The organism is Streptomyces sp. NPDC048254 (assembly GCF_043201895.1).
GTDB lineage: Bacteria > Actinomycetota > Actinomycetes > Streptomycetales > Streptomycetaceae > Streptomyces.
This window is the reverse complement of sequence record NZ_JBICZJ010000022.1, coordinates 1-55,507: the sequence shown is the minus strand read 5'-3', so window position 1 is coordinate 55,507 and position 55,507 is coordinate 1. Positions and strand designations below refer to the sequence as shown.

The following is a 55,507-nucleotide window of genomic DNA, read 5'->3' as shown; positions in this document are numbered from 1 at the left end:
GCTTGAGCCCGTGCGCGAGCAGCAGCAACAGCACGCCGACGCTGAGCGAGAGCGCGGCGGCGAACGGCCCCAGCGACCCGGGCAGCACCTCGGCCATGGCGTGCATACGGCTGTGCCGGAAGCGCGGGAAAACACCCGCGGCGATGTCCAGGACGCCCACGACCGCGCACGCCCTGCCGACCAGAGCGGGGACCGCCTCAGGGCGCGGACCACGGACTATGCGCCGCGCCCGGCTTGATCGGCTCGGAACCTCGCCCGACATTTCCCCATCTATCCTGACAGACATCGCATCCCGTAGTTCTGCGAGAGACCTTGGATCCGGGCCCGATTCGGGCATCCGGCGACATTGCGCCCTCTAGGACGGTGTCTCGGGGGGAGAGGTTCACTCCCCACCGGAAAGCCGGGTCAAAGGCCAAGGAAAGCCCAGGGCAAGCCTCGTTGAAAGCGGCGGGCGCCACGGGGGAAAGCGCAGGCAGGAAGCACCTCATGGGACTTACGAGCGATAAGACGCTGGCATTGACGATCTTGTTCGCGGTACTGCTGTTCGTCGGCACGGTGTGGCTGTGGCCCCGGCTGGCCAGACGGAACTGGCGGGCCGTCAGCGGACGCGTCGGCCTTCTGCTGGTCACTCAGGTCGCGCTTTTCGCCTGTCTCGGGATAGCGGTCAACCAGGCCTTCGGTTTCTATGCGAGCTGGGCCGACCTGCTCGGCAGGGAGACCGATCAGGGCGTCGTCGTCGACCATGTGGCGGGCGGCGCGGGCCGCGGCCCGGTACAGGTGGTCTCCACGTCCCAGGTGCACGGGGTGAGCGGCTCCGGGCCGCGCGCGACCGGGCAGGTGCAGAAGGTCGACATCGTCGGCCGTACGACGCACATGGCCACGCCCGCGTACGTGTACCTGCCGCCGGAGTACTTCCAGCCGCAGTACCGCGCACGCACGTTCCCCGTGACGGTCGTCCTCACCGGCTACCCGGGCACCGCGCGGTCACTGGTGGACAAGCTGCACTACCCGCGTACGGCGCAGAAGCTGGCCAGGGACGGGCGGATGCGGCCGATGATCCTGGTGATGCTGCGGCCGACGGTCGCGCCGCCCCGGGACACCGAGTGCGTCGACGTCCCGCGCGGTCCGCAGGCCGAGACCTTCTTCGCCAAGGACCTGCCTGACGCCGTGCACGCGCACTACAGGGTCGGCAGGGGGCCGGGCAGCTGGGGGATCATCGGCGACTCGACCGGCGGCTACTGCGCGCTCAAGCTCGCGATGCACCACCCCGGCGTGTACGCGGCCGGCGCGGGCCTCTCCGCGTACTACAAGGCGCCCGTCGACCCGACGACCGGTGATCTCTTCAAGGGCGACGGAAGACTCCGCGACCGCGCGAACCTCTGGTGGCTCCTCGGGCACGAACCCGCTCCGAACACGTCCCTGCTGGTCACCAGCAGCAAAATCGGAGAAACCAACTACAAGGACACGCTGAAATTCATCGCGCGCGTGCAGGCCACGAACCTGACCCGGATCTCGTCGATCATCCTCGACAGCGGCGGCCACAACTTCAACACCTGGCGCCGCGAGATCCCCGCGACGCTCCAGTGGATCAGCGGCCGATTGAGCGACCGCTGAGCGCGGTCCCTGGCGGCGCCGTGCGAAGACTTCGTTGTCGCTGTGTTTTTACGGCCCGGGGCACCACGATTCGCCTACGCGCGGTAAGTTTCTGGCCATGCCACGTGGACGTCACCGTCATTCCCCGCCTTTGCACAGGCTGTTGCCTCCTTCGGCGATCGCCGGTGTCTCCCTCGTCTGCGCTCTGGGCCCCTGGTTGTTCTCCCAACAGACGGTGCTGCGCACGCTGGCCGCGATAGCCGCGGCGACCGCGGCCGTCGGTGCCGCCGTCATGCGCCGCTGGGACAGCGAGGCGGGCAAGCAGGTGGCCGACCTGTCACGCGCGCGTGCGAGTGACGAGTGGCGCCACGAGGAGCGGATCGCCGAGCTGGAGACCGACCTCGAGGAGTCGCGGGAGCTGCGCTCCAAGCTGGAGCAGCGGCTGCGCGCGAAGCGGTCGGAGCTGGCGGGACTGCGCAACGAGCATGCGTCCCTGCTGCGCCGCTACGCCACGGCCGAGACCGAGCGCGCGAGCGCCCTGGAAGGCCGCCGCCTGCTGGAGATCGAGGCCACCGCGCCGTCGAACGCGCTGCCTGCCGCCCGGACCGCCGAAGAGGCGGAGGGGACCGTGGCGGGTGTCGAGGAAGGTGCGGAGCTGGAGGTCGAGGAGACGACTCCCGCGGTCTTCTCACCGGAGGGTTCCAAGCTGTTCCTGCGGGCCAAGGTGGCATTGGCCCGCTTCGACCAGGGCGACGCCCCGGCGGCGGAGGCCGACACCGACACCGGCACCGAGGGCGCGACGGAGACGGCCGCCGCACCCGAGGCGCCGAAGAGCGAGTCCGCACCGGAGGACGAGGAACAGGGGCAGCCCGAGGCGGTCGACGGGCATACGCGCGCGGCCGCCGTCACCACCGCCGAGCCGGCGGACACCACCCCGGCGCCGGCGGAGCAGGACGCCCCCACCACGACGGCACCGTCCGCCAAATCCGTCAAGCCCACGGGGCACTTCACGGTGCCGACCGCGGTGGCCGTGCTGCCGGCCGCACCCATCCCGCGTCCGCTGGTCACCGGCGGGTTCGACTTCTTCGGCACCCAGAAGGGCTCGTCGGCCGGCGGGCTGGAGTCGATGCACAACGAGGACCTCGCGGACGTCGTCGGCCAGGAGGCGCTCGCGCTCCACAAGGCGGAGTCCGAGGCCGAGTTCAAGCCCGCCGACCCGGAGACCCGGGGTGTCGGCCAGGTCATCGACCTGACCGCGCACGACGAGACCGAGCAGATCAACATCGGGGGCCTGCGCAGCGCCGCCTCCTGAACACCACCGGAAACCCGCGCCGATCCTGAGCCGGGGCACCCACCGGGTGCCCCGGCTCAGGCGTTCCTCGGCCCGTCCTCGGCCCGTCCTCGGCCGGTCCCCGCCCGTCCTCGGCCGGTCCCCGCCCGTCCTCGGCCGGTCCCCGCCCGTCGTCGGCCCGTCCTCGCCCGTCGTCGGGCCTCCGCGCCGCCCTCGGGCGCCGTGCTCGGGCGCCGTGCTCAGGCCATCCAGCGGTCCGGGCGCGCCGACCGGCGCCCCGTCCGGGACCGCTCGGCCTGCTCCCGCAGCAATGACGCGGCCGCCTCCGCATCCCGCAGACGGGCCGTCACGGTCTTGTCGGCCCCCGTGTCCACATGAACGTCCGCGAGCCGCCACAGCCGCTCCCAGGGCCCCTGCGTCAGCCGCACGCTCTGGACCTTGGCGTGCGGGACCAGCGCCAGGCGCCGGCGCAGCAGCCCGTGCCGTGCGGCGAACACCGTGTCCGTGACCGCGAGCCCGTACCCGCGCCACCACAACGGCACGCACCAGCCGGCCCGCCGGGGCGGCCGCGGCAGCTCACCGGGCACCGTCACACCGGGCAGCACGCGCGCGACGACCGACTCGGCGACCGCACGCGGGGCGACCGGAACCAGCACCGAGTTCGCCGACCCGGCCACGTCCAGCTCCACCCGCACCCAGTGCAGCGGCCGCCACAGCAGCGGCTCCACGATCCGCACGGTCTGCACCCGCCCCGGCGGCACCGTCTCGTGCGTCCGGTCGAGCAGCCCGTGGTCGATACGCAGCCCGTCCGGGGACTCCCCGACCGTCCAGTCGTACTCCCCGACGAACCTCCCCACACTGGTCGTGGCCGCCGCGCCGAGCAGCGGCAGGGCGGTGGCGAGCACCGTCCACACACTGTGCGTGGCCAGCCACAGCACCGGCGGTACGACGAGGGCGGCGGCCAGGGAGCCCCAGGTGGCGCCCGTCAGCACGAGGGAGAGCGCGAGCTTGCCCGGGGGCACGCGCATCAGCTCGTGCGCCGGCGCCTCGCCGACCTCGTGCGCCGTCTCGGGCGCGAATCCGGCGGCGCGCGCCAGCAGTTCCGCGCGGAGCGCACGCGCCTCGCCCTGCCCCAGGAAGGCCAGCTCGTCCTTCTTGTCGGTGCCGACGACATCGATGCGCAGCTTGGCGACGCCCGCCACGCGCGCGAGGAGCGGCTGGGTCACGTCGACGGCCTGGATCCGCTCCAGCCGGATGTGCGCGGTGCGCCGGAAGAACAGGCCGGTGCGTATGCGCAGTTCGCTGTCGGTCACCGCGAAGTAGGTGAACCACCAGCTCAGGAAGCCGTACAGCGCGCCCGCCGTGACCAGGACGGCGAGTCCGGCCAGGAGCATGGTCGTGGTCAGCTTCGTCAGCTGCTCCTGGGCCTGGTTCGGGTCGTGCACCGCCCAGCCGGTGAGCACCGCGACCGGCGCCCACGCCCGCCGGAACGGCGTCACGGGATGCAGCCGCCGCTCGCCCACGGCCTTGACGGGGCGTATGGCGCCGTCCACGCCGGGCGCGGTCACAGGCCCGCCGATCGGGCCTCGCCCAGCTCGGTGAGCCGGTCGCGCAGCCGTTCCGCCTCGGCCGGGTCGAGGCCGGGGATGGCCGCGTCGGTGGCCGCGGCCGCGGTGTGCAGCTGCACGCTCGCCAGGCCGAAGTACCGCTCGACGGGCCCCGAGGTCACCTCGACCAGCTGCATCCGCCCGTACGGCACCACGGTCTCCTCGCGCCACAGCACACCACGGCTGATCAGCAGGTCGTCGGCGCGCTCGGCGTACCGCCAGGAGCGCCAGTTGCGGCCGAGCAGCACCCAGCCCCAAACCGTCGCGGCCAGCGGCAGCAGCGCGAAGGCCGCCCACGCCGGACCCGCGAGCAGACCCGTCAGCAGGCCCACGGCGACCGTGAGCAGCCCCAGCCACACCACCAGCAGCAGCCGGCGCATCCGCAGCAGGCCGGGCGGCAGCCCTGCCCACACCGGTTCGGTCTCCGTCGCCCCGGCGCCGGCCGGGCTCCCCGTCTCCATAAGGTCAGCGTACGTACGAGAGACTGGATCCATGACTCCTACGACGGAGACCACGGTCGGCATCGGCGGCGCCGCGGAGAGCACCGACATGGTGCTCAACATCGGCCCCCAGCATCCCTCCACGCACGGCGTGCTGCGCCTGAAACTCGTGCTGGACGGCGAGCGGATCGTCTCCGCCGAGCCGGTGATCGGCTATATGCACCGTGGCGCGGAGAAGCTCTTCGAGGCGCGCGACTACCGGCAGATCATCATGCTCGCCAACCGCCACGACTGGCTGTCGGCCTTCTCGAACGAGCTGGGCGTCGTCCTCGCCGTCGAGCGCATGCTCGGCATGGAGGTGCCCGTCCGCGCGGTGTGGACGCGCACCCTGCTGGCCGAGCTGAACCGGGTGCTCAACCACCTGATGTTCCTCGGCTCCTACCCGCTGGAGCTGGGTGGGATCACCCCGGTCTTCCACGCGTTCCGCGAGCGCGAGGAGCTCCAGAACGTCATGGAGGAGGTCTCCGGCGGTCGCATGCACTACATGTTCAACCGCGTCGGCGGCCTCAAGGAGGACCTCCCGGCCGACTGGACCGTACGCGCGCGTGCCGCCGTTTCCGCCGTCCGCTCCCGCATGGACGTCTTCGACGGCCTGGTCCTCGGCAACGAGATCTTCCGCGGGCGCACCCGGGGCGTGGGCACCCTCACGCCGGAGGCCGTGCACGCGTACGGCGTGAGCGGGCCCATCGCGCGCGCCTCGGGCGTCGACTTCGACCTGCGCCGCGACGAGCCCTATCTGGCCTACGGCGAACTCCAGGACACCCTCCGGGTGGTCACCCGGACCGAGGGCGACTGCCTGGCCCGCTTCGAGTGCCTCCTGGAGCAGACCCACAACGCCCTGGACCTGGCCGACGCCTGCCTGGACCGGGTCGCCGAGCTGCCGCCGGGACCGATCAACCAGCGGCTCCCCAAGGTCCTCAAGGCGCCCGAGGGCCACACCTACGCCTGGACCGAGAACCCCCTCGGCATCAACGGCTACTACCTCGTCAGCAGGGGCGAGAAGACCCCGTACCGGCTGAAGCTGCGCTCGGCGTCGTTCAACAACATCCAGGCGCTGATGGAGCTGCTGCCGGGGACGCTGGTGGCGGACATGGTCGCGATTCTGGGGTCGATGTTCTTCGTGGTGGGGGACATCGACAAGTAGGGCCGAGTAGGGCCAAGTAGGGCACGGTGCGTGGGGCGTGCGGCGCGGGGTTGCGCGGCGTGGGGTGGTGGGCGCCGGGCGCGTGGCGCGGGGTCGTGCATGCCGGGCGTGTGTCAGAGCAGCGGGTTCTCGATGCCCACCGGCTGCAGGAGCCAGCCGAAGTCGCCGAGGCCGCCGGGGGCGGTGAGTTCGGCGGCCTCGCCGGCGCTCGCGAGGGCGCGTACGTAGGTGGCGGGGTGTGTGGAGGCGAGCGTGAGCGAGGGGCGTGCGCCTATGAGGCCCAGGGCGCGCAGAGCGGAGCGTTGCGTGCAGACGAGCGCTTCGGGGAGGCCGTACGCGGTGTCGAGCGCCGTGCACGCGTCCAGCGCGACGTGCGCCGTGATGTCGCACGACCCGTCCGGGACGGGCGCCGTCGCGCGCCCCTCGCGGAAGCCGGTGAGCGTCCCGAACGGAGGGCGCGTGTCCACGGTGTGCGCGTAGTCCACGGCCACCGCGAGCCCCTCCCGCACACAGGTGACGGCGTCCGCCCAAGCCCGGTCCCGGGGCAGCCCGATCTCCGCGCGCAGCCCCGGCTCGGCGCCCAGCGGCCACCACCGCGCCAGCCATTCCGCGTCCGTGCCCGACACCCGCTCGCCGAGCAGTTCGATGCCGTCACGCCGGACGCGCACCAGCCGGGCCACACCGGCCGAGTCCACCTCGGCGACGTCGACCGGGACGTTGTCGAGCCATTCGTTGGCGAAGAGCAGGCCGGTGACCGTGCGCGGCAGCTCGGTCAGCCAGGTGATGCGGTCGGGCAGGCCGGGCGGGCGGTCGGCGATCTCGACGGCGCAGGCACGCGTGCGTGCCGCCACGTCGGCGGGCAGCGCGGCGAGCACGCCGGTGACGAGCTCGCCCCGGCCGGCGCCCATGTCGACGAAGTCCAGCGTCTCGGGGCGCCCCAGGGCCTCGTCGACCCGGCACAGCAGCCCGGCCACCGCCTCGGCGAACAGCTGCGACGCGTGGACCGACGTACGGAAGTGCCCGGCCGGTCCCTCCGGGCGGCGGTAGAAGCCGCCGGGGCCGTACAAGGCCGCCTCGGTGGCCGCACGCCAGCCACGGGCGTCGTCGGCCGTCTCTCGCGTCGCCTCATCCGTCACCGGGCCAGACTAGGCGCACAGGTGATCACCTTCTCCACCTTGCGGAGTACGTGTGCGGAACAGGGATCGGCCCTCCGGTTGACCCCTGCACCTATCACGCTTCCCTACTCTGGGTTACGTGCAGCGCCTCTATGACTTCCTCCGCAGGAACCCGACATGGGTCGACAGCTTCTGGGCCGTCGTCCTGCTCGGGGTTTCCTGCGTGAGCGTCGTGAATCTCAGCGAGGCGCGCGACCACCACGGTTCGACCGCCGCCATGCTGGCCGTGTCCGTCGTCATGGCTGTGGTGGTCGCACTGCGCCGCCGTCTTCCGGAGCCGATGCTGGTGCTGGCCGCCGCGACCGGCCTGGCCCAGCTGATCCTGAACGTCGAGACGACCGTCGCCAACTTCGCCATGCTGGTGATCGTCTGCACGGTCGCCGCGGTCGGCGAGCGGTGGGCGTCCCGGTTCGCCCTGTACGCGGGGCTGTGCGCGGCGCCGCTGGCGCAGATCCGGTGGCCGCAGGACAGGACGAGTCTCCTGGGGCACCTGGCGATCGTGGTGTTCCAGACGGTGCCGTTCGTGCTCGCCTGGGTGCTCGGCGACTCCATGCGCACCCGCCGCGCCTACTTCGCGCAGCTAGAGGAGCGCGCCGCCCGGCTGGAGAAGGAGCGCGAGGCGCAGGCCAAGGTCGCGGTCGCGGCCGAGCGCGCCCGGATCGCGCGCGAGCTGCACGACGTGGTCGCGCACAACGTGTCGGTGATGGTGGTCCAGGCCGACGGTGCCGCCTACGTCCTCGACGCCGCCCCCGACCAGGCCAAGAAGGCCCTGGAGACGATCTCCTCCACCGGCCGCCAGGCCCTCGCCGAGATGCGCCGCCTGCTGGGCGTGCTGCGCACCGGTGAGCACAAGGAGGTCGGCGAGTACGTTCCGCAGCCCGACGTCGAGCAGATAGACGAGCTCATCGAGCAGTGCCGCAGCTCCGGCCTGCCCGTCGACTTCAAGGTCGAGGGCACCCCGCGCCCGCTGCCCAGCGGCGTCGAGCTGACGGCGTACCGGATCGTGCAGGAGGCGCTCACCAACACCCGCAAGCACGGCGGGCCCAACACGGGCGCCAGCGTGCGGCTGGTCTACTTCGACGACGGACTCGGCCTGCTGGTCGAGGACGACGGCAAGGGCGCCCCGCACGAGATGTACGAGGAGGGCGGCGCGGACGGGCAGGGGCACGGCCTGATCGGCATGCGGGAGCGGGTCGGCATGGTCGGCGGCACCCTCGACGCCGGCCCTCGTCCTGGCGGAGGATTCCGCATCAGTGCTCTGCTGCCGCTCAAACCGGCGCATTGACACGGACGCACGCCCCTGGTTGACACCTGTCACGCCCCCGGGAAAACCGCAACAAGCCGATGAACGGAAACGGAAGAGGACCCGATGACGATCCGCGTGATGCTCGTCGACGACCAGGTGCTGCTGCGCACCGGGTTCCGGATGGTGCTTGCGGCACAGCCGGACATGGAGGTCGTCGCGGAGGCGGGCGACGGCGTCGAGGCCCTCCAGGTGCTGAAGTCCACCGACGTGGACGTCGTGCTGATGGACGTGCGCATGCCCAAGCTGGACGGGGTGGAGACCACCCGCCGCATCTGCTCGGAGCCCGAACCGCCCAAGGTGCTCATCCTGACCACCTTCGACCTCGACGAGTACGCCTTCTCGGGTCTGAAGGCGGGCGCTTCCGGCTTCATGCTCAAGGACGTGCCGCCGGGGGAACTGCTGGCCGCCATCCGCTCCGTGCACAGCGGCGACGCCGTCGTCGCTCCCTCCACCACCCGGCGGCTCCTCGACCGCTTCGCACCGATGCTGCCCTCCGCCAACAAGGAGTCCCAGCACCAGGAGCTGAACCGGCTCACCGACCGCGAGCGCGAGGTCATGGTGCTGGTCGCCCAGGGACTGTCGAACGGCGAGATCGCGAGCCGGCTGGTGCTCTCCGAGGCGACCGTGAAGACCCACGTGGGCCGCATCCTGACCAAGCTCGGGCTGCGCGACCGGGTGCAGGTGGTCGTCCTGGCCTACGAGACGGGGCTGGTCCGCGCGGGCGGCGGGCACGGCTGACCCGCCACGCGCGCGTGACCGGCGTAACGGACCGCGCGGCTAGCGGAGTATCCCTTCCAGGAAGTCGCTGCCGAGGCGGGCGACGACCGTGACGTCCAGCTGGTGCAGTACGTACCGGCCGCGGCGGCGCGTCGTGACCAGGCCCGCCTTCTTGAGCACGCCCAGGTGCCGGGACACCTCGGGTGCCGACAGGCCGTGCACCTGCGCCAGCTCGCTGGTGGTCGCGCTGCGCGCCAGGTACCGGCATAGCCGCATCCGTACGGGATGGGACAGCGCCGCCATCCGCAGCGTGAGCGCCTCCACCGACGCCGGTGCGGCGAGCTCCGGCGAGCCGACCGGATAGTGCAGCACCGGCTGCCAGCCACAGCGGTGCAGCACCATCAGATGCGGCCAGCCCAGGCTCGTGGGCACCAGCAGGAGACCGTCGGCCTCGGCCACGGCATGGCCGTCGGTCAGCTTGTCCACGGTGATCCGCGCGGCCGCCTCGTCGAGCGTCACGACCGGCGAGACCGCCGCGAGCGCCTCGGCCAGCCCCTTGCGGCGCAGCAGCTCCGTCTTGTGCCGGGCGTCGGCCGCCAGCTGGTGGCGCAGCCGCGACCAGGCCTCGTCGAAGAACGCCTCGGCGCAGTCCTCCAGGAACCGGCGCAGCCACGCGCGCACACTCGGCGGATCGTCGAGCAGCCGCTGCGCGAACCGGACCTGCTGCGGACCCCGCGAGGCGGCCACCTCCAGCGCCCTGCGGCGCCCGGCCGGATCCGACAGAAGTGCCGGTGCCCGCGTGTCGTACGAGAGCACGCAGGTGAACTCAAGGGCCGCGTCCACGAACTGTTCGTCCGTCAGCTTGTCCAGCTGGCCGAGCTCCTCGGTCAGCGTGCCGCCCGGGACGGCGCCGGGAACGGCCGCGTACGGCAGGAACAGGTCCGAGAACGTCGACCGCCACAGAAAGTCCGCCTCGCACATCCGGTCGGCCAGATGCGGCTCCATCCGGGCGGTCACGCCGGTCACCCAGCCCTGGAGGCCGGGATGGTGTCCCGGTTCGGACAGCGCGTGCAGCGCCATGCCGAGCTCGGCCAGGGGTGAGGGCACGACGGCGACCCTCTCCGGCCGCAGCCCCGCGATGTCGATACGCACGCTCATGTCCCCATCGTGCACCCCGCCACCGACAACGCCTCCGTCGATTGACGTGCGCCGTCAATCGACGCGACGGCCGCCCGGCGGGGGCGCAGGCTGGGGAGCCATGAGCATCGTCCAGCAGTACTTCCTCGACACGTACCGCGCTCGGCAGCACGGGGAGCCCGCGCCGCCCGCGCCCGGCGCACACGACGTGCGCGTGGCGCGCGTGGCGCGCGAGGCACGCGAGTGCCGGCGTTTCCGCGCCGTCGTCGCGGGGCGGCCGGCGCGGCGGCGGGTTCGGGGGGCTCTGGCGCGGTGGGTGCGCCTGCGCGCGTGGTGAGGGGCGTGCGCCGGTCGCCCACAGGGCTGCCAGGCGCCGTGCGACGGCGGGTGCGGGTCGGCTCTGGTTGCTCGCGCAGTTCCCCGCGCCCCTGAAGGGGGCTTCCGGTACGCGGCGCCTAAGGCAACCGTGCCACGAAGTCCGCGACCGCCGCCCGCACCTCCGCCGCCGTCCACTCCAGGCCCGCCGCCGTCACTGTCACCTCGGTCGTGGCCAGCCCCGGCCCCGTGGCCTCCCAGGGGCCGCTGAACAGGTAGGTGCCGGTCTCCTCCGCCTGGCGCACCGCCACCTCCAGCAGCACGTCGCCGTCGTACGGCAGCCAGACCTGGAACTGGTGGGTGTGCGGTTCCTCGGGGAAGACGCGCGCCCACGGCAGGCCCGCCTCGGTGAAGCCCTCGCGCAGCGCCGAGGCGACCACGCGCGCGTGGCGTACGAAGTCCGGCAGGCGGGGCAGCTCGCGCTCCAGGCCGGCCAGGGCCGCGAGTGCGGTCGGGAACTGCTGGAAGACCGTCCCGCCGTACCGGTGCCGCCAGGTCTTGGCCTCCTCGACCAGGGTCTTCGGGCCGGCCAGTGCGGCGCCGCCGAATCCTTCGAGGGACTTGTAGAACGACACGTAGACACTGTCCGCCAGGTCCGCGATCTCGTGCAGGGGGCGCCCGAAGTGGACGGTCGACTCCCACAGGCGCGCGCCGTCGAAGTGCACCACCGCGTCGCGCTCCCGCGCCGCCTCCACGACCTCCGTGAGCTCCTCCCAGGAAGGCAGCACGAAACCGGCGTCCCTGAGGGGCAGTTCCAGCATCAGCGCCCCGAAGGGCTCCTCGAAGTCGCGTATCTCCTGGGCGGTGGGCAGCCGGGGCTCAGCGGTCACGCGCACCGCGCGCAGGCCGGCGACCTCGCGGAAGGCGTTGCGTTCGTGGACCTCGGGGTGGGCGAGGGCGTGCAGGGCGACCGTGGCGTTGCCGGTGCGGGCCGCCCAGCAGCGCAGGGCCACCTGCTGGGCCATCGTGCCGGTCGGGAAGAACGCGGCGGCCTCGGTGCCCAGCAGGGCCGCGACGCGCGCCTCCAGGGCCTCGACGACTCCGTTGCCGTAGAGGTCCGCAGGTTCGTCCAGGTCGTACACCTCGGGTGCCGCTTCCTGGAGGCGTGCGAGCCGTTCGCGGAGCGAGGCCCGCGCGCCCACGCGCGCGAGGACGCGTTCGGCCTTCCGGTAGGCGGCCGTGCGCCGCTCCCGCATCCGCTGCTCCGCCGAAGCGGGTTCGTCCGGCTGGTCGTCCCGGGGGGTCTCGTCCTGCGTGGTCGCCGTATCGCTCATGCCCTGGATGATGCCGTCACGCGGCACCGGCGGGCCTCGCATTTTCCGCCCGGGAGGGGGTCCGGAGGGACACCCGGGGCGATGTGACCGGTGACCCACAGCCTGTGGACAGCCAACTTGGGCCGAACCCGATAGCGTTAACATGACGAGAAATCGTCCGGTACCCAGAGCGGACTGGAACGGGAAGGCCACCGTCGCGTGAGTACAGTCCAACAGCCAGACCCCAGTGACCGCCCCGCGCGGCTCACCGTCGGCGTCGTCGGCGCCGGTCGGGTGGGCCCCGCGCTCGCCGCGTCCCTGCAGCTCGCCGGGCACCGCCCGGTGGCCGTCTCCGGGGTCTCCGACGCCTCCCGGCGGCGCGCCGAGGCGATGCTGCCCGACATCCCGCTGGTACCCCCCGCCGAGGTCCTCCAGCGTGCCGACCTGGTGCTCCTGACCGTCCCCGACGACGCCCTGCCCGGCCTGGTCGCCGGCCTCGCCGAGACCGGTGCCGTACGGCCGGGCCAGCTGCTCGTGCACACCTCCGGGCGATACGGCGCCAAGGTCCTGGACCCGGCCCTGCGCGCGGGCGCGCTGCCGCTGGCCCTGCACCCGGCGATGACCTTCACCGGGACGCCGGTGGACGTGCAGCGGCTCGCGGGCTGCTCGTTCGGGGTGACCGCGCCCGAGGAGCTGCGGCTGGCCGCCGAGGCACTCGTCATCGAGATGGGCGGCGAGCCGGAGTGGATCTCCGAGGAGAACCGCCCGCTCTACCACGCGGCCCTGGCCCTCGGCGCCAACCACCTGGTCACCCTGGTCGCCCAGTCCATGGAGCTGCTCCGCACGGCCGGTGTCGAGGCCCCCGACCGGATGCTCGGCCCGCTGCTCGGCGCCGCCCTGGACAACGCCCTGCGCTCCGGCGACGCGGCGCTGACCGGGCCGGTGGCGCGCGGGGACGCGGGCACCGTCGCCGCGCACGTCACGGAGCTGCGCCGGCACGCCCCGCAGGCCGTCGACGGCTATCTGGCGATGGCCCGCGCCACGGCCGACCGGGCGCTCGCCCAGGGTCTGCTGAAGCCGGAACTCGCCGAGGACCTCCTCGGCGTCCTCGCCGGTGGCACGAACGGCACCCACGGCACCGAGGGGAACACCCGATGAGCACCGCCCTGCTGCGCACCGCCGACGAACTGCACGCGCGCGTGCGGCACGGCCGCCGCGCCGTCGTGATGACCATGGGCGCCCTGCACGAGGGCCACGCCACGCTGATCCGGAGCGCGCGCGAGATCGCCGGCCCGGACGGCGAGGTCGTCGTCACGGTCTTCGTCAACCCGCTGCAGTTCGGGGCCGGCGAGGACCTCGACCGCTACCCGCGCACCCTGGACGCCGACCTGAAGATCGCCGAACAGGCGGGCGCGGACGCCGTGTTCGCCCCGTCGGCCGAGGAGGTCTACCCGGGCGGCCAGCCCCAGGTCCGCGTCACCGCAGGCCCCATGGGCACCCTCCTGGAGGGCGCCTCGCGGCCCGGGCACTTCGACGGCGTCCTCACCATCGTCGCCAAGCTGCTGCACCTCACCCGCCCTGACGCGGCCCTGTTCGGGCAGAAGGACGCCCAGCAGCTGGCCGTGATCCGGCGCATGGTGCGGGACCTGAACTTCGGCATCGAGATCGTCGGCGTACCTACGGTGCGCGAGGCCGACGGGCTCGCGCTCTCCAGCCGCAACCGCTTTCTGTCGGCCGACGAGCGCCGCACTGCGCTCACGCTGTCGCGCGCGCTGTTCGCCGGAGCCGACCGGCACGCGGCGCAGGAGGCATTGCGTGCGCGGGCGCGCGAGGTGCCGTCCACGCGGGCGCGTGCCGAGGCGCTCAGCGCCATAGGGGAGTCCCGCGCGGCCGCCGACGCGCACGCCGTCGCCAAGGCCGTGCCGAACGCCGCCGCGGCAGTCCGCGCGGCCGTGCGGACGGTCCTGGACGAGGCCGTCCACTACGACCCGCCGCTCGAACTGGACTACCTCGCCCTGGTCGACCCCTCCGACTTCACCGAGATCGACGACGACTTCACCGGAGAAGCCGTCCTCGCCGTCGCCGCCCGGGTCGGGACGACCCGGCTGATCGACAACATCCCGCTCACCTTCGCCGCTCCCGGAGCCGCCTCGTGACCAGCACAGGCATACGACTGCACGCACCCGCCCCCGGGTGGTCCATCGACGCGGACGTGGTGGTCGTGGGGTCCGGCGTCGCCGGCCTGACCGCCGCCCTGCGCTGCGAGGCCGCCGGACTGACCACGGTCGTCGTCACCAAGGCGCTCCTCGACGACGGCTCCACCCGCTGGGCCCAGGGCGGCATCGCGGCGGCGCTGGGCGAGGGCGACACCCCCGAACAGCACCTGGACGACACCCTGGTCGCGGGCGCGGGCATGTGCGACGAGGGTGCCGTACGGATCCTCGTCACCGAGGGCCCCGACGCGGTACGGCGGCTGATCTCCACCGGGGCCCACTTCGACACCGACGCGGACGGCGACATCGAGCTCACCCGCGAGGGCGGCCATCACCGGCGCCGGATCGTGCACGCGGGCGGGGATGCGACCGGCGCGGAGGTCTCGCGCGCGCTGGTGGAAGCGGCTCGCGCGCGGGGCGTGCGGATGATCGAGAACGCGTTGGTGCTCGACCTGCTGACCGACGCCGAGGGGCGCACGGCGGGCGTGACCCTGCACGTGATGGGCGAGGGTCAGCACGACGGCGTGGGCGCCGTGCACGCCCCCGCGGTCGTCCTCGCCACCGGCGGCATGGGCCAGGTCTTCTCCGCCACCACCAACCCGTCGGTGTCCACCGGCGACGGCGTGGCGCTCGCGCTGCGGGCCGGCGCGGAGGTCTCCGACCTCGAATTCGTCCAGTTCCACCCGACCGTGCTGTTCCTCGGCGCCGACGCGGAGGGCCAGCAGCCACTGGTCTCCGAGGCGGTGCGCGGGGAGGGGGCCCACCTGGTCGACGCGGACGGCGTGCGCTTCATGGTCGGCCAGCACGAGCTGGCCGAGCTGGCGCCCCGGGACATCGTCGCCAAGGGCATCATGCGGCGCATGCAGGAGCAGGACGCCGAGCACATGTTCCTGGACGCCCGGCACTTCGGCGCCGACATGTGGGAGCACCGATTCCCGACGATCCTGGCCGCCTGCCGGGCGCACGGCATCGACCCGGTCACCGAGCCCATCCCCATAGCGCCGGCCGCGCACTACGCCTCCGGGGGCGTGCGCACCGACGCGCGCGGGCGCACGACCGTGCGCGGGCTGTACGCGTGCGGCGAGGTCGCGTGCACCGGCGTGCACGGCGCGAACCGGCTCGCCTCCAACTCCCTCCTGGAGGGCCTGGTCTACGCCGAGCGCATCGCCGCCGACATCACCGCGCGGCACGCGGAGAACCGCCTCCACGCGCGCGTGCCCGTCCCGGTCCCGCACCCCGACAAGCCCGCGCACCCGCTGCAGGCCCCCGAGGCCCGGTTCGCGATCCAGCGGATCATGACCGAGGGCGCCGGCGTGCTGCGCTCCGAGGAATCCCTGGCCAGGGCCGCCGAGCAGCTCCAGCGCCTGCACACCGAGGCGCGTGACTCCCTCGCCGAGAACGGCAAGACCGCCGAGCCCGGCGTCGACACCTGGGAGGCCACCAACCTCCTGTGCGTCGCGCGAGTGCTCGTCGAGGCGGCCCGGCGCCGCCAGGAGACCCGCGGCTGCCACTGGCGCGAGGACCACGCCGACCGCGACGACAGCGTGTGGCGTCGCCACATCGTCGTACGGCTGAATCCTGACCGCTCGCTGGCCGTGGGCACCACCGACACCGCAGACTTCCCCCCGACCCGGCCGCACCAGCCATCCCAGGAGCAGTGACAGACGTGAGCACCAACGACCTTCCCCTCGCCAACGGCGGCGGCTGCGGCGACGGCTGTGCCTGTGGCGCCGAGGGCGACGAGGGGTCCGCAGAATACGCAGTGTGCGGGCTCGACCCCGCGCTCGCCGAACTCCTCGCCGCCGCCGGACTCGACCCGGTGGAGGTCGAGGACATCGCCAACGTGGCCGTCCAGGAGGACCTGGACAACGGCGTGGACGTGACGACCGTCGCGACGATCCCCGAGGAGGCCGTGGCGACCGCCGACTTCGTCGCGCGCGAGGCGGGCGTCGTCGCGGGGCTGCGGGTCGCCGAGGCCGTGGTCTCCGTGGTCTGCACGGACGAGTTCGAGGTCGAGCGGCACGTCGAGGACGGCGACCGGGTCGAGGCCGGGCAGCCGCTGCTGTCGATCACCACCCGCACCCGCGACCTGCTCACCGCCGAGCGCAGCGCGCTCAACATCCTGAACCGCCTCTCCGGCATCGCGACCGCCACGCGCGCGTGGGCCGACGCGCTGGAGGGCACGACCACGCGCGTGCGGGACACCCGCAAGACCACCCCGGGGCTGCGCTCCCTGGAGAAGTTCGCGGTGCGCTGCGGCGGCGGCGTCAACCACCGGATGTCGCTCTCCGACGCGGCCCTGGTCAAGGACAACCACGTGGTCGCCGCCGGCGGTGTCGAGCAGGCCTTCAAGGCCGTCCGCGAGGCCTTCCCGGACCTGGCGATCGAGGTCGAGGTCGACACCCTGCACCAGCTGCGCGAGGCCGTCGACGCGGGTGCCGACCTGATCCTGCTGGACAACTTCACGCCGGGGGAGTGCGAGGAGGCCGTGGCGATCGTGCACGGACGCGCGCTCCTGGAGGCGTCCGGGCGGCTCACCCTGGAGAACGCGCGGGCGTACGCCGACACCGGCGTGGACTTCCTGGCCGTCGGTGCCCTCACCCACTCCTCGCCGATCCTGGACATCGGCCTGGATCTGCGCGAGGCGGAGTGATCCCATGCTCCTCACGATCGACGTCGGCAACACGCACACCGTCCTGGGGCTCTTCGACGGCGAGGACATCGTCGAGCACTGGCGCATCTCCACGGACGCGCGCCGTACCGCCGACGAACTGGCGGTGCTCCTCCAGGGGCTGATGGGCATGCACCCGCTCCTCGGCGACGAGCTCGGCGACGGCATCGACGGGATCGCCATCTGCGCGACCGTGCCGTCCGTGCTGCACGAACTGCGCGAGGTCACCCGGCGGTACTACGGCGATGTGCCGGCGGTGCTGGTGGAGCCCGGGGTGAAGACCGGGGTGCCGATCCTCACCGACAACCCCAAGGAGGTCGGCGCGGACCGGATCATCAACGCGGTCGCCGCCGTCGAGCTGTACGGCGGGCCGGCGATCGTCGTCGACTTCGGTACGGCCACGACCTTCGACGCGGTGTCCGCGCGCGGGGAGTACGTCGGCGGTGTGATCGCCCCCGGTATCGAGATCTCCGTGGAGGCGCTTGGCGTCAAGGGCGCACAGCTGCGGAAGATCGAGGTGGCCCGGCCCCGGAGCGTGATCGGCAAGAACACGGTGGAAGCCATGCAGTCGGGCATCGTGTACGGGTTCGCCGGCCAGGTCGACGGGGTGGTCGGCCGGATGGCGCGGGAGCTGGCGGACGATCCGGACGACGTGACGGTGATCGCGACGGGCGGGCTGGCGCCGATGGTGCTGGGGGAGTCCTCGGTGATCGACGAGCACGAGCCGTGGCTGACGCTGGTGGGGCTGCGGCTGGTGTACGAGCGGAACGTGTCGCGGATGTGAGGCGGTGGGGGCCGGGGGGGCGCGCATAGGGTGGCGACCGCCAGGTGGGTGGCCCCGTCGCGCCACACCCTGCCCCTATGTCGAGTTTGTCTGATTTACGCGTATCTTCGGTCCATGCCCACGCCATACGGATCCCGCGGCGGCATGGCGTTCGGTGCGGAGGAGCTGCGTGTGCTCCGCCGTGCTCTCGCCCTCGCCCTTCACCCCGGTCCCGCCTCCGCCGAGGACGTCAAGGACTGTCATCGGCTCGCCGAGTCGCTCGACGAGGCGGTGCGTGAGGGGGCCCGACTGCGTGCCTTCCTGGTGGCCGATCTCGTCCGCTACCGCGCGGCCCTGCCCGGGACCGTCGCCGGTTATCTCGCCCTCCTGGAGGAGGCGCTGGGCGCCGGACACCGGCCCACCCCGGACGACCTCGCCGCGCTGCGGGCGCTGCGCGGAAACCCGGGAGCGGCCGCGCTGCTCCACCGTTGCCAGGCGCTCGCGGAGCGTGATGTGCGGGCCCGGCTGGCGCAGGGGGCCCGCAAGGTTCCCGCACCGGCAATTCCCGCGTCCAGGGTCCGTCTGACGGCCCTGCCGGGCGGTGCGGCCAAGGAGCCGGAGAGGAAGCCGAAGGAGAAGCCCGCCGAGCGGCCCGCCCCGCAGCCCGCGGCTCCCGATCCCGTGGTGCCGAAGCGGCCCATTCCGACCCCGGGCGAGGTCTTCCCGCGGCGTCGGCCCACCCAGCCGCCCGCCGGTTCACAACAGCGGCTCGCCGCCGGCTGAGCGGCCCGCCGAGCGTCCGCCCGAGCGCCCGCCCGAGCGCCCGCCCGGGCGGACGGCAGAGTATCCGGCCAGGCGGCCGGCAGAGCGTCCGCCCGGGCGACGGCACGCCAAGCGGCAGACCCGAACAGCAGACCGGGTAGCCGGCCGAACAGTAGACCCGAGCAGCTGGCCGAACGGCAGACCGGGCAGCCGGCCGCGCAGCAGACCGGGCGGGCCGCCCAGCCGGCCCGCCCGGCCACACCCGCCCCAGCGGGCCCGCCCGCCCGCACCCGCCCGGCCACACCCGCCCGGCCACACCCGCCCCAGCGGGCCCGCCCGCCCGCACCCGCCCGCCCGCACCCGCCCGCCCGCACCCACCCGCCCGCACCCGCCCGAGCCGCCTGGGAAAACGGCAGCTCGCGCGTGTTGCGCGACGGTTCGCCCACCCCGCCCCTTTCGCCCGGTCCTCCGTGGCTACCCTGGACGCATGGACTATGTCTCCGCGCTCCTGCCCCCGGTCGTCATGGCCGTCTTCTTCATCGGTCTGGTCCGGGTGATCGTGAAGACCCAGGGCGGCGCCGCCAAGGCCAAGGAGGACGCCGCCGTGGACGCCGCCCTCGCGCGCGCGGCGCGCGGAGAGAGCAGCCCGAAGACCTCCGCCCCGAGCGGCGACGCCTGATCGCGGAACACACCTCCCCGGGCGTACGACGCGCCGCACGGCCACAGCCGCGCCTCCCCAGTCGTACGCCCTTTTTGTTCGCCTTTGTTGGCGAAAGTGCACGTCCGGCACGCCGTTGGCGGTTTCTCCCACTATTGTTCTGAGTTGTGCCTCGCCCATTGGGAGAACTCGAAGACGCGGTCATGACGCGGGTGTGGAAGTGGAACCGCCCGGTGACCGTTCGGGAAGTCCTGGAAGACCTCCAGCAGGAACGGTCCATCGCGTACACCACGGTGATGACCGTTTTGGACAATCTCCATCAGAAGGGCTGGGTGCGACGGGAGGCCGAAGGGCGGGCCTATCGATATGAGGCCGTCTCCACACGGGCCGCCTACGCCGCCGCCCTCATGAACGACGCGTGGTCCCAGAGCGACAACCCGGCCGCGGCTCTCGTCGCCTTCTTCGGGATGATGAGCGACGAACAGCGCCAGGCTCTGCGGGACGCCGTACGGATCGTGCAGGGTCCGGATAGGCCGGAACAGCAGGAAGAACGCGAAGACCCGGAAGCCCCGCAAGAGGAGAACCCCGGCTCCATGGCGGACCGCGGCGGGCGATAGCGTCCGCTCATGTCAGCGATGCACCCCGAAGTCACCGCAAAAGCCATCACCGTCCGGCGGGCCAGGACCGCCGATGTCCCGGCGGTGCGCCGACTCCTTGACGCGTACGTCCGTGACCGCATCCTCCTCGACAAAGCCACGGTGATGCTTTACGAGGACATCCAGGAGTTCTGGGTCGCGGAACGCGACGACAACGCCGAGGTGGTCGGCTGCGGCGCACTGCACGTGATGTGGGAAGACCTCGCCGAAGTGCGCACTCTCGCGGTGAAGCCGGGCCTCAAGGGCGCCGGTGTCGGTCATCAGTTGCTGGAGAAGTTGCTGGAGACCGCCCGTTGGCTCGGTGTTCGCCGAGTTTTCTGCCTGACCTTCGAAGTCGAGTTCTTCGGGAAGCACGGCTTCGTGGAGATCGGCGAGACGCCCGTGGACACCGATGTCTACGCGGAGCTGTTGCGTTCCTATGACGAGGGCGTCGCGGAGTTCCTCGGACTCGAACGAGTGAAACCGAACACCTTGGGCAACAGCCGGATGCTTCTGCATCTGTGATCACCGAGAGGGATCGCGGCGGACAAGAGGCATCGGGGCGGAGTCGGGTAGGAGATCGGGCCGCTATTCCGGGCACCTCGCCTTGCCCAGGTGCCCTATGTCCGAAACGCGCATGTTTCCGGGCATGAGCGGGACCCTCGGTCTCTCCCAGGGGTTTGTGTTTTTCACGCAAAAGCGGTTTGCTTTCCGACGTACTGCAGTACTGCATATAACAAGGGGCGGCGAAACGGCGGACGCCGCAGACCCCCGACCCTCACGTTATCGATGAAAGGAAATCCGGTGGCACAGAAGGTTCAGGTCCTTCTTGTCGACGACCTCGACGGCGGCGAGGCGGACGAGACCGTGACGTTCGCGCTGGACGGCAAGACGTACGAGATCGATCTCACGACCGCCAATGCGGACAAGCTGCGCGGACTTCTCGACGCCTATGTCAAGGGCGGTCGTCGTACCGGTGGCCGTGCTTCGGGCGGACGTGGAAAGGCCCGTGCGGCTGCCGGCGGCAGCCAGGACACCGCGCAGATTCGCGCGTGGGCAAAGGAGAACGGCTACGAGGTCAACGACCGCGGCCGTGTTCCGGCGACGATTCGCCAGGCCTACGAGGACGCCAACAGCTGACTGTCCTCCGGCCCGCGGCTCACGCGCCGCAACCGGATCCGGTGGCACTCGGTGGCCACCGTGTCCACCAGCCGTACGAGATCGGGGGCGCCTCCAACGCCCCCCATGGCCGACCTCGTCGACAGCGTCGACAGTCTCGGCAGCGAGTTTTCGACCTCGCACCCCGACTCGGGGGGCCGCAACCAGACGGCGGCCCCCTGCACGGCTGCCCGGGGTTCGCCCGGCTCGACAGTTCCTTCGGCGGCTTCGGAAGGCGATCGGGTCCCGGCGGAGACCGGCTCGGGCCGCACCGGAGTGTCGATCTGACCGTGCGCGCCCAGTGCTCGCATCGGAGCGTCCATCCGACCGTGCGCGCCCAGTGCCCGCAGATCCAGGGCCAGCGCGCCCCACTCCAGCCAGTCCAGCAGCCCCGGCAGTTCCTCCGCGCTGCCCGCTGCCACCAGCAGCCGCATCCGGTCGCCCCGGAGCGCCACCGGAGAGCCCGGCCCCAGATGCCTGAGCGCCTTCGCGCCCGCCGCGGCCGGGACGTCCAGCACGTCGAAACGCACGCCTGTGACCAGCCGAAGCGGTTTTCCGGGCGTTTCGGGCACTGTCGCCCAGCCCAGATCGTTCTCGTACCAGTGCCGGAGCCGGGCCGCCCGCCCGTCCGGCCCGACGACGCGACCGGAATCCGCTGCGAGGACGCAACCGGAATCGGACGCGACGGCGGAATCGACACCGGAACCGAGCGGACGACGGGGGTGAGGGACCGTTGAAGCGGCCAGAGGGACTGTGCCAGCCATGCCAAGTGAAACCGTCGCCAGCCCGCCAGAGTTACGCTGGGTATGCGTGCGAATGCGCAGAGTGCCGGAAGAGGGGGCGTGCGGGGGTCCGGAGGGACGCAAGGTTGTTCGCCCGTAGCGGAGGGACCGGGGGCATACGGCATGGACTGTCAGTCCGGACGGGTAAGACATCCCTAGTGGGAGGGGGCGACACGCAGGCGAGGCCGTCTCACGTTCGCCATCGGCGTACTGACGGAAGGGGTAACTGCCTGGCCTGCGGGAACATCGTCTCGCACCATCGGGTTGGAGCAGATGTCGGCGTTCGGGGTCAGGAGGCCATCGACGGTGTCGGCAGTTGGAATGAGCGGTCCCCGCTTGCGGGACTAAGCTGCGGAAGGACAGAGAGGGGAAGTTCCCCCCACTGCCTGACCGCTCTGAGGAGCGATTAACGATGTTCGAGAGGTTCACCGACCGCGCGCGGCGGGTTGTCGTCCTGGCTCAGGAAGAAGCCCGGATGCTCAACCACAACTACATCGGCACCGAGCACATCCTCCTGGGCCTGATCCACGAGGGTGAGGGTGTCGCCGCCAAGGCCCTTGAGAGCCTCGGGATTTCGCTCGAGGCGGTCCGCCAGCAGGTGGAGGAGATCATCGGGCAGGGGCAGCAGGCCCCGTCCGGGCACATCCCCTTCACCCCCCGTGCCAAGAAGGTCCTGGAGCTGTCGCTCCGCGAGGCTCTTCAGCTGGGCCACAACTACATCGGCACGGAGCACATTCTGCTCGGCCTGATCCGTGAGGGCGAGGGCGTCGCCGCCCAGGTCCTGGTCAAGCTGGGCGCTGATCTCAACCGGGTGCGGCAGCAGGTCATCCAGCTGCTCTCCGGTTACCAGGGCAAGGAGACCGCCACCGCCGGCGGCCCTGCCGAGGGCACCCCCTCGACGTCCCTGGTCCTCGACCAGTTCGGCCGGAACCTCACCCAGGCCGCTCGTGAGTCCAAGCTCGACCCGGTCATCGGGCGCGAGAAGGAGATCGAGCGGGTCATGCAGGTGCTGTCCCGCCGTACCAAGAACAACCCGGTCCTGATCGGTGAGCCCGGCGTCGGCAAGACCGCCGTCGTCGAGGGCCTCGCTCAGGCCATCGTCAAGGGCGAGGTGCCCGAGACCCTCAAGGACAAGCACCTCTACACCCTGGACCTCGGCGCCCTGGTCGCCGGCTCCCGCTACCGCGGTGACTTCGAGGAGCGCCTGAAGAAGGTGCTCAAGGAGATCCGCACCCGCGGTGACATCATCCTGTTCATCGACGAGCTGCACACGCTGGTCGGTGCGGGTGCCGCCGAGGGCGCCATCGACGCGGCTTCGATCCTGAAGCCGATGCTGGCCCGCGGTGAGCTGCAGACCATCGGTGCCACCACCCTGGACGAGTACCGCAAGCACCTGGAGAAGGACGCGGCCCTGGAGCGCCGCTTCCAGCCCATCCAGGTCGCCGAGCCGTCCCTGCCGCACACGATCGAGATCCTCAAGGGTCTGCGTGACCGGTACGAGGCCCACCACCGGGTCTCCATCACGGACGAGGCGCTGGTCCAGGCGGCCACCCTGGCCGACCGTTACATCTCGGACCGCTTCCTGCCGGACAAGGCGATCGACCTGATCGACGAGGCGGGTTCCCGGATGCGCATCCGCCGGATGACCGCTCCGCCGGACCTGCGCGAGTTCGACGAGAAGATCGCCGCCGTCCGCCGGGACAAGGAGTCCGCGATCGACTCGCAGGACTTCGAGAAGGCCGCCTCCCTCCGCGACAAGGAGAAGCAGCTCCTGGCCGCCAAGGCCAAGCGGGAGAAGGAGTGGAAGGCCGGCGACATGGACGTCGTCGCCGAGGTCGACGGCGAGCTGATCGCCGAGGTGCTGGCCACGGCCACGGGCATCCCGGTCTTCAAGCTCACCGAGGAGGAGTCCTCGCGTCTGCTGCGCATGGAGGACGAGCTCCACAAGCGGGTCATCGGCCAGGTCGACGCCGTCAAGGCGCTGTCGAAGGCGATCCGCCGTACGCGTGCCGGTCTGAAGGACCCGAAGCGCCCCGGTGGCTCGTTCATCTTCGCCGGCCCGTCCGGTGTCGGTAAGACCGAGCTGTCCAAGGCCCTCGCCGAGTTCCTCTTCGGTGACGAGGACGCGCTGATCTCCCTCGACATGTCGGAGTTCAGCGAGAAGCACACGGTGTCGCGTCTCTTCGGTTCGCCCCCCGGTTACGTGGGCTACGAAGAGGGCGGCCAGCTGACCGAGAAGGTCCGCCGCAAGCCGTTCTCCGTCGTCCTCTTCGACGAGGTCGAGAAGGCCCACCCGGACATCTTCAACAGCCTGCTGCAGATCCTGGAGGACGGTCGCCTGACCGACTCCCAGGGCCGGGTCGTGGACTTCAAGAACACGGTCATCATCATGACGACCAACCTCGGCACCCGGGACATCTCCAAGGGCTTCAACCTGGGCTTCGCGGCCACGGGCGACACGAAGTCCAACTACGAGCGCATGAAGAACAAGGTGTCGGACGAGCTCAAGCAGCACTTCCGTCCCGAGTTCCTCAACCGCGTCGACGACGTGGTCGTCTTCCCGCAGCTCACGCAGGAGGACATCCTGCGGATCGTCGACCTGATGGTCGGCAAGGTGGACGAGCGCCTGAAGGACCGGGACATGGGCATCGAGCTCTCCCAGTCCGCCAAGGAGCTGCTGTCCAAGAAGGGCTACGACCCGGTGCTGGGCGCGCGTCCGCTGCGTCGCACGATCCAGCGCGAGATCGAGGACACGCTCTCCGAGAAGATCCTCTTCGGCGAGCTGCGTCCCGGTCACATCGTGGTCGTCGACACGGAGGGCGAGGGCGAGGCCAAGACCTTCACCTTCCGGGGTGAGGAGAAGTCGGCGCTCCCCGACGTCCCGCCGATCGAGCAGGCGGCCGGCGGAGCCGGCCCGAACCTGAGCAAGGAGGCGTAGCCCTTCGGGGTCAGCCCAAGAAAGGGGCCGGTGCTTTTCGAAGCACCGGCCCCTTTCGCGTACCGCCGCGCGGGCGGCCGTGGGACTATGACAGCTGACCGTCGTAGTCCGGCAGCTTGTACGTCTTCTCCGCGTGGCCGCCCGAGAGGTCCGTGGCGCTGTTGCCGATGTTCGCGATGATCGTGTAGCCGCTGTTCTCGATGTCGACGCGCTGGGCCGTCTTGTAGGCGGCGACGTCCTTGAAGAGGTCGAAGAGGCCGCGGACGTAGAGGCCGGAGACGTCGTAGCCGTCGTGTTCGAGGTTGTACTCGGTCGGCAGGTAGATGATGCCCGGGCGGGCCGTGACGAAGAACAGGGATACGCCGTGCTCCTGGGCGTACCGGGCGACGTTCAGGACCGGCTTGTTGGCCGGCTGGGGGAAGCTGAAGCCGTAGTCGGTCTCCAGGGTGGTGTTGTCGATGTCGAAGACGATCGCCTGCCGCTCGCCCGGCTTGGCGGCGGCGATGCGCTGCTTCAGGTAGGGCAGGGCCTGGTCCATCACGGACTGGCAGTCCTGCTGCCAGGTGGCGTAGTCGACCGTGGTGGAGCTGCTCTCCGTCGCGGCCTGGGCCGGCGCGGCCATCCCCGCGAGCGCGGCCACGGAGACGGCGGTGACGGACATGCGGCGGGTCCAGGTGCCTGTGGTCATCGGTTGGGGTGTCCTCTCACGTCCACGGCTGTGTCAGGGGCATGGTGAGTGGAGGATATGGCGCGGAGGGAACCGTGGGGTTACCTGCGGGTAGGTCGGGCGAGGTGTGGGTCACATCCCGATGGCTTCGGGGCTCGGTCGCCGGTGACATAGCGCACGGGCGAAATGCCGGTTACTAGCCGGAATAGTGGGACCCGAGATGATCGTTCGAGGGGTTTTTTGCCTCATGTCGCATGGGGCGGTGATGGCAGGGTGCGGGCTGACTGGTCAAGGGCGCTCTGTCAAGAAATGGTCAACTTTACGTATGGGTACTAGGTGATGTCGTAGATGGTGCGGTTTGAGGAGGGCGCGGCTTTCGGGTTACCAAGAGATGCCCCGTTCGGCGGCTGTCAGTGTCAGCCGGTGCCGGAGGGGGGTCCCCGTTGTCTACTCCACGAGGTTTCGATGTCCCTGCGCGCCGCTCTCCGTGCCCCCCGTACGTCCTCGCTCCGCAAGCGTGCCGCCGTTCTGGCCGCCGGTGTCGGAGTCACGGCCGTGGTGGGGTCGGGGGTCGCGTCGGCCGCCACCTCCAGCGCCGCCGCCTGGATCGACCCGGTGAAGAAGTACACCCTCTCCGCGAGCTTCGCCCAGGCCGGCGGCATGTGGACCGCCAAGCACAGCGGCCAGGACTTCGCGGTGCCGACCGGCACCCAGGTCGTCGCCGCGCACGGCGGTACCGTCGTCAAGGTCGGCGGCAACGGCGCCGGTGACGGTCCCGCGTACGGCAACGCCATCGTCATCAGGCACGGCAACGGCCAGTACTCGCAGTACGCGCACCTCTCGCGCATCGGCGTGAAGGCCGGGCAGATCGTCAGGACCGGTCAGCCCATCGGGCTGTCCGGCAGCACCGGCAACTCGACCGGGCCGCACCTGCACTTCGAGATCCGTACGACCCCGAACTACGGCTCCGCCGTCAACCCGGTCGCCTTCCTCCGTGCCAAGGGCGTGACCGTCTGAGGCGCGTGAGCGTCTAAGCGGGACGATCCGAACCCTGGTGGGCCTGGGTCACCAGGTCCAGGGCGACCTCCAGAACGGCTTCCTGCTTCTTCTCGGGGTCGCCTTCCAGGTCCTGCATGACGAACATGCCCGCGTGCAGCGTGAACATCGCGCTGATGCAGCGGACCTGGTCGGTCAGGGGCGCGTCCGGGTCGATGATGATGTTCCGCAGGCCGCGCATCCGGTCCTTGAAGGTGTCGCCGATCCGCAGCTCCCGCACGGTCGCCTGGTTCTCCTGCATGAAGCGGAACAGCGGTCCGGCCTCGGCCAGCGCCCGGCTGTAACGCCGTACGATCTCCAGCTTGACCGCCAGGGTGTGCGGCTGGCCCTCGCCCCACTCGATCAGGTCCTGGATCGGCCGTGTCAGGTCCTCGAAGACGCTGACCAGGATCTCTTCCTTGGTCTTGAAGTGGTAGTACAGGGCTGCCTTGGTCACGTCGAGGCGCTCGGCGATCTCCCGCAGGGAGGTCTTCTCGTAGCCCTGCTCGGCGAAGAGTTCGAGCGCCACGTCCTGGATGCGCTGGCGGGTGTTGCCGCGGCGCTGCTGCTTGGTGCCGTCCATGGTGACGCCCATCCTCTTACTCCTCGCACTCCCGCGAAAACTCGCCCTGCCGGATACCGGCGTCCGCTCCGAGAACTTACTTGACGACCGGCTAGTGACAGGTCTACCTTCCCAGTGTACTGAACTAGCCGGGCGGCAAGTAAGTAGCTGCCGCCAGGGGGAGTGGGAGAGATGGCGGACACCCAGGCGGCCGAGACCGGCCAGGAAACACCGGGGGCACCCGAAGCGGTCGGGCAACCGGAGAAAGAGCCGAAGAGCGTACGGGTCGTGATGCTCGCGCTCATGGTCGCGATGATGCTCGCGATGCTCGACAACATGATCGTGGGTACGGCGATGCCGACGATCGTGGGCGATCTGGGCGGCCTCGAGCATCTGTCGTGGGTCGTGACCGCGTACACCCTCGCCACCGCCGCGGCCACCCCGCTCTGGGGCAAGCTCGGCGACATGTACGGGCGCAAGGGCGCCTTCCTGACCTCCATAGTCATCTTCCTGGTCGGCTCCGCGCTCAGCGGCATGGCCCAGGACATGGGCCAGCTGATCGGGTTCCGGGCCATCCAGGGCCTCGGCGCCGGTGGTCTGATGGTCGGCGTCATGGCGATCATCGGTGACCTCGTGCCGCCCCGTGAGCGCGGCAAGTACCAGGGCATGATGGCCGGCGTCATGGCGCTCGCGATGATCGGCGGCCCGCTGGTCGGCGGCACCATCACCGACAACTGGGGCTGGCGCTGGGCCTTCTACATCAACCTGCCGCTCGGCGTGGTCGCGCTGGCCGCGGTCACCGCCGTACTGCACCTGCCGAAGAAGCGGAGCAAGGCGCGCATCGACTACCTCGGCGCCGGTCTGCTGACCCTCGGCATCACCTCGATCGTGCTGGTCACCACCTGGGGCGGTTCCCAGTACGCCTGGACGTCCGCGCGGATCATGGAACTGATCGCCATCGGCGTCGTCTCGCTGATCGGGTTCGTCTTCTGGCAGACCAAGGCCGCCGAGCCGGTGCTCCCGCTGCACATCTTCCGCAGCGGCAACTTCACCCTGATGTCGATCATCGGCTTCATCGTGGGCTTCGTGATGTTCGGCGCCACGCTCTTCCTGCCGCTGTACCAGCAGTCCGTGCAGGGCGCGTCCGCGACCAACTCCGGTCTGCTGCTGCTTCCGATGCTCGGCGCGATGCTGGTGACCTCGATGGTCGCCGGGCGGGTCACCACCAGCACCGGCCGCTACAAGATCTTCCCCCTCGTGGGCGGGGTGCTCCTCACCGTCGGGCTGTACCTGCTGTCCACGATGGACACCGACACCACGCGGTTCGTGTCCGGCGTGTACATGGCCGTCGTCGGCCTCGGCATGGGCTGCCTGATGCAGATCACCATGCTGGTCGCGCAGAACAGCGTGGAGATGAAGGACATGGGTGTCGCGTCCTCGTCGACCACCCTGTTCCGTACGCTCGGCTCCTCCTTCGGTGTCGCCATCATGGGCGCGATCTTCAACAACCGGGTCCAGGACGAGATGGCCGCACGGGCCGGGGGGCTGGGCTCGAAGGTCACCGAGCAGTCGGCCTCGCTGGACGCGGCGAGCCTGGCGAAGCTGCCGGCCGCGGTGCGCGAGGCGTACCAGCACGCGGTGTCGGCCGGCACGCACTCGGCGTTCCTGCTCGGTGCCGTGATCGCCGTGGCGGTCGTGGTGGCCGCGGTGTTCGTCAAGGAGGTGCCGCTGCGCGGTGGCTCCCAGAAGGCGGGCTCCGACGAGGCGGCACCGCTGCCGGTGGTCGAGGCCGTCTGAGAAACGTGTGCGGGTGGCCCCGGGGACCGAGCGTCTCCGGGGCCACCCGCTTTCCGTCGTCCTCTCGGGACCGGCGCACGGCTGGCTTCTCGGTACGGGCGCGCGGCTGTCTTCTTGGTACGGCCGCACGGCCGAGTTGTCCCCTCGGCGTCGACTTAGCATCGACGCATGGACAGACTGCGTCAGCTGCGCCTCGCCAAGGACGCCATGGACCGGGACTGGGCCGATCCGGACCTGGACCTCGACGCGGTCGCCGGGCACGCCGGGTACTCGCGGTATCACTTCGTCCGCGCCTTCAAGGAGGCGTACGGCGAGACGCCCGGCCAGTATCTGACCCACCGCAGGATCGAGCGAGCCCAGGAGATGCTCCGCGGCGCGAACCTCACCGTCACCGAGATCTGCCATCTGGTCGGCTTCAGCAGCCTGGGTACGTTCTCCAGCCGGTTCAAGGCACGTACCGGACTCAGCCCCACCGAGTACCGGACCGAGCACGTCGGCAGCGGCGCCTCCCTCATCCCCGGCTGCTACGCCATGCTCTGGGCCGGCGGCTTCCGGAACAGGAGCGCAACTTCCGAGAAGCGCCCCGCCGACCCGCCCGCCTAACGTGACGGACAGGAACAGCGACCGTCCGGCAGGAGAGCACAGCCATGATCCAGGGCCTGGCCATCACCACCGTGTGGACCTTCGACCAGCAGCGCACCAAGGCCTTCTTCACCGAGAAGCTCGGCTTCGAGGTACGCGACGACATCGCCATGGGTGACATGCACTGGGTCACCGTGGGCGCCAAGGGCCAGCCCGGCGTCGAGCTCGCCCTGATGCGCGTGGACGGGCCGGGGCTCGATCCCGAGTCCGCGGCGGCGCTGCGCACGCTGGTCGCCAAGGGCGCCCTGGGCGCGGGGGCGTTCCGCACCGACGACTGCCGCGGGGACTACGAGACCTTCCGGGCGCGGGGCGTGGAGTTCATCCAGGAGCCCAAGGAACGGCCGTACGGCATCGAGGCGATCTTCCGCGACGACAACGGCAACTGGTACTCACTGACCGAGCGCAGCGAGGAGCTCGACTTCTCCAAGGAGTTCTGACCGTGTCCGTGCACGAGGGCCCCGATCACACCGCCGTTCGCGTCGCCCTGTGGCGGGCACTGCATCTGCGCGCCGACCCGCCGCCGTACGTCATCGAGGACGAGGCCGGGCTGCGGCTCGCCGGACCGGAGGCCGGGGACGACTGGCGGGCGCGGCCGGACATGGACGCCGGGGCCACCCGGCGGACCCGGGCGTCCATCGTGGCCAGGGCCCGGTTCGTCGAGGACCTGGCGCTGACGGCGGCCGGGCGCGGGGTCGACCAGTACGTCGTCCTGGGCGCCGGTCTGGACACCTTCGCGCAGCGCCGCGCGTCCGACGCCGTGGCCGCCGGGCTGTGGGTGTTCGAGGCCGACCGGGCCGGGGCCGTGGCGTGGAAGCGGCGGCGGCTGACCGAGCTGGGGTACGGCGTGCCCCGCTGGCTGCGGCTGGTGCCGGTGGACTTCGAGGGGGACTGGTGGGGACAGCTGGTGGACGCCGGTTTTGATCCGGGGCGGCCGGCCGTGGTCGCCTCCGCCGGGGTCACCATGTACCTCAGCGAGGACGCCGTCGCCGCCACCTTCCGCCGCATCGCCGGGCTGGCCCCCGGGTCGACGCTGGTCACGACGTTCCTGCGGCCGATCGAGGACGTCGAGCCGGACCAGCGGGAGCAGCTGCGGGTGGCGCAGCGGGGCGCGCGGGCCTCCGGCACGCCCTTCCTGAGCTTCTACACACCCGAGCGGATCGCGGCCCTGGCCGGGGAGGCCGGTTTCCGCGAGACCCGGCACGTGACCGCCGAGGAACTGGCCGAGCGCTACTTCGCGGACCGGACCGACGCCCTGCGCCCGTCCCGCGGCGAGGAACTCCTCGTGGCCACGACCTGAGCCGACCGCGCCCTGAGCCGACCGCGCCACGGGCCCGCCACGCCCCGAGCACTCAGCCGTTCACCGGCTCACCGGCTCACCGGCTCGCCTGTGTCGGCCCCGGGAGCATCGGATAGCTTCCCGTGGCCGTCGGGGCGTGCTCCGGCAGCCACAGCACGGCCACCGCGCCCTCCGCCCGGATGTGCTCGGGCGCGCCCGCCGGCCGCACGTTGCGGAAGGTCAGTCGGGCGCCCAGGACGCGGGCCTGGCCGGCCGCGATGGTCAGGCCCAGTCCGTGGCCCTGCCCCGCGCGGTCCTCGGTGCCGGTGCGGAAGCGGCTCGGGCCCTCTGCGAGCAGCTTCTCGGGGAAGCCGGGGCCGTGGTCGCGGACCCGGATGACCCGGCCCTCGACGGTCACCTCGATGGGCGGTCTGCCGTGCCGGGCCGCGTTGGCGAGCAGGTTGAACAGCACCCGCTCCAGGCGGCGCGGATCGGTGGTGACCTCCGACTCGTGCACCACCCGCACCTCGATCGCCGGGTCCTTCGCGGCCACCCGCCGGGCGACGAACTCGCCCAGCATGATGTCCTGGAGCTCGGCCCGCTCGGAGGCGCTGTCGAGCCGGGCCACCTCCAGCACGTCCTCGACGAGGGTGCGCATCGCTTTCGCCCGGTCGAGGACCAGCTCGGTCGGACGGCCCGGCGGCAGCAGTTCGGCCGCCGTGAGCAGCCCCGTCACCGGCGTACGCAGCTCGTGCGCGATGTCGGCGGTCACTCGCCGCTCGGCCTCAAGGCGCTGCTGCAACGCGTCCGCCATGGCGTCCACCGCGCGCGCCAGGTCGTCGGTCTCGTCCCGTACGACCCCGCCGATCGCCTCCCGCACCCGCACGTCCGGCTCGCCCTGGGCGACCTGGTTGGCCGCGGTCGCCGCCTTGCGCAGCCGCCGCGAGAGCTGCCCGCCGATCAGCACGCCGAGCGCGCTGCCGCCGAGGACGACCGCGATGGAGCCGATGACGAGGGCCTGGTCGAGGTCCTTGAGCACATTGCTGCTGCGGTTCGCGAAGGTGCTGTGCAGGGACAGCACCCGCCCGTCCTTGGCCTGCACCGCCGCCCAGATGTCCGGCGCGCCGCCGTGGTCGATGACATCGGTCGCCCGGCGGCCCGCGTCCACCCGCTCGCGCAGCGCCGGCGGCAGCTGGGGGTCGTTGACCTTGACGTCGGGGAAGTTCGCCCGCCCGTACAGCTCGTAGTTGCGCTGGCCGATCTGCAGCCGCTCGTTGGCCAGCTCACGTGCGTTGTCCAGCATCGAGACCCGGGCGGCGTTGTGCACCACCAGGCTCAGCGCGATCGCGACGAGTGCGCCGACCAGCGCGATCGCCGCGCTCAGCTTCCACCTGAGCCCGGTGCGCAAACTCGGACCTCGGTGCCGAATGGATCTCCGGATGGATCTGATGAGCCCCCGCATGACCGCCCCGCTCAGGCCTTCAGCTTGTAACCGAAACCGCGGACCGTCTCGATCCGGTCCTGGCCGATCTTCGTACGCAGCCGCTGCACATGGACGTCGACGACCCGGGTGTCCCCGCCCCAGCCGTAGTCCCAGACGCGTTCCAGCAGCTTGTCGCGGGAGAGTACGGTCCCCGGTGCCGAGGAGAACTCCAGGAGCAGCCGCATCTCGGTCGGGGTGAGCGCGACCGTCTGTCCGGCCCGGCGCACCTCCATGCCCTCGGTGTCGATCTCCAGCTCGCCGAAGGTCAGGGGGAGGCCGGCCACCGGGGCCGCGTCCTCGTGCGGCCGGTCGCCGCCGCTGGCGTGCCCGAAGCGCCGCAGTACGGCACGGATCCGGGCGACCAGTACCGCGCCGTCGAACGGCTTGGTGACGTAGTCGTCGGCGCCCGCCTCCAGACCCAGCACCACGTCGATGGAGTCGGCGCGCGCGGACAGCATGATCACCGGCACCGTGGACTCGTCGCGGATGCGCCGGCACAGGCTCACCCCGTCCAGGCCCGGCACCATCACGTCCAGCAGGGCGATGTCGGGGCGGTCGGCGCGGAACGCCTCCAGGCCCGACAGCCCGTCGGGCATGGCGGTGACCGCGAAGCCGTCCCGCTCCAGGGCGAGCTGGGTGGCCTCGCGGATGACGTCGTCGTCCTCGACGAACAGGACGTGGGTCTGGTCTGCCATCCCTGCTCTCTCGTGTGGTCGGGGTGGGCTCAGTTGGCGGGGGAGGGGACCGGCGTGGCGTCGCCGCTGCCTGCCGCGTTGCCGTAGTCGGTGTGGTGGAAGTCCTGCTGGGTGAAGCGCCCCGCGTCCCAGCTGTAGGTGATCACGTTCTCACCGGACGGGCTCGACACCGGGTCGCCCCTCTCGTACACCTGTTTGGTCACGCTCAGATCGCCCCGGTCGATCTCCGCGTAGACCGGGGACTCCTCGGCCTTGAACACATTCTTGTACGTGCCGCTCTCCTCGCGGTACACATACGCCCCCACCCCGACCGCGTCCCCGCAGGTCAGTACGTTCACCACGACGTCCTCGGCCGGGCCGCCGGTCAGATCGCCGTAGGTCACGTCGACCGGGTACTCGTCGCCCGCGCACGGCTTCAGGTCCCGCTTCACCGTGGCCGAGACCGCCGGATCGGCCTTCACCAGGGCGACCGCGTCGACCTTCGCATACGTCTGGGACGGGTTGGGCGAGGGGGCGGCGGCGGCCGGGGCCTTTTCCGTCGAGCCGTCGTGCGCCGGGCCCTCGTCCCGGGCGCCGGTGCCGCCGGTGCCGCAGGCGGCGGCGAAAAGGGCGAGGGCGGCGAGCACGGCCGCCGCCGTGGTCACCGCCTGTGCACTCGCCGGGCCCCGGCTGGGCCCTGTGCCGGTCAGGCCGCGCAACGCTCCTGCTCCTCACGCTCCAGCGCGCGTGCGTCGAGGTCGCGTGACTCCAGCTCCTCGCGGAGCCGGGCGAGCGCCCGGTGCAGCGTGCTCTTGACCGTTCCGGCCGACATGCCGAGGGCGGCGGCCGTCTCCTCCGTGGACATCTGCTCCCAGTGTCGCAGCACGACGACACTGCGCTGCTTCGGTGCCAGAACCTTCATGATGTCCATGAGGAGCGCGCGGTCCGCGTGCTGCTCCGTGGAGTCCTCCACGCAGGCGTCGGGCAGCTGCTCGGTCGGGACCTCCTCCAGCTTCCGGGCCCGCCACCACTCGGTCCGCGTGTTGATCATGACCCGGCGCAGGTAGGCGTCCGCGAGCCGCTTGTCCTCGATGGTCTCCCAGCGGCCGTACGTCCGGACCAGCGCGGTCTGGAGCAGGTCCTGGGCGTCCGTCGGGTCCGGGACCAGCCGGCGGGCGCTGCGCAGCAGCGCGTCCTGTCGAGTGCGGACGTACTCCTCGAATTCGAGCACCTCGCCCTGCGCCATGATCAACCGCCTCCCGATCCCCGTTTTCCCCGGCCCTGTGCCTGAGTTCCTGCCGTCCCGCGGTCCTGGCGGGCACAGAAATGAAGCTACGGACCTGTTGTCACGGGGCTGTGCGGAGCAGCCTGCGGGTAGCAATCGGCTGTCCGTCGGTTGTGTAACGGAAGTAGGTGCGGGGTAAGAAGGCGTGGCCTTATGGCCGGTTATTTGGTGATTTGCCAGGCGGACGGGGCCGTAACACGGCCCCGCCCCCTGTGATGTGGCTGTACGTCAGCCCAGCGGAAGCCGGTACAGGCCGCCCGCGAGCGGCTCCACCAGCCCGTCCGAGACCAGCCCGTCCAGCGCGCGGGCCCGCTGCACCGGCTCGTGCCACACCCGGTCGAGCGCCGTCTGCGGCACGGGGACGTGCGCCTCGCGCAGCACCGCCAGCAGCTTGCCGCGCACCTGCCGGTCGGTACCGGCGTACGTCTGCCCGCGCCGCGGCGGCCCCTGGTGCTCCGGCTTGCCGGCCAGCCGCCAGGCGCACTCCCCGGCGATCGGGCAGCGCGGGCACGTCTCGTTCTTCGCCGTGCACACCAGCGCGCCGAGCTCCATGGAGGCGGCGGCCCAGCGGGCGGCGGTCCGCTCGTCCTCGGGCAGCAGCTCACGGGCGAGCTTGCGCTCGGCGGCGGTGGTGGCGTTCGGGGGGTACTGCACACCGGTCACGGCCCGCGCGAACACCCGCCGCACATTGGTGTCGAGCACGGCGTGCCGCTGCCCGTACGCGAAGGAGGCGACGGCCGCGGCGGTGTACTCGCCGATGCCCGGCAGCGCGAGCAGTTGCGCGTGATCCGTCGGTACGTCGCCGCCGTGCCGTTCCGTTATGGCGACGGCGGCGCCGTGCAGGCGCAGGGCGCGGCGCGGGTAGCCGAGCCGGCCCCAGGTGCGCACCGCCTCGCCGGGCGCCTCGGCGGCGAGGTCGGCGGGGCGCGGCCAGCGGGCCAGCCACTGCTCGTAGACGGGCAGCACCCGGCTGACCGGGGTCTGCTGCAACATGAACTCGCTGACCATCACCCCCCACGGGCCCGCCTCCGGGCGGCGCCAGGGGAGGTCACGGGCATGGACGTCGAACCAGGCGATCACGGGGGTGTGGAGCTTCTCAGTCATGGCCCTTCCGATCCTGCCACGTCCGGCCACGGCTGGGTTGGACGTGGTTCGCGGCGAGGCCGCGGCGGCCGCCGGTCCGCCCTCGGAACCGGTCCTTCTCGCCTGTCACGCGAAGAGGGGGTGTGCCGAGGGTAGTTGCCGAAATGATGATCCGGAAAAGTTGAGGTTTGAGCGGCGGGTGGGGCGAGGAAGTGCACGGATCTCTCGTACAGTTTGCGCCGTGGGATCTCTGCGCAATCCGGTCGGGCCGCTTCCCTCCTCCATCTACTGGCGACGGAGGGTCGTCATGGTGTCCGTGGTCGCCGTGCTGGCGCTGCTGATCACCTGGATCGTCACGTCGAGCGGCGGGGGCGGCAAGAAGGGCGCCGACGGGGCGGACGGCAAGAATCCCGCGTCCACGATCACGCCGGGGCCGTCCGGGAGCGGGCCGGCGATCAGCCAGGCGCCGGGCGGGCGGGACGAGTCGAGCGGGGGCGGCGGCGCGTCGTCCAGCACGGGCACCGGTTCCGGTGCCAGTTCCGGTGCCGACGGCGGGAGTTCGGGCGGGTCGGGCGGCGGCTCGTCGTCCGGTTCCGGCGGTTCCTCCGGGTCCTCGTCGGGCTCGGGGGACGTCACCTCGGGCTCCGGCGGTACGGTCGCCTCGCTGCCGGGGACGTCCACCCTCCCCAACTGCACGGCCGCGGCTGTGTCGTTGAGCCTGAAGAGCCTGCACAACTCGTACTCGCCGGAGCAGACGCCGACCTTCGAACTCACGGCGAAGAACACGTCGTCCAGCGACTGCAAGGTCGATCTCGGGCCGAAGAACGCGGTGTTGACGATCACGCCGGCCAGCGCGGACGACAGCTACTGGTCGTCGGCGGACTGCCCGAGGTCGGCGGCGACCCTGTGGTACCGGGTGCCGACGGGCAGCAGCATCACGTACACCCTGAAGTGGGACCGCAAGCCGAGCGCTCCCCAGTGCGCGACGCCTTCGGCGGGGTCGGCCGGACCAGGCACGTACCTGCTGGAAGCCGCCACCCCCGGCTTCACCAAGGCCCAGGCGTCCTTCGTGCTGGCGGCGGATTAGCCGGGGCGGGGGGTGCCGCTTACCGGCGCTTGCAGGGTGCCGCTTGCGCCCACCCGTGCCGCCTGGGGGCACCTCCAGGCCCTTAAGGCACTGGGGGAGGCACGACTGCCCGCAGGCTGGGTCAGTCGACAAGGCGCACGCGGCTACAGCGCCCCTTTAGGGGCGCGGGGAACTGCGCGACCCCCCCGACCGGCAGCCGAAATATCGGCCCCCCAGCGGAGCTACACGTACCGTTCGAGAATCGACGACTCCGCCAGCCTGGACAGGCCCTCCCGGACGCTGCGTGCCCGCGCCTCGCCCACCCCGTCCACGGTCTGCAGATCGTCGACGCTCGCGGCGAGCAGCTTCTGCAGGCCTCCGAAATGCTCCACCAACCGGTCGATGATCGCCCCGGGCAGCCGCGGAACCTTCGCCAGCAGCCGGAAGCCGCGCGGCGACACCGCCGAGTCCAGCGCCTCCGGGGAACCCGTGTAGCCCAGCGCCCGCGCCACCGTCTGCAGTTCCAGCAGTTCCGCGTGGCTCAGCGCGTCCAGCTCGGAGAGCGCCTCGTCGACCGTGCGGGAGCGTTTGGCCGTGGGCTCGGGGACGTAGTCCCGGACCACCAGCTCGCGCTCGGGCTCGACACCGGCGATCAGCTCGTCCAGCTGGAGCGCGAGCAGCCGCCCGTCGGTGCCCAGTTCCACGACGTACTCGGCGATCTCCGTGGCGATACGGCGGACCATCTCCAGCCGCTGGGCGACGGCCGAGACGTCGCGGACCGTCACCAGGTCCTCGATCTCCAGCGCTGACAACGTTCCCGCGACCTCGTCCAGGCGGAGCTTGTACCGCTCCAGCGTGGCGAGCGCCTGGTTCGCACGGGAGAGGATCGCCGCCGAGTCCTCCAGGACGCGGCGCTGCCCGTCGACGTAGAGCGCGATCAGCCGCATCGACTGGGAGACCGAGACCACCGGGAAGCCGACCTGTTTGGAGACCCGGTCGGCCGTGCGGTGCCGGGTGCCGGTCTCTTCCGTGGGGATCGTCGCGTCCGGCACGAACTGGACGCCGGCCCGCAGGATCTTCGACAGGTCGGAGGAAATCACGATGCCGCCGTCGAGCTTGCACAGCTCGCGCAGTCGGGTCGCCGTGAACTCGACATCAAGGACGAAACCGCCCGTGCACATCGTCTCGACCGTCTTGTCGAAGCCGAGGACGATGAGCCCGCCGGTGTTGCCGCGGAGGACCCGCTCCAGGCCGTCGCGCATCGACGTGCCCGGAGCCACAGCGCTCAGCGAGGCGCGCATCAGGCCATCGGAACCGGCACTCCCACCGGACTTTCCGGGAGCCGCTGCCCGGTCGTTGGCTGCCACTGCACTCCTCCGGTCGCAGGTTCTGAGGCGCTCCCGCACCCGCACGCGGTTCGTACGGACGGGCGAGACCAGGGCAAAGTCTACCGGCGCTGCTCCGCCTCCCGTGGGGCCTCTCGGTGACGGGAGCGCGGCAGTACCCGCAGCGCGTCTCCCATGTCGGCGACTTCCAGGACCTTCATGCCCGCCGGGATCTTCCCGGGATCGCTCGGTACGAGCGCGTGTGTGAAGCCCAGGCGGTGTGCCTCCGCGAGCCTGCGCTGGACCCCGGTGACCCGTCTGACCTCGCCCGCGAGGCCGACCTCGCCGATGGCGACCAGGTTCTTGGGGAGCGGGGTGTCGCTCGCGGCGGAGGCCAGGGCGAGGGCGATCGCGAGGTCGGCCGCGGGCTCGGAGAGCTTCACTCCGCCCACGGTCGCGGAGTAGATGTCCCGCTTGCCGAGCGCGCTGATCCGCCCGCGCTGCTCCAGCACCGCCAGCATCATCGAGACCCGGGAGGTCTCCAGGCCGGAGGTGGTACGGCGCGGGGAGGGGATCTGGGATTCCACGGTCAGCGCCTGGACCTCGGCGACCAGCGGGCGGCGACCCTCCAGGGTCACGGTCAGGCAGGTACCCGGGACCGGTTCGTCACGTCGTGTCAGGAAAAGTCCGCTCGGGTCGGCCAGGCCGATGATGCCCTCGTCGTGCAGTTCGAAGCAGCCGACCTCGTCCGTGGTGCCGTAGCGGTTCTTGACGCCCCGGACGAGCCGCAGGCGCGCGTGCCGGTCGCCCTCGAAGTGCAGCACGACGTCCACGAGGTGTTCGAGGAGGCGGGGACCGGCGATCGCGCCGTCCTTGGTGACATGGCCCACCAGGAGGGTGGACATGCCCCGGTCCTTGGAGGCGCGGATGAGCGCCCCGGCCACCTCCCGCACCTGGGCCATGCCGCCGGGCGCGCCGTCGATCTCGGGGGACGCGACCGTCTGCACGGAGTCCAGGATCAGCAGCGACGGCTTCACCGCGTCCAAGTGGCCGAGGACGGCGGCCAGATCGGTCTCGGCGGCGAGATAGAGGTGGTCGTCGATGGCGCCGATGCGGTCGGCGCGCAGCCGGACCTGGCTCGCGGACTCCTCACCGGTGACATAGAGCGTGCGGTGCTGTTCGCTGGCCGACTTGGCGGCCACGTCGAGCAGGAGGGTGGACTTGCCGACGCCGGGCTCGCCGGCCAGCAGGACGACCGCGCCGGGGACCAGGCCGCCGCCGAGCACCCGGTCCAGTTCGGGCACGCCGGTCGTCCGCGCGGTGGCCTGGCGGCCGTCGACCTCGCCGATGGGCACCGCGGAGGTGGTGACCCGGCCGGGTGCCGTCGTACGGACCGCGGGCGTGCCGTACTCCTCGACCGTCCCCCAGGCCTGGCACTCGGGGCAGCGGCCGAGCCACTTGGCCGTCTGCCAGCCGCACTCGGTGCAGCGGTACGACGGACGGTCTTTCGCGGTCTTGGTACGTGCAGCCATGCGGAAACCGTAGCCCCCGCCACTGACAGCGGGGCCACGGTGGCGTCCGTGACGGATGTGTGGGGAGGGGTCTCGGCCATGCCCCATCGGGGACGAGCCACGGAATATCGGGTTCCTGTCCCCTTATGAGGGATCGTTTCACCCGTACGGATTAAAAGAGCTCAAGGCGCAAGAAGAGACGTTACGCCGCCGCCTACGGTCGCACGGGTGATGAGCAGCAGCCCGGAAACCTCGACCCGCATGACCGGCGCGCACCGGGCGCACCGGGGGGCGCGCGCAGCGCGCGACCGGACGGCGGCGCGTGCGCTGGCGCAGTGGCCGGCGGCGCGCTACGAGCCGCACCTGGACGGGCTGTTCACGTACTGCCTCTCCGTGCTGTGCGACCACGACGCGGCCACCACCGCCCTCGGGGACGTCCTCGCCGTCGCCGAGCGGCGCGGCCAGCGCGTCCCGGAGGCCGCCGGGGACCGCCGGGCCTGGCTGTACGCGCTGGCCCGCTGGGCCTGTCTGCGCGGGCTGGCCGAGGCCAAGCAGAAACGTCAGGCCACCCATGCGGCGGGGCGGCACGTCGCCCCCGAACCGCTGGTCGCCGCCGAGGCCGAGGAGCAGCGGCGCCGCGAACTCGCCCAGCTCGCCTGGCCCGAGGCCGCCGGCACCACCCCGGAGCAGCGCGAGGCGCTCGAACTCGCCGTACGCCACCACCTCGCCGCCCAAGAGGTCGCCGCCGTCCTCGGCATGGACCCGGCCGGCGCCCGCGAACTGCTCGCCTCCGCCGCCTGCGAGGTGGAGCGCACCCGCGCGGCGCTCGCCGTCGTCGAGACCGGCGGCTGCCCCAGCGTCTCCCACCTCACCGGGGACAGCGAGCTGGTGCTCAGCAGCGCCCTGCGCCGTGAGCTGGTCCGGCACGTCGACGACTGCCCGCGCTGCCGCCGCACCGCCGAACGCGCGGCCCCCGGGCGGTGGCCCGGCGCGATCACCACCCCCGCCGAGCTGCCGGTTCTGGAGGCGCCCCGCGCGGCCCTGCACATGGCCATGGCGCACCCCACGCGCGCGCGTGGCGCCGCCGTTCCGCGTTTCGACCGGCGCGGTTTCCCGATGGACCCCAAGGACCGCGCGGCCCGCCGCGACCGGCTACGCGCGCGTGCCGTCACGACGACCGTCGTCGCCACGGTGGTGGCCGCGCCGGTGCTGGCCCTGTGGGCCGCCTACCGGGGCTCGCCGGCGGACGGCCACGAGGGCCCGTCCGCGACCGCACGCGAGGCCTCCGGCCCCGAAGCACTCGGCGGTGACGAGGCCGGGGGCTACGAGAACGCCGGGAACGCCAGCACCAGACCCGGGCCGCGCATCGGGAAGGACGGCAAGGCCGACGTCTCGGTGGAGGTGGTCAGCGTCGTGGGCGGCGACCGGACGAAGGCCGGTACGGGGCGCCTCGCGGTGACGGCCGCGAACGACGGCGACACGACGCTGATCACGCTGGCGGCGGGCGGGGACGCGCCGGTGCGGTGGTCGGTGTCCACCTCGGCGGGGTGGCTGTACTTCTCGCGGTCCTCGGGAACGCTCCGGCCGGGCGAGTCGTTCACGATCAAGGTGTACGTCGATCATCTGCGGGAGCCGGCCGGGCACTGGAGCGCGCGGGTGGCGGTGGCGCCGGCGGGGGCGGTGGTGTCGATCGGCGGGTACGGGATGGCTCCGCCGGTGCGGAGGGGGCCGACCCCTCCGGGGCGGCCGACGCCGACGGTGACCGAGTCGGCGTCTCCCCAACCGACACCGCCGGTCAGCGAGCCGCCGACGTCGGCTTCGCCTACGCCGACCGAATCGGAGACGCTCAGTGCGACGGAGTCGGCTTCGCCGACGGAGAGCGAGAGTGCGGGGGCGTCGGCGAGTCCGTGACTGGTGGGTTGCGGTGTGTGGGCAGGTGCGGCCGCATCGTGGCTGGTCGCGCCCACGCGGCGGAGCCGCATTTCGATGACAGCCCCGCGCCCCTTGCGGGGCGCTTCAGCGGGGTTCGCTCGACAGGCCTCCCGCGCCACCGAAAAAGGCGCCTCAGCTCGCCGGATCCGCCGGATGCGGGGCCAGCAGCGGGAGCTGGGAAGCCAGGCGTGCCTCGCAGAGTTCTGCCAGGCGGTCGTAGCCGGCCTTGCCCATCAGCTCCGTCAGCTCCGGGCGGTAGGAGATGTAGACCGGGTCGCCGGCGCCGTGTGCCGAGGTCGCCGACGTGCACCACCAGTGCAGGTCGTGGCCGCCCGGGCCCCAGCCCCTGCGGTCGTACTCGCCGATCGAGACCTGGAGGACGCGCGTGTCGTCGGGGCGGTCGATCCAGTCGTACGTGCGGCGGATCGGCAGCTGCCAGCAGACGTCCGGCTTGGTCTCCAGCGGTTCGCGGCCCTCCCGCAAAGCCAGGATGTGCAGCGAGCAGCCCGCGCCGCCCGCGAAACCGGGACGGTTCTGGAAGATGCACGAGCCGTTGAACGGGCGGGTCTGGCGGGAGCCCTCGTCGTCCTCCGAGACCCAGCCGTTCCGGGTGCCCTCGTCGTGGTGCTGCCAGATGTCCGGCGTGAGCCGCGACACATGATCGGCGACCCGCTTCTCGTCGTCCTCGTCGGAGAAGTGCGCGCCCAGCGTGCAGCAGCCGTCGTCCGCGCGGCCCGCCTGGATGCCCTGGCAGCCGCTGCCGAAGATGCAGTTCCAGCGGGAGGTCAGCCATGTCAGATCACAGCGGAACACCTGCTCGGCGTCCGCCGGATCCGGGAATTCCACCCATGCGCGCGCGAAGTCGAGGCCCTTCTCGTCCCCTGCCGGAGGCCGCTGTGACGTCTTCGGCTGCTTCGGTGGCTTCGCCCGAGAAGAACCGTCGGCGGATTTGGCGCCCTTGTGGTCCTTCGTCTTTTTCGTCTTTGGCACCTGTACAGGGTAAGTCGCCCGAGCCGGCTTCGGGGACGGCTCCGACGAGGGGATACCGGCCACCTGGCAGTAGCGTTCCGTACATGAGACTCGGTGTCCTCGACGTGGGATCTAACACGGTGCATCTGCTGGTGGTGGATGCGCACCCGGGCGCGCGCCCGCTGCCCGCGCACTCGCACAAGGCGGAACTGCGCCTTGCTCAACTCCTCGACGGCGACGGCGCGATCGGTCCCGCCGGGGTCGAGAAACTGATCGGTGTCGTCCATGGGGCGCTGCAGGCCGCGGAGGACAAGGGCGTCGAGGAACTGCTGCCGTTCGCCACCTCCGCCGTGCGCGAGGCCAGCAACGCCGATGACGTCCTCTCCCGCGTGAAGGCCGAGACCGGCGTCGAGCTCCAGGTCCTGACCGGCGCCGAGGAGGCCCGGCTGACCTTCCTCGCGGTACGCCGCTGGTTCGGCTGGTCCGCCGGAAAGCTGCTGGTCCTGGACATCGGGGGCGGCTCCCTGGAGATCGCGTACGGCATCGACGAGGAGCCGGACACGGCGGCCTCGCTGCCGCTGGGCGCCGGCCGGCTCACCGCCGGCTGGCTTCCCGGCGACCCGCCGGCCTCGGACGACATACGGGCGCTGCGCCGCCATGTACGCGCCGAGATCGCGCGTACGGTCGGCGAGTTCAGCCGCTTCGGCGCCCCGGACCACGTGGTCGCCACGTCCAAGACCTTCAAGCAACTGGCCCGGATCGCCGGCGCGGCCCGCTCCGCCGACGGCCTCTACGTCCAGCGCGAACTCAAGCACAGCTCCCTGGAGACCTGGGTCCCGAGGCTGGCGGCCATGAACACGGCCCAGCGCGGCGCACTACCCGGAGTCTCCGAGGGCCGCTCGGGCCAGCTGGTGGCGGGCGCCCTGGTGGCGGAGGCCGCGATGGACCTGTTCGGGGTGGAGACGGTGGAGGTGTGCCCGTGGGCGCTGCGGGAGGGCGTGATCCTGCGGCGACTTGATCACATGGGGTCGGCGTAAGCACTCCCGCAGGGGGCGCGGGCGACCCGCAACGGCGGGCAGGCGCCCCGGCCCCACCCCCGACGCGACGATCGTCACACCGGCGAAGACGCACCCCGCCCCCACCCAACCCCACCCCGTAACCTGTCCCTCGTGGCAAAACCAAGGGACGTCGTCCGCATCCCGGATGCGAAGGTCGCGCTCTCCACGGCCTCCGTGTATCCGGAGTCGACGGCGACGGCCTTCGAGATCGCCGCGCGCCTCGGCTACGACGGCGTCGAGGTCATGGTGTGGACCGATCCGGTCAGCCAGGACATCGAGGCCCTGCGCAGGCTGAGCGACTACCACCGCATCCCGATCCTCGCCGTCCATGCCCCCTGTCTGCTGATCACCCAGCGGGTCTGGTCCACCGACCCCTGGGTCAAGCTCCAGCGGGCCCGGGCCGCCGCCGAGAAGCTGGGCGCGAGCACGGTCGTGGTGCACCCGCCGTTCCGCTGGCAGCGCCAGTACGCCCGCGACTTCGTCGAGGGGATCTGGCGCATGGCGAACGAGACGGACGTCCGGTTCGCGGTGGAGAACATGTACCCCTGGCGCTATCGCGACCGCGAGATGCTGGCGTACGCCCCCGACTGGGACGTCACCAAGGACGACTACCGGCACTTCACGATCGACCTCAGCCATGCCGCGACCTCGCGGACGGACGCGCTCGCCATGCTCGACCGGATGGGCGGCCGGCTCGGCCACGTCCACCTCGCCGACGGCCGAGGCTCCGCCAAGGACGAGCACCTGGTGCCCGGCCGCGGCACCCAGCCCTGCGCCGAACTCCTGGAGCGCCTCGCGGTCACCGGCTTCGACGGGCATGTCGTCATCGAGGTCAACACCCGGCGCGCGATGTCCGGCGCCGAGCGCGAGGCCGACCTCGCGGAGGCCCTGGCCTTCACCCGCCTGCACCTGGCCTCGGCGGTGAAGGTGCCCCGCCGATGACGGGTACCGAAAGTGGCGGCACCGGTACCCGCCGCCGTGGCCGCCCCCCGCGTACCGAGTCGGCGGACACCCGGGACCGTATCCTCGTCGCCGCCCGCGAGGAGTTCTCCGAACGCGGGTACGACAAGACGTCCGTCCGCGGCATCGCCAAGGCCGCCGGCGTCGACTCGGCCCTCGTCCACCACTACTTCGGCACCAAGGAGCAGGTCTTCGAGGCCTCCATCTCGATCGCCTTCGCCCCCGCGCTGAACGCCCCCGTCGCGATCGCCGACGGCCCGCTGGACAGCGTCGGCGAGCGCCTGACCCGCTTCATCTTCGGCATCTGGGAGAACCCGACCAGCCGTACGCCCCTGCTCGCGATCGTCCGCTCGGCTGTGAACAACGAGACAGCCGCCGCCGTCTTCCGCCGACTGATCGCCGCCCAGCTGCTGCGCCGGATCGCCGAGCACCTGGACGTCCCGGACGGGGAGCTGCGCGCCGAGCTGGCGGCCGCGCAGCTGGTGGGGTGCGCGATGCTGCGCTACGTGATCAAGGTGGAGCCGCTGGCGTCGGCGGATCTGGAGCAGATCGTGGCGCGGGTGGCGCCGGTGGTGCAGGGGCATCTGACCGGGCCGTAGGACCGGCACGACGAGACACCCGTCCCGCATTCCGGACACCTCGTCCCGAGGCCTGGGCAACGGGCGTACGCTCGATAGCAGCCCTATCTGCCTGAAGGAGCGAGCGCGATGCCCGAGCTGAGGTCCCGCACAGTCACCCACGGTCGCAACATGGCGGGCGCCCGCGCCCTTATGCGCGCCTCCGGTGTACCGGGTGCGGACATCGGCCGCAAGCCGATCATCGCGGTCGCCAACAGCTTCACGGAGTTCGTGCCGGGCCACACCCACCTCCAGCCGGTCGGCCGGATCGTCAGCGAGGCGATCAAGGAGGCGGGCGGCATCCCGCGCGAGTTCAACACGATCGCCGTGGACGACGGCATCGCCATGGGCCACGGCGGCATGCTGTACTCCCTCCCGTCCCGCGACCTGATCGCGGACTCGGTCGAGTACATGGTCGAGGCACACTGCGCCGACGCCCTGGTCTGCATCTCCAACTGCGACAAGATCACGCCGGGCATGCTGATGGCCGCGCTGCGGCTCAACATCCCCACGGTCTTCGTCTCCGGCGGCCCCATGGAGGCCGGCCGCGCGACCCTCGTCGACGGCACGGTCCGCACCCTCGACCTGATCGACGCGATGGTCGACGCGGCCAACGAGAACATCTCCGACGAGGACGTCCTCAACATCGAGGAGAACGCCTGTCCGACCTGCGGCTCCTGCTCGGGCATGTTCACCGCCAACTCGATGAACTGCCTGACCGAGGCCATCGGTCTCTCCCTCCCCGGCAACGGCTCGGTCCTGGCCACCCACACGGCCCGTAAGCAGCTGTACGTCAACGCGGCCCGCACGGTCATGGACCTCACCCGCCGCTACTACGAGCAGGACGACGACACGGTCCTGCCCCTCAACATCGCGACCTTCGCCGCGTTCGAGAACGCGATGGCCCTGGACATCGCGATGGGCGGCTCCACCAACACGATCCTGCACCTGCTGGCCGCCGCCCAGGAGGCGGGCGTCCAGTTCGGCCTGGAAGAGATCAACGAGGTCTCGCGCCGGGTGCCCTGCCTGGCCAAGGTCGCGCCGAACGTCGCGAAGACCCGCACGTACTACATGGAGGACGTGCACCGGGCCGGCGGCATCCCCGCCCTCCTCGGCGAACTGCACCGCGGCGGTCTCCTCAACGAGGACGTCCACTCCGTGCACAGCCCGTCCCTGTCGGACTGGCTGAAGACCTGGGACGTGCGCGGCGGCTCCCCGTCCCCCGAGGCGGTGGAACTGTGGCACGCGGCCCCGGGCTGCGTCCGCTCCTCCGAGGCCTTCTCCCAGTCCGAGCGCTGGGAGGCCCTGGACGAGGACGCGGCGGAGGGCTGCATCCGCAGCGTCGAGCACGCGTACTCCAAGGACGGCGGCCTCGCGGTCCTCAAGGGCAACCTCGCCGTCGACGGCTGCGTGGTGAAGACGGCCGGCGTCGACGAGTCGATCTGGACCTTCGAGGGCCCGGCGGTCGTCTGCGAGTCGCAGGAAGAAGCAGTCGAGAAGATCCTCAACAAGCAGGTCACGCACGGCGACGTCGTTGTCATCCGCTACGAGGGCCCCAAGGGCGGCCCCGGCATGCAGGAGATGCTCTACCCGACGTCCTTCCTCAAGGGCCGCGGCCTCGGCAAGACCTGCGCGCTGATCACGGACGGCCGTTTCTCCGGCGGCACGTCGGGTCTGTCGATCGGCCACGCCTCCCCGGAAGCGGCCTCGGGCGGCACCATCGCCCTCGTCGAGAACGGCGACCGCATCCGCATCGACATCCCGAACCGCACGATCGAGCTCCTCGTCGACGACGCCGAGCTGGCCCGTCGCGAGCAGGCCCTGAACGGCGTGTACGCCCCGAAGAACCGCGACCGCAAGGTCTCGGCGGCCCTGCGGGCCTACGCGGCGATGGCCACCAGCGCCGACAAGGGCGCGGTGCGTGACGTGAGCAAGCTCGGCTGAAGCCCTGCCTGTGACAGGGGCCGCCTCCCTCAGGGGGCGGCCCCTTCGTCCGTCATCACCAGTCGGCGGGATCCCCCGCGTCCACGGCGAAGACGGTGCCGTCGGGGGCGGTGGCGTAGACGTGGGTACCGAGGACCAGCGGAGCCGGCAGAACGGCGGTGACCTGGTCGCCGTTGGTACCCAGACGCGCCGGGGTCTGGCCGACGAGGGTTCCCTTGCGTGTGTCGACGGCGAGCAGACGTCCGTCGGCCGCCGTGAAGTAGACGTGCCGGTCGTCGGCCACGGGCGCCGAGCCGCGGCTCACCGAGGTCTCCAGGTGCCATGTCCGCTTGCCTGCGCCCACGTCGACGGCGTCCAGCGAGCCGGTGGCGGCCAGCACATAGACCACACCGTTGCGCACCCCGGCCTGCGCGTCGTCACGCGGTACGGGCAGCTTGACCCGGCGGGTGGTCCCGGACCCCGGCGCGTAGCGGACCACGGCACTGGTGTCGCCGTACACCGGATCCGTGGCCAGCAGAAAGACCGCCCCCTCCTGCGCGCCGACCGGCCGCAGCAGACCCTGCAAACGCGTGTCCCACCGTACGTCTCCGGTTGCCGGGTCCACGGCGGTCACCCGGGTACTGGCCCCGTCCGCGGACGAACTGGTCACATACGCCGCCGACGGATCCGAGGGAAAGAAGTCGATCCGCGGCGTGCCGTGACTCCCTGTCGGCCGACTCCACCTGGTGGTGCCGGTCGCGCTGTCCACCCCGGTGACCGTGCCGTCCGCGCGTGCGAGCAGAAGCATGTCGCCGGCGTACTTCATCCCCTTGTTCTCGGGCAGATCCTGCTGCCATCGGCTCTTGCCCGAGTCCGGATCCAGCGCCGTCACATGCCGAGACTCGTCCGTGACGAGTTGCACGAGCCCGCCGGAGAGGACCGGGGGTCTACTCCAGTGGGCGTTGGCGACGGAGTGCCGCCAGAGCACGGTACCCGTCACCGGGTCCAGGGCGAAGGCCACCGAAGCCTCGGTACAGAACAACTTCCCGTCACCGGTGGCACATTGGGGAGTGCCCGCGCCCTTGGTGACCGGGTTCGCCTGCCAGGCGGCGAAAACGGCGGCAGTGGTTCTCGGGTAGGTCTCCCGCTGCTCCGGTCCGCTCCCGGCGACCCACTGGACCAAGGCCGCGACCCCGCCCAGCGCGAGCACGACGGCACCCGTGGCCAGGACGACTCGTCTGCTGAGGCGTGTCCGGTGCCGCCGCTCCGGCTCCTTCTCCATCGGTGGCTCCGGTGCAGCTACGTCACTGCTGTCGCCGGTGACACTGGTCCGCTGTGCCGGTATGAACGCCTGCGTGTCGTACGACGCCGCCAACGACCGCAGTTCCCGCATCATCTCGTCGGGCGTCGGCCGGTCCTCGGGCTCCTTGGCGAGACAGCGCAGCACCAGCGGAGCCAGCTCCTCCGGCATGCCGGTGAGGTCGGGCTCGTCATGCACGACCTGGTAGGCGACGACGTAGGGGCTGTCGGAGTCGAACGGCCCCCGCCCGGTGGCCGCGTGCACCAGCACCGACCCGAGCGCGAAGATGTCCGCGGCCGGCCCGACCTCACGCGGCCGCCGGAACTGCTCCGGCGCCATGAACGGCGGCGTACCGATCAACTTCCCGGTCTCGGTCCGCAGTTCACTGTCCTTCGGCCGGGAAATACCGAAGTCGATGACCTTCGGACCGTCCTCGGCGAGCAGGACGTTGCTCGGTTTGAGATCCCGGTGCACCACCCCGACCCGGTGGATGTCGCGCAGCGCCTCCGCGAGCCCGGCCATCAGCCGGCGCAACTGGGCAGGGGACATGGGCCCGTTCCGCTTCACCTGCTCGGAGAGGGTCGGGCCGGGGATGAAGAGGGTCGCCATCCAGGGCCGGTCGGCCTCCGGGTCGGCGTCCACGACGGGTGCGGTGAAGGCGCCGCTGACCTTGCGCGCGGCGGCCACCTCCTGCCGGAAACGGCCCCTGAACTCACGGTCCTTGGAGAACTCGGCGTGTACGACCTTCACGGCGAGCTTCAGCCCCGAGGTGCTGCGGGCCAGGTGCACCACGCCCATACCGCCCGAACCCAGGCAGGACTCCAGGCGGTAGTGCCCGGCGTACTCGGGAAGTTCCGCTTCCGCGCCCGCTCCGGTGTTGCGCTGTGGCGTCATGGGATCACCCCCGTGCTGTTCTTCGCGGCGCGCGACGCACGGAGCCTAGTCGATGACGCGTGCGATACAGAGGCGGCTTGCTAGCCTCCGCGTGCGAGTTACGCACATGTGTTTCGTGGCTCGATTCAGGGGAATCAACGGGACTCCATGGCACTCATGGGTTCAGTGGGGGGAGCTTCATATGTCTGTCGATCACGCCCAGGAAGCCGAAAGCAGCGGCGAGGACGAGGCTGTCACGACGCTGGCGGCGTCCGTGCGCTACTACTCCGTCGCCCCGGGCCTCCGCCTGAACGTCCGCAGCGGCCCCGGCACCAGTTACGACATCACCCGCGTCCTCCCCGAGGGCGCCAAGGTCCCGATCTACTGCCAGACGCCCGGTACGACGGTCTCCGGGTACTACGGCACGTCCAAGATCTGGGACAACATCAGCAACGGCGAGTTCGTGTCAGACGCCTACGTCAACACGGGCAGCGACGGCTACGTGGCCGACCGCTGCTCCTGACCGGTCCAGGAGGGCTGGGATGACATCCAGAAGACGCGCTTCCGTCCTTCTCGCAGGTTCCGCCGGAGCCTTTCTCATGATCATGGGGTCGGCCTCCGTCGCCAGCGCGGCCGCCACCGTGAACACCTACTCCGTCGCCCCGGGCCTCCGCCTGAACGTCCGCAGCGGCCCGGGCACCACCTACAACATCACCCGCACCCTCCCCGAGGGAACCAAGGTCCCGATCTTCTGCCAGACGCCGGGTACGACAGTGTCCGGCTACTACGGCACCTCGAACATCTGGGACAACATCGACAACGGCGAGTTCGTCTCGGACACCAACGTCAACACCGGTAGCGACGGCTACGTAGCCGACCGCTGCGCCTGACCGGTCACGTCGACCCCGACCCGGAGCCCGCGGCCCCCGGCGCCATAATCGTCATGTGAGCGACGAACCAGGCACCCCGGACACCCTCGCGGGCTCCACCGGCGAGGCCCCGAGCGGCCCCCGCCCCGAGCCCCTCCGTTTCTTCGGCACGACCTGGGTCAACCACGACGACGGCTACACCGCCCGCCGTGTCGGCGTGGCCGTGGGCTCGCTCGCCGCCGCCGTCGTCTCCTGCCTGGTCCTCCGCCTCGCCTACGAGGGCCTCCAGCTCGCCGACATCGGCGCCTTCGTGACCGTTCTGGTCGTCGCGATGTTCGCCATCTGCAGCGCCCTCGCCTTCCGCGACACCTGGGACGGCTTCGGCAAGCGCCCCGACCCGGAACGCCAGGCCTCCCTGCGCGGCCTCCTCGCCATCGGCTTCGTCGGCTCCCTCCTCGCCTACTTCTTCCGCTCCCTGACGGAGGCCCCCGGCGAGCGACTCCACCGCGCCGAGTACGACACCGCCCGCCAGGAACACGAACGCCGCACCACGCGCCGCACGGGCAACCCGTCGAAGAAGAAGCGGAAGCGCTGAGACCGTCCGGTACGGCACCGGGCACATCCGGCCGCCCGTCGGAAACCCCCTGTCGCCTCCCGCCCCGCCCCCGGGACCATGGCCGTATGACCACAAGCCAGTCGCGCCCCCCGAACCCGGCCCCCTCGCGCGCAAGCCGCGCGCACTCCTTCAACGCCGCCGCGGCCCAGTACGCCGCGAACCGTCCCTCCTACCCGTCCGCCCTCCTCGACGCCGTCGAGGAGGAGGCCGGCCGCACCCTCACCGGCGCCCGGGTGGTCGACGTCGGCGCGGGCACCGGCATCGCGACCGCCGTCCTGCACGCGCGCGGCGCCGACGTGGTCGCGGTGGAGCCGGGGGAGGGCATGGCGGCGCAGTTCCACCGCACGCTCCCCGGCATCCCGCTCGTCCGCGGCAACGGCAACGCCCTCCCGCTCGCCGACGACACCGCCGACTTCCTCACCTACGCCCAGGCCTGGCACTGGACCGACCCGGCCCACTCCGTGCCGGAGGCGCTGCGCGTCCTGCGTCCCGGCGGCGCGCTCGCGCTGTGGTGGAACACCGACGCCCTCGACATCGAGTGGATCGCCGGGCAGAACGAGCGGATGAGCCGCTTCTTCGGCGTGGACGCCGCTGCCGAGAGGCGCAAGACCGCCGACCGCACGGACCTCGCCGACCCCAGCGGCCGCCTCCGCTTCACCCGTCGCGAGGTCCGCTGGAGCCGCCGCGTCCCCCTCGACACCCACCTCGCCAACATCGGCAGCCACTCGGTGTTCCTGCTCACCCCCGAGGACCGCCGCGCCGCCTTCCTCACCGAGGAGCGCGCCCACCTCCTGAAGACCTTCCCGGAGGGGACCGTCGAGGAGACGTACGACGTCCTCCTCCTGGTCGCCCTCAACACCTGAACAACACCCGCACCCCGGCCCGCCGCCCCCACACAGCAGCGGGCCGGCTGCGTCCCACCGCGCCCACACGACGAACCCAGCCGCGTCTCCCGGCAGCGCCCCTCCTTCCCACGGCAATTGGTCCCGGTGACGCACCGTCTCCAGCCGTCCTGACGATGGGCTGACTTCAGGTGTCCCGGTGATGACCCGACGCCAGGTGTCCCGGCGGCGGCCCGCCTTCAGCCGTCCCGGTGCGACTCCAGCCATTCCCCAGCGTCCGCGCGGCCCTCACGGACGGCGTGCCGTCGACTGCCTCCCCGCCCGCTCCCCTTGACGCTCCCTGCCTTGCCGGGGATTATTCATCACATGGTGAATTACTCGCCGGGGCCGACCGAGGCCCCCGGCAACTCCGTCCTGCCCCCCGCCATCCAGGCCGCCGGCCTCACCGCCGTCCGCGGCCCCCGCACCGTCCTGCGCGGCCTCGACTTCACCGTCCCCCGCGGCCAGATCACCGGCCTCCTCGGACCCTCCGGCTGCGGCAAGTCGACCCTGATGCGTTCCATCGTCGGCAGCCAGGCCAAGGTCACCGGCACCCTCAACGTCCTCGGCCGCCCCGCCGGCCACCCCACCCTCCGCACCCGCATCGGCTACGTCACCCAAGCCCCCTCCGTCTACGACGACCTGACCATCCGCCAGAACCTCGACTACTTCGGCTCGATCCTCGACCCCACCCGCCCTGCCCCCGACCGCCGCGCCGACGTCGAACGCGTCCTCGGCGAAGTCGACCTCACCAGCCACGCCGACTCCCTCGCCGGCAACCTCTCCGGCGGCCAGCGCAGCCGTGTCTCCCTCGCCGTCGCCCTGCTCGGCACCCCCGAACTCCTCGTCCTCGACGAACCCACCGTCGGCCTCGACCCCGTCCTGCGCCGCGACCTCTGGCAGCTCTTCCACGCCATCACCACCACCCGCGGCGCCACCCTCCTCATCTCCTCCCACGTCATGGACGAGGCCGAGCGCTGCCACCGCCTCCTCCTCATGCGCGAGGGCGAGATCCTCGCCGACGACACCCCCGAGGCCCTCCGCACCCGCACCGGCTCCGACACGGTCGAGGCGGCCTTCCTGCACCTCGTCGACGAAGCGGCCGCCACCTCCCGCACGAAGGAAAGCGCACGATGACCACTCAGCCGGCGACCACCACGACCGCCCCCGTCAGCACCCTCAACCTCGCCCGCACCACCGCCACCGCGGCCCGCGTCCTGCGCCAGCTCCGCCACGACCCCCGCACGATCGCGCTGCTGCTCCTCATCCCCTGCCTGATGCTGGTCCTGCTCCGCTATGTCTTCGACGGCAGCCCGCGCACCTTCGACAACATCGGCGCCTCACTCCTCGGCATCTTCCCGCTCATCACGATGTTCCTGGTGACCTCCATCGCCACCCTCCGCGAGCGCACCTCCGGCACCCTCGAACGCCTCCTCGCCATGCCCCTCGGCAAAGCCGACCTCATCGCCGGCTACGCCCTCGCCTTCGGCGTCCTCGCGATCATCCAGTCGGCCCTCGCCACCGGCCTGGCCGTCTGGTTCCTGGGCCTCGACGTCACCGGGTCCCCCTGGCTCCTGCTCCTGGTCGCCCTGCTCGACGCCCTGCTCGGCACGGCCCTCGGTCTCTTCGTCTCGGCCTTCGCGGCCTCGGAATTCCAGGCGGTCCAGTTCATGCCCGCGGTGATCTTCCCCCAACTCCTGCTCTGCGGCCTCTTCACGCCCCGCTCCGAGATGCACCCCGCCCTCGAAGCCCTCTCCGACGTCCTCCCCATGTCCTATGCCGTGGACGGCATGAACGAAGTCCTCCACCACACCGACATGACCGCCACCTTCCTCAGGGACGTCCTGATCGTCGCCGGCTGCGCCCTGCTCGTGCTGACCCTGGGAGCGGCCACCCTGAGGCGACGGACGGCATAGCCACCGACGACGTCCGCCCAGCGGACAACCGCCCCCCGCCTCCCACTCCCGGTGCCAGACTGAACCGTATGAGTCAGAAAGTCGCAGTCCTCGGTACCGGCAAGATCGGCGAAGCCCTGCTCAGCGGAATGATCCGGGCCGGCTGGGCACCCGCCGACCTCCTGGTCACCGCCCGCCGCCCGGAACGGGCCGAAGAGCTCCGCGCCCGCCACGGAGTCACCCCGGTCACCAACCCCGAGGCCGCGAAGACCGCCGACACCCTGATCCTCACGGTCAAGCCGCAGGACATGGGCACCCTCCTCGACGAACTCGCCCCGCACATCCCCGCCGACCGCCTGGTCATCAGCGGCGCGGCGGGCATCCCCACCTCCTTCTTCGAGGAGCGCCTCACCGCCGGCACCCCGGTCGTCCGTGTCATGACGAACACCCCCGCCCTCGTCGACGAGGCGATGTCCGTCATCTCCGCGGGCAGCCACGCCACCGCCGCCCACCTCGCCACCGCCGAGGAGATCTTCGGCGCCGTCGGCAAGACCCTCCAGGTCCCCGAGTCCCAGCAGGACGCCTGCACCGCCCTCTCCGGCTCGGGCCCGGCGTACTTCTTCTACCTGGTCGAGGCCATGACCGACGCCGGCATCCTGCTCGGCCTGCCCCGCGACAAGGCCCACGACCTCATCGTCCAGTCCGCGATCGGCGCCGCCGTGATGCTCCGCGACAGCGGCGAACACCCCGTCAAGCTCCGCGAGAACGTGACCTCGCCGGCCGGCACCACCATCAACGCCATCCGCGAGCTGGAGAACCACGGCGTACGGGCCGCCCTCATCGCCGCCCTCGAAGCCGCCCGCGACCGCAGCCGCCAACTCGCCTCCGGCAAGAAGGACTGAGAAGGACAGCACCGAGAAGGACAGGGTTGAGAAGGACAGGGCTGGGACTGAGCCCCGCGCCTATCGGGCCGCGTTCAACGCGGGTTCCGCCGCAGCAGCTTCCGAGACGGCGCCGGGCGGCAACAGCCCGATCGCCCGATAGGCGGTATCGACAATCGGCCGGGCGATCGCCCGGGCCTTCTCCGCCCCATGCCGCAGCACCTCCTCCACATATCCCGGATCGACACACAACTCCCTGTGCCTGGCCTGCACGGGACCGAGCAGGTCCAGCACCGCCTCCGCGGTGGCCTGCTTCAGAGCGCCGTACGAATCGTGAACGGTTGCCAGTGACTCAGGGTTCCCGCCCGTGCACGCAGCGAGAATCTCCAGCAGATTCGCGACCCCGGGCTGTTCCTCCCGGTCGTAGACGATCTCCCGCCCGCTGTCCGTCACGGCCCGCATGATCTTCTTCCGGACCACCTCCGGTTCGTCGAGCAGATAGACGATGCCCGCCCCGGAGTCGTCGCTCTTCCCCATCTTCGACGTCGGATCCTGCAGATTCATCACCCGGGCGGCCACCTTCGGCACGGTCGCCTTCGGCACTACGAACGTGTGCCCGTACCGCTGGTTGAACCGCACCGCCAGATCCCGCGTGAGCTCCACGTGCTGCGCCTGATCGTCCCCGACCGGCACCTCGTCCGCCCCGTACGCCAGGATGTCGGCCGCCATCAGCGCCGGATACGTCAGCAAGGACAGCCGCACACCGCGCCCGCGCACCGCCTCGCTCGCGACCTTCTCCTTGTACTGGATCATGCGCCGCATCTCCCCGTCGGTCGCCACGCACTCCATGAGGTACGACAGCCGGGTGTGCTCGTCGACATGACTCTGTACGAACACGGTGCACAGCTCCGGATCCAGCCCGGACGCCAGCAACAGGGTCGCCGCCTGCCGGGTGAGCCGGCGCAGCCGCGCCGGATCGTGGTCCACGGTCATCCCGTGCAGATCGACGATGCAGAACAAGGAGTCGGCCTGGTACTGATCCACGGCGGCCCACTGCCGCATGGCCCCCAGGTAGTTCCCCAGCGTCAGGTGCCCGGTCGGCTTGATCCCGCTGAAGACCCGTGTCATTCCCTCTCCACCTCCTGGTCGGAGCCGCCGTCCCGAGCGGCCGGCCCTCAGAGGTTCCGGAGGGAGATACACGAACGGCCGCCGAGGCGGCGGCCGTTGAATGCGTACGTGAACGCGGCCGCCGTCAGGCGGCCCACCACTGCTGGGTGCACGTACGCGTAGTCATGACGCCCACCTTACGCCCCGGGGGGTCGCCCCGCCGCGAGTTGACACACCCCAACCGGTTACGTAATGTTCTCCGAGTTGTTCGACGTGAGCGCCGACTCCGGTCGGTCCCCGGACAGCCATTCCGCAAGTACCTGCCAGCAGTCGGCGATCCGTCGTCGCTTTGCTTCGGCATGCGTATGTGCGAAATGAAGGAATCCACGTTCGAAAGGACGCGGCCCCCGATTAGCTCGGAGGCCGGGAATCCGCTAAAGTCTCACTCGTCGGAACGGCCCAACAGCCGCGAAGACAACACCCGCTGACTGGGAATCAGACGCCGAAAGGATCTGATAGAGTCGGAACCGCCGGAAAGGGAA

At 71.3% G+C, this 55,507-nt stretch carries 54 protein-coding genes (1 of these 54 cut by a window edge); 35 read left to right on the top strand and 19 right to left on the bottom strand.

The features are described 5' to 3' along the window. Positions 1-262, bottom strand: the start of a protein-coding gene (locus tag ACGFZQ_RS42745; RefSeq protein WP_393844978.1) for a phosphatidylglycerol lysyltransferase domain-containing protein. 1,550 nt of this gene lie to the left of the window's left edge; the window shows 262 of its 1,812 coding nt (coding positions 1-262); its start codon is at positions 260-262; its stop codon lies beyond the left edge, outside the window. Positions 263-486: 224 nt separating this feature from the next. Here ACGFZQ_RS42745 and ACGFZQ_RS42740 point away from each other — a divergent pair, with 224 nt between their 5' ends. Both ACGFZQ_RS42740 and ACGFZQ_RS42735 read left to right on the top strand, forming a co-directional pair. Next, positions 487-1,614, top strand: coding sequence for an alpha/beta hydrolase (locus tag ACGFZQ_RS42740; RefSeq protein ID WP_393844977.1), 1,128 nt, complete (start codon positions 487-489; stop codon positions 1,612-1,614). A 97-nt stretch (positions 1,615-1,711) separates the two neighbouring features. Then, a complete protein-coding gene (locus ACGFZQ_RS42735; protein ID WP_393844976.1) occupies positions 1,712-2,905 on the top strand; it encodes a hypothetical protein in 1,194 nt (397 codons plus the stop codon). Positions 2,906-3,123: 218 nt separating this feature from the next. Here the strand turns inward: ACGFZQ_RS42735 and ACGFZQ_RS42730 are convergent, their stop codons facing one another. Both ACGFZQ_RS42730 and ACGFZQ_RS42725 read right to left on the bottom strand, forming a co-directional pair. Beyond that, on the bottom strand, positions 3,124-4,452 hold the full coding sequence (locus ACGFZQ_RS42730; RefSeq protein ID WP_351748868.1) for a PH domain-containing protein: 1,329 nt from the start codon (positions 4,450-4,452) through the stop codon (positions 3,124-3,126). After that, positions 4,449-4,952, bottom strand: a complete 504-nt coding sequence (locus ACGFZQ_RS42725) for a PH domain-containing protein (protein WP_393844975.1) — start codon at positions 4,950-4,952, stop codon at positions 4,449-4,451. The genes ACGFZQ_RS42730 and ACGFZQ_RS42725 overlap by 4 nt, the downstream gene beginning before the upstream one ends. 31 nt (positions 4,953-4,983) lie before the next feature. Here ACGFZQ_RS42725 and ACGFZQ_RS42720 point away from each other — a divergent pair, with 31 nt between their 5' ends. After that, entirely contained in the window at positions 4,984-6,135 is a 1,152-nt protein-coding gene (locus tag ACGFZQ_RS42720; RefSeq protein WP_393844974.1) for an NADH-quinone oxidoreductase subunit D, read from the top strand. A gap of 113 nt (positions 6,136-6,248) precedes the next feature. On the opposite strand, the gene ACGFZQ_RS42715 is transcribed toward ACGFZQ_RS42720, so the two are convergent. Beyond that, positions 6,249-7,271 (bottom strand): SAM-dependent methyltransferase, encoded by a 1,023-nt coding sequence (locus ACGFZQ_RS42715; RefSeq protein ID WP_393844973.1) that lies wholly within the window; start codon positions 7,269-7,271, stop codon positions 6,249-6,251. Between the two features lie 118 nt (positions 7,272-7,389). On the opposite strand from ACGFZQ_RS42715, the gene ACGFZQ_RS42710 reads away from it, so the two are divergent. Together ACGFZQ_RS42710 and ACGFZQ_RS42705 are read left to right on the top strand one after the other, a co-directional pair. Continuing rightward, complete coding sequence (locus ACGFZQ_RS42710) at positions 7,390-8,595, top strand: sensor histidine kinase (protein WP_393844972.1); 1,206 nt, start codon at positions 7,390-7,392, stop codon at positions 8,593-8,595. Between the two features lie 84 nt (positions 8,596-8,679). Next, on the top strand, positions 8,680-9,354 hold the full coding sequence (locus ACGFZQ_RS42705; protein ID WP_382533874.1) for a response regulator: 675 nt from the start codon (positions 8,680-8,682) through the stop codon (positions 9,352-9,354). 39 nt (positions 9,355-9,393) lie between these two features. On the opposite strand, the gene ACGFZQ_RS42700 is transcribed toward ACGFZQ_RS42705, so the two are convergent. Further along, a complete protein-coding gene (locus tag ACGFZQ_RS42700) occupies positions 9,394-10,491 on the bottom strand; it encodes a DUF5937 family protein (protein WP_393844971.1) in 1,098 nt (365 codons plus the stop codon). Between the two features lie 100 nt (positions 10,492-10,591). Between ACGFZQ_RS42700 and ACGFZQ_RS42695 the strand changes: the two genes are divergently transcribed. Further along, entirely contained in the window at positions 10,592-10,807 is a 216-nt protein-coding gene (locus ACGFZQ_RS42695; protein WP_393844970.1) for a hypothetical protein, read from the top strand. A 118-nt stretch (positions 10,808-10,925) separates the two neighbouring features. On the opposite strand, the gene ACGFZQ_RS42690 is transcribed toward ACGFZQ_RS42695, so the two are convergent. Beyond that, the gene (locus ACGFZQ_RS42690; protein WP_393844969.1) at positions 10,926-12,119 is read right to left on the bottom strand and encodes a threonine aldolase family protein; all 1,194 of its coding nucleotides are present in this window, start codon (positions 12,117-12,119) and stop codon (positions 10,926-10,928) included. Between the two features lie 198 nt (positions 12,120-12,317). Here ACGFZQ_RS42690 and ACGFZQ_RS42685 point away from each other — a divergent pair, with 198 nt between their 5' ends. From ACGFZQ_RS42685 to ACGFZQ_RS42640, 10 genes are all read left to right on the top strand, one after another. Further along, the gene (locus tag ACGFZQ_RS42685) at positions 12,318-13,256 is read left to right on the top strand and encodes a DUF2520 domain-containing protein (protein WP_351748853.1); all 939 of its coding nucleotides are present in this window, start codon (positions 12,318-12,320) and stop codon (positions 13,254-13,256) included. Next, a complete protein-coding gene (gene panC, locus ACGFZQ_RS42680; protein ID WP_351748851.1) occupies positions 13,253-14,254 on the top strand; it encodes a pantoate--beta-alanine ligase in 1,002 nt (333 codons plus the stop codon). The genes ACGFZQ_RS42685 and panC overlap by 4 nt, the downstream gene beginning before the upstream one ends. After that, on the top strand, positions 14,251-15,972 hold the full coding sequence (locus ACGFZQ_RS42675; protein ID WP_351748849.1) for an L-aspartate oxidase: 1,722 nt from the start codon (positions 14,251-14,253) through the stop codon (positions 15,970-15,972). Before panC ends, ACGFZQ_RS42675 begins: the two co-directional genes overlap by 4 nt. Before the next feature lie 5 nt (positions 15,973-15,977). After that, entirely contained in the window at positions 15,978-16,964 is a 987-nt protein-coding gene (gene nadC, locus ACGFZQ_RS42670) for a carboxylating nicotinate-nucleotide diphosphorylase (RefSeq protein ID WP_351748848.1), read from the top strand. Between the two features lie 4 nt (positions 16,965-16,968). Then, positions 16,969-17,766: a type III pantothenate kinase gene (locus tag ACGFZQ_RS42665; RefSeq protein ID WP_351748846.1), complete on the top strand. Its 798-nt coding sequence runs from the start codon at positions 16,969-16,971 to the stop codon at positions 17,764-17,766. Between the two features lie 144 nt (positions 17,767-17,910). Then, positions 17,911-18,528 (top strand): hypothetical protein, encoded by a 618-nt coding sequence (locus ACGFZQ_RS42660; RefSeq protein WP_393845066.1) that lies wholly within the window; start codon positions 17,911-17,913, stop codon positions 18,526-18,528. 466 nt (positions 18,529-18,994) lie between these two features. Further along, the gene (locus ACGFZQ_RS42655; RefSeq protein ID WP_351748845.1) at positions 18,995-19,186 is read left to right on the top strand and encodes a hypothetical protein; all 192 of its coding nucleotides are present in this window, start codon (positions 18,995-18,997) and stop codon (positions 19,184-19,186) included. 158 nt (positions 19,187-19,344) lie between these two features. Then, positions 19,345-19,782: a BlaI/MecI/CopY family transcriptional regulator gene (locus ACGFZQ_RS42650; protein ID WP_393844968.1), complete on the top strand. Its 438-nt coding sequence runs from the start codon at positions 19,345-19,347 to the stop codon at positions 19,780-19,782. A gap of 9 nt (positions 19,783-19,791) precedes the next feature. Then, entirely contained in the window at positions 19,792-20,325 is a 534-nt protein-coding gene (locus ACGFZQ_RS42645; protein WP_393844967.1) for an amino-acid N-acetyltransferase, read from the top strand. A 279-nt stretch (positions 20,326-20,604) separates the two neighbouring features. Further along, positions 20,605-20,940 (top strand): Lsr2 family protein, encoded by a 336-nt coding sequence (locus ACGFZQ_RS42640; protein WP_351748637.1) that lies wholly within the window; start codon positions 20,605-20,607, stop codon positions 20,938-20,940. Here the strand turns inward: ACGFZQ_RS42640 and ACGFZQ_RS42635 are convergent. Then, complete coding sequence (locus ACGFZQ_RS42635; protein WP_393844966.1) at positions 20,919-21,722, bottom strand: SCO3374 family protein; 804 nt, start codon at positions 21,720-21,722, stop codon at positions 20,919-20,921. The genes ACGFZQ_RS42640 and ACGFZQ_RS42635 overlap by 22 nt on opposite strands. 430 nt (positions 21,723-22,152) lie before the next feature. Here ACGFZQ_RS42635 and ACGFZQ_RS42630 point away from each other — a divergent pair, with 430 nt between their 5' ends. Continuing rightward, the gene (locus ACGFZQ_RS42630) at positions 22,153-24,678 is read left to right on the top strand and encodes an ATP-dependent Clp protease ATP-binding subunit (RefSeq protein ID WP_351712174.1); all 2,526 of its coding nucleotides are present in this window, start codon (positions 22,153-22,155) and stop codon (positions 24,676-24,678) included. An 85-nt stretch (positions 24,679-24,763) separates the two neighbouring features. Here the strand turns inward: ACGFZQ_RS42630 and ACGFZQ_RS42625 are convergent, their stop codons facing one another. Further along, entirely contained in the window at positions 24,764-25,366 is a 603-nt protein-coding gene (locus tag ACGFZQ_RS42625; RefSeq protein WP_393844965.1) for an HAD family acid phosphatase, read from the bottom strand. A 444-nt stretch (positions 25,367-25,810) separates the two neighbouring features. Between ACGFZQ_RS42625 and ACGFZQ_RS42620 the strand changes: the two genes are divergently transcribed. Then, a complete protein-coding gene (locus ACGFZQ_RS42620; protein WP_393844964.1) occupies positions 25,811-26,362 on the top strand; it encodes a M23 family metallopeptidase in 552 nt (183 codons plus the stop codon). Between the two features lie 13 nt (positions 26,363-26,375). Here the strand turns inward: ACGFZQ_RS42620 and ACGFZQ_RS42615 are convergent, their stop codons facing one another. Further along, positions 26,376-26,975 carry a TetR/AcrR family transcriptional regulator gene (locus tag ACGFZQ_RS42615; protein WP_351712180.1) on the bottom strand — a complete coding sequence of 200 codons (600 nt, stop codon included), beginning with the start codon at positions 26,973-26,975 and terminating at the stop codon, positions 26,376-26,378. A gap of 159 nt (positions 26,976-27,134) precedes the next feature. On the opposite strand from ACGFZQ_RS42615, the gene ACGFZQ_RS42610 reads away from it, so the two are divergent. From ACGFZQ_RS42610 to ACGFZQ_RS42595, 4 genes are all read left to right on the top strand, one after another. Further along, positions 27,135-28,739, top strand: coding sequence for an MDR family MFS transporter (locus ACGFZQ_RS42610; RefSeq protein ID WP_393844963.1), 1,605 nt, complete (start codon positions 27,135-27,137; stop codon positions 28,737-28,739). Between the two features lie 168 nt (positions 28,740-28,907). Next, entirely contained in the window at positions 28,908-29,342 is a 435-nt protein-coding gene (locus tag ACGFZQ_RS42605) for a helix-turn-helix transcriptional regulator (protein ID WP_351748648.1), read from the top strand. Between the two features lie 44 nt (positions 29,343-29,386). Beyond that, a complete protein-coding gene (locus ACGFZQ_RS42600; RefSeq protein ID WP_351748650.1) occupies positions 29,387-29,818 on the top strand; it encodes a VOC family protein in 432 nt (143 codons plus the stop codon). Further along, complete coding sequence (locus ACGFZQ_RS42595; RefSeq protein WP_393845065.1) at positions 29,815-30,678, top strand: class I SAM-dependent methyltransferase; 864 nt, start codon at positions 29,815-29,817, stop codon at positions 30,676-30,678. The genes ACGFZQ_RS42600 and ACGFZQ_RS42595 overlap by 4 nt, the downstream gene beginning before the upstream one ends. A 76-nt stretch (positions 30,679-30,754) precedes the next feature. On the opposite strand, the gene cseC is transcribed toward ACGFZQ_RS42595, so the two are convergent. The 5 genes from cseC to ACGFZQ_RS42570 all read right to left on the bottom strand — a co-directional run bounded on the left by cseC (position 30,755) and on the right by ACGFZQ_RS42570 (position 35,203). Continuing rightward, positions 30,755-32,119, bottom strand: a complete 1,365-nt coding sequence (gene cseC, locus ACGFZQ_RS42590; RefSeq protein ID WP_393844962.1) for a two-component system sensor histidine kinase CseC — start codon at positions 32,117-32,119, stop codon at positions 30,755-30,757. Between the two features lie 11 nt (positions 32,120-32,130). After that, the gene (gene cseB / locus ACGFZQ_RS42585; RefSeq protein WP_351748654.1) at positions 32,131-32,835 is read right to left on the bottom strand and encodes a two-component system response regulator CseB; all 705 of its coding nucleotides are present in this window, start codon (positions 32,833-32,835) and stop codon (positions 32,131-32,133) included. Positions 32,836-32,864: 29 nt separating this feature from the next. After that, positions 32,865-33,533 carry a hypothetical protein gene (locus ACGFZQ_RS42580; protein ID WP_393844961.1) on the bottom strand — a complete coding sequence of 223 codons (669 nt, stop codon included), beginning with the start codon at positions 33,531-33,533 and terminating at the stop codon, positions 32,865-32,867. After that, positions 33,521-34,060, bottom strand: coding sequence for a SigE family RNA polymerase sigma factor (locus tag ACGFZQ_RS42575; RefSeq protein ID WP_351748657.1), 540 nt, complete (start codon positions 34,058-34,060; stop codon positions 33,521-33,523). Before ACGFZQ_RS42575 ends, ACGFZQ_RS42580 begins: the two co-directional genes overlap by 13 nt. Positions 34,061-34,327: 267 nt before the next feature. Then, positions 34,328-35,203, bottom strand: coding sequence for an A/G-specific adenine glycosylase (locus ACGFZQ_RS42570; RefSeq protein ID WP_393844960.1), 876 nt, complete (start codon positions 35,201-35,203; stop codon positions 34,328-34,330). Positions 35,204-35,423: 220 nt separating this feature from the next. Between ACGFZQ_RS42570 and ACGFZQ_RS42565 the strand changes: the two genes are divergently transcribed. Beyond that, a complete protein-coding gene (locus tag ACGFZQ_RS42565) occupies positions 35,424-36,269 on the top strand; it encodes a hypothetical protein (protein WP_393844959.1) in 846 nt (281 codons plus the stop codon). 221 nt (positions 36,270-36,490) lie between these two features. Here the strand turns inward: ACGFZQ_RS42565 and disA are convergent, their stop codons facing one another. After that, positions 36,491-37,615, bottom strand: a complete 1,125-nt coding sequence (gene disA / locus ACGFZQ_RS42560) for a DNA integrity scanning diadenylate cyclase DisA (protein WP_351748662.1) — start codon at positions 37,613-37,615, stop codon at positions 36,491-36,493. An 80-nt stretch (positions 37,616-37,695) separates the two neighbouring features. Next, on the bottom strand, positions 37,696-39,105 hold the full coding sequence (gene radA, locus ACGFZQ_RS42555; protein ID WP_351748663.1) for a DNA repair protein RadA: 1,410 nt from the start codon (positions 39,103-39,105) through the stop codon (positions 37,696-37,698). A gap of 207 nt (positions 39,106-39,312) precedes the next feature. On the opposite strand from radA, the gene ACGFZQ_RS42550 reads away from it, so the two are divergent. Next, complete coding sequence (locus ACGFZQ_RS42550; protein ID WP_393844958.1) at positions 39,313-40,995, top strand: hypothetical protein; 1,683 nt, start codon at positions 39,313-39,315, stop codon at positions 40,993-40,995. 153 nt (positions 40,996-41,148) lie between these two features. On the opposite strand, the gene ACGFZQ_RS42545 is transcribed toward ACGFZQ_RS42550, so the two are convergent. Then, a complete protein-coding gene (locus ACGFZQ_RS42545) occupies positions 41,149-42,006 on the bottom strand; it encodes a hypothetical protein (RefSeq protein ID WP_393844957.1) in 858 nt (285 codons plus the stop codon). Positions 42,007-42,089: 83 nt separating this feature from the next. Here ACGFZQ_RS42545 and ACGFZQ_RS42540 point away from each other — a divergent pair, with 83 nt between their 5' ends. From ACGFZQ_RS42540 to ilvD, 4 genes are all read left to right on the top strand, one after another. Further along, a complete protein-coding gene (locus ACGFZQ_RS42540) occupies positions 42,090-43,022 on the top strand; it encodes a Ppx/GppA family phosphatase (protein ID WP_393844956.1) in 933 nt (310 codons plus the stop codon). 132 nt (positions 43,023-43,154) lie between these two features. Beyond that, positions 43,155-43,985: a sugar phosphate isomerase/epimerase gene (locus ACGFZQ_RS42535; RefSeq protein ID WP_351712206.1), complete on the top strand. Its 831-nt coding sequence runs from the start codon at positions 43,155-43,157 to the stop codon at positions 43,983-43,985. Continuing rightward, on the top strand, positions 43,982-44,602 hold the full coding sequence (locus ACGFZQ_RS42530; protein WP_393844955.1) for a TetR family transcriptional regulator: 621 nt from the start codon (positions 43,982-43,984) through the stop codon (positions 44,600-44,602). The genes ACGFZQ_RS42535 and ACGFZQ_RS42530 overlap by 4 nt, the downstream gene beginning before the upstream one ends. A 108-nt stretch (positions 44,603-44,710) precedes the next feature. Next, entirely contained in the window at positions 44,711-46,564 is a 1,854-nt protein-coding gene (gene ilvD / locus ACGFZQ_RS42525; RefSeq protein ID WP_351748671.1) for a dihydroxy-acid dehydratase, read from the top strand. Positions 46,565-46,619: 55 nt separating this feature from the next. Here ilvD and ACGFZQ_RS42520 read toward each other — a convergent pair whose 3' ends face one another. Continuing rightward, positions 46,620-48,737 (bottom strand): serine/threonine-protein kinase, encoded by a 2,118-nt coding sequence (locus ACGFZQ_RS42520; protein WP_393844954.1) that lies wholly within the window; start codon positions 48,735-48,737, stop codon positions 46,620-46,622. 181 nt (positions 48,738-48,918) lie between these two features. On the opposite strand from ACGFZQ_RS42520, the gene ACGFZQ_RS42515 reads away from it, so the two are divergent. The 7 genes from ACGFZQ_RS42515 to proC all read left to right on the top strand — a co-directional run bounded on the left by ACGFZQ_RS42515 (position 48,919) and on the right by proC (position 53,879). Then, on the top strand, positions 48,919-49,239 hold the full coding sequence (locus ACGFZQ_RS42515; RefSeq protein ID WP_393844953.1) for an SH3 domain-containing protein: 321 nt from the start codon (positions 48,919-48,921) through the stop codon (positions 49,237-49,239). Positions 49,240-49,315: 76 nt separating this feature from the next. Then, a complete protein-coding gene (locus ACGFZQ_RS42510) occupies positions 49,316-49,606 on the top strand; it encodes an SH3 domain-containing protein (protein ID WP_393844952.1) in 291 nt (96 codons plus the stop codon). 55 nt (positions 49,607-49,661) lie between these two features. Beyond that, positions 49,662-50,180, top strand: coding sequence for an EamA/RhaT family transporter (locus ACGFZQ_RS42505; protein ID WP_393844951.1), 519 nt, complete (start codon positions 49,662-49,664; stop codon positions 50,178-50,180). Positions 50,181-50,266: 86 nt separating this feature from the next. Beyond that, positions 50,267-51,064 (top strand): class I SAM-dependent methyltransferase, encoded by a 798-nt coding sequence (locus ACGFZQ_RS42500; RefSeq protein WP_393844950.1) that lies wholly within the window; start codon positions 50,267-50,269, stop codon positions 51,062-51,064. Positions 51,065-51,409: 345 nt separating this feature from the next. Continuing rightward, positions 51,410-52,219 carry an ABC transporter ATP-binding protein gene (locus tag ACGFZQ_RS42495; protein ID WP_393844949.1) on the top strand — a complete coding sequence of 270 codons (810 nt, stop codon included), beginning with the start codon at positions 51,410-51,412 and terminating at the stop codon, positions 52,217-52,219. Then, a complete protein-coding gene (locus ACGFZQ_RS42490; RefSeq protein WP_382533810.1) occupies positions 52,216-52,998 on the top strand; it encodes an ABC transporter permease in 783 nt (260 codons plus the stop codon). The genes ACGFZQ_RS42495 and ACGFZQ_RS42490 overlap by 4 nt, the downstream gene beginning before the upstream one ends. Before the next feature lie 68 nt (positions 52,999-53,066). Beyond that, complete coding sequence (gene proC / locus ACGFZQ_RS42485; RefSeq protein ID WP_351749437.1) at positions 53,067-53,879, top strand: pyrroline-5-carboxylate reductase; 813 nt, start codon at positions 53,067-53,069, stop codon at positions 53,877-53,879. A 60-nt stretch (positions 53,880-53,939) separates the two neighbouring features. Here the strand turns inward: proC and trpS are convergent, their stop codons facing one another. Next, positions 53,940-54,986: a tryptophan--tRNA ligase gene (gene trpS, locus ACGFZQ_RS42480; RefSeq protein ID WP_393844948.1), complete on the bottom strand. Its 1,047-nt coding sequence runs from the start codon at positions 54,984-54,986 to the stop codon at positions 53,940-53,942. Between the last annotated feature and the right edge of the window lie 521 nt (positions 54,987-55,507).

What these genes read in the sequence shown, in the direction of transcription:
- ACGFZQ_RS42660 (WP_393845066.1), top strand. Translation starts at nt 17,911, where the DNA reads ATGGCGTTCGGTGCGGAGGAGCTGCGTGTGCTCCGCCGTGCTCTCGCC.
- ACGFZQ_RS42625 (WP_393844965.1), bottom strand. Translation starts at nt 25,366, where the DNA reads ATGACCACAGGCACCTGGACCCGCCGCATGTCCGTCACCGCCGTCTCC.
- ACGFZQ_RS42490 (WP_382533810.1), top strand. Translation starts at nt 52,216, where the DNA reads ATGACCACTCAGCCGGCGACCACCACGACCGCCCCCGTCAGCACCCTC.
- panC (WP_351748851.1), top strand. Translation starts at nt 13,253, where the DNA reads ATGAGCACCGCCCTGCTGCGCACCGCCGACGAACTGCACGCGCGCGTG.
- ACGFZQ_RS42630 (WP_351712174.1), top strand. Translation starts at nt 22,153, where the DNA reads ATGTTCGAGAGGTTCACCGACCGCGCGCGGCGGGTTGTCGTCCTGGCT.
- ACGFZQ_RS42615 (WP_351712180.1), bottom strand. Translation starts at nt 26,975, where the DNA reads ATGGGCGTCACCATGGACGGCACCAAGCAGCAGCGCCGCGGCAACACC.
- ACGFZQ_RS42520 (WP_393844954.1), bottom strand. Translation starts at nt 48,737, where the DNA reads ATGACGCCACAGCGCAACACCGGAGCGGGCGCGGAAGCGGAACTTCCC.
- cseC (WP_393844962.1), bottom strand. Translation starts at nt 32,119, where the DNA reads ATGCGGGGGCTCATCAGATCCATCCGGAGATCCATTCGGCACCGAGGT.
- ACGFZQ_RS42540 (WP_393844956.1), top strand. Translation starts at nt 42,090, where the DNA reads ATGAGACTCGGTGTCCTCGACGTGGGATCTAACACGGTGCATCTGCTG.
- ACGFZQ_RS42725 (WP_393844975.1), bottom strand. Translation starts at nt 4,952, where the DNA reads ATGGAGACGGGGAGCCCGGCCGGCGCCGGGGCGACGGAGACCGAACCG.
- cseB (WP_351748654.1), bottom strand. Translation starts at nt 32,835, where the DNA reads ATGGCAGACCAGACCCACGTCCTGTTCGTCGAGGACGACGACGTCATC.
- ACGFZQ_RS42705 (WP_382533874.1), top strand. Translation starts at nt 8,680, where the DNA reads ATGACGATCCGCGTGATGCTCGTCGACGACCAGGTGCTGCTGCGCACC.
- ACGFZQ_RS42735 (WP_393844976.1), top strand. Translation starts at nt 1,712, where the DNA reads ATGCCACGTGGACGTCACCGTCATTCCCCGCCTTTGCACAGGCTGTTG.
- ACGFZQ_RS42635 (WP_393844966.1), bottom strand. Translation starts at nt 21,722, where the DNA reads ATGGCTGGCACAGTCCCTCTGGCCGCTTCAACGGTCCCTCACCCCCGT.
- ACGFZQ_RS42655 (WP_351748845.1), top strand. Translation starts at nt 18,995, where the DNA reads ATGGACTATGTCTCCGCGCTCCTGCCCCCGGTCGTCATGGCCGTCTTC.
- ACGFZQ_RS42645 (WP_393844967.1), top strand. Translation starts at nt 19,792, where the DNA reads ATGTCAGCGATGCACCCCGAAGTCACCGCAAAAGCCATCACCGTCCGG.
- ACGFZQ_RS42610 (WP_393844963.1), top strand. Translation starts at nt 27,135, where the DNA reads ATGGCGGACACCCAGGCGGCCGAGACCGGCCAGGAAACACCGGGGGCA.
- ACGFZQ_RS42665 (WP_351748846.1), top strand. Translation starts at nt 16,969, where the DNA reads ATGCTCCTCACGATCGACGTCGGCAACACGCACACCGTCCTGGGGCTC.
- ACGFZQ_RS42695 (WP_393844970.1), top strand. Translation starts at nt 10,592, where the DNA reads ATGAGCATCGTCCAGCAGTACTTCCTCGACACGTACCGCGCTCGGCAG.
- ACGFZQ_RS42530 (WP_393844955.1), top strand. Translation starts at nt 43,982, where the DNA reads ATGACGGGTACCGAAAGTGGCGGCACCGGTACCCGCCGCCGTGGCCGC.
- radA (WP_351748663.1), bottom strand. Translation starts at nt 39,105, where the DNA reads ATGGCTGCACGTACCAAGACCGCGAAAGACCGTCCGTCGTACCGCTGC.
- ilvD (WP_351748671.1), top strand. Translation starts at nt 44,711, where the DNA reads ATGCCCGAGCTGAGGTCCCGCACAGTCACCCACGGTCGCAACATGGCG.
- ACGFZQ_RS42570 (WP_393844960.1), bottom strand. Translation starts at nt 35,203, where the DNA reads ATGACTGAGAAGCTCCACACCCCCGTGATCGCCTGGTTCGACGTCCAT.
- ACGFZQ_RS42620 (WP_393844964.1), top strand. Translation starts at nt 25,811, where the DNA reads ATGTCCCTGCGCGCCGCTCTCCGTGCCCCCCGTACGTCCTCGCTCCGC.
- ACGFZQ_RS42500 (WP_393844950.1), top strand. Translation starts at nt 50,267, where the DNA reads ATGACCACAAGCCAGTCGCGCCCCCCGAACCCGGCCCCCTCGCGCGCA.
- proC (WP_351749437.1), top strand. Translation starts at nt 53,067, where the DNA reads ATGAGTCAGAAAGTCGCAGTCCTCGGTACCGGCAAGATCGGCGAAGCC.
- ACGFZQ_RS42575 (WP_351748657.1), bottom strand. Translation starts at nt 34,060, where the DNA reads ATGGCGCAGGGCGAGGTGCTCGAATTCGAGGAGTACGTCCGCACTCGA.
- ACGFZQ_RS42495 (WP_393844949.1), top strand. Translation starts at nt 51,410, where the DNA reads ATGGTGAATTACTCGCCGGGGCCGACCGAGGCCCCCGGCAACTCCGTC.
- ACGFZQ_RS42605 (WP_351748648.1), top strand. Translation starts at nt 28,908, where the DNA reads ATGGACAGACTGCGTCAGCTGCGCCTCGCCAAGGACGCCATGGACCGG.
- ACGFZQ_RS42700 (WP_393844971.1), bottom strand. Translation starts at nt 10,491, where the DNA reads ATGAGCGTGCGTATCGACATCGCGGGGCTGCGGCCGGAGAGGGTCGCC.
- ACGFZQ_RS42600 (WP_351748650.1), top strand. Translation starts at nt 29,387, where the DNA reads ATGATCCAGGGCCTGGCCATCACCACCGTGTGGACCTTCGACCAGCAG.
- ACGFZQ_RS42690 (WP_393844969.1), bottom strand. Translation starts at nt 12,119, where the DNA reads ATGAGCGATACGGCGACCACGCAGGACGAGACCCCCCGGGACGACCAG.
- ACGFZQ_RS42740 (WP_393844977.1), top strand. Translation starts at nt 487, where the DNA reads ATGGGACTTACGAGCGATAAGACGCTGGCATTGACGATCTTGTTCGCG.
- ACGFZQ_RS42510 (WP_393844952.1), top strand. Translation starts at nt 49,316, where the DNA reads ATGATCATGGGGTCGGCCTCCGTCGCCAGCGCGGCCGCCACCGTGAAC.
- ACGFZQ_RS42720 (WP_393844974.1), top strand. Translation starts at nt 4,984, where the DNA reads ATGACTCCTACGACGGAGACCACGGTCGGCATCGGCGGCGCCGCGGAG.
- trpS (WP_393844948.1), bottom strand. Translation starts at nt 54,986, where the DNA reads ATGACACGGGTCTTCAGCGGGATCAAGCCGACCGGGCACCTGACGCTG.
- ACGFZQ_RS42515 (WP_393844953.1), top strand. Translation starts at nt 48,919, where the DNA reads ATGTCTGTCGATCACGCCCAGGAAGCCGAAAGCAGCGGCGAGGACGAG.